The organism is Campylobacter sp. RKI_CA19_01128 (assembly GCF_025771175.1).
Classification (GTDB): Bacteria; Campylobacterota; Campylobacteria; order Campylobacterales; family Campylobacteraceae; genus Campylobacter_D.
Genome location: NZ_JAKMPU010000001.1, coordinates 56916 through 113007 on the forward strand (window position 1 = coordinate 56916; position 56092 = coordinate 113007).

64 protein-coding genes and 1 pseudogene (2 of these 65 only partly in view) are annotated in these 56092 nt (G+C 30.1%); 38 read left to right on the top strand and 27 right to left on the bottom strand.

Annotated elements, in window-relative coordinates:
• Both L8U98_RS00330 and recO read left to right on the top strand, forming a co-directional pair.
• Positions 1-461: the 3' portion of a cysteine hydrolase family protein gene (locus L8U98_RS00330; protein ID WP_263678400.1), read on the top strand. The gene continues 52 nt to the left of window position 1, outside the view; the window shows 461 of its 513 coding nt (coding positions 53-513); its start codon lies beyond the left edge, outside the window; its stop codon occupies positions 459-461.
• A 1-nt stretch (position 462) separates the two neighbouring features.
• Complete coding sequence (gene recO / locus L8U98_RS00335; RefSeq protein ID WP_263682563.1) at positions 463-1077, top strand: recombination protein RecO; 615 nt, start codon at positions 463-465, stop codon at positions 1075-1077.
• On the opposite strand, the gene L8U98_RS00340 is transcribed toward recO, so the two are convergent.
• From L8U98_RS00340 to bamA, 7 genes are all read right to left on the bottom strand, one after another.
• Complete coding sequence (locus L8U98_RS00340; RefSeq protein ID WP_070256278.1) at positions 1061-1381, bottom strand: hypothetical protein; 321 nt, start codon at positions 1379-1381, stop codon at positions 1061-1063. The two genes, recO and L8U98_RS00340, sit on opposite strands and share 17 nt — an antisense overlap.
• 61 nt (positions 1382-1442) lie before the next feature.
• Complete coding sequence (locus L8U98_RS00345; RefSeq protein WP_263682565.1) at positions 1443-2369, bottom strand: tRNA dihydrouridine synthase; 927 nt, start codon at positions 2367-2369, stop codon at positions 1443-1445.
• On the bottom strand, positions 2366-3349 hold the full coding sequence (locus tag L8U98_RS00350) for a hypothetical protein (RefSeq protein WP_263724710.1): 984 nt from the start codon (positions 3347-3349) through the stop codon (positions 2366-2368). Before L8U98_RS00350 ends, L8U98_RS00345 begins: the two co-directional genes overlap by 4 nt.
• On the bottom strand, positions 3346-3702 hold the full coding sequence (gene dksA, locus L8U98_RS00355; RefSeq protein WP_263663560.1) for an RNA polymerase-binding protein DksA: 357 nt from the start codon (positions 3700-3702) through the stop codon (positions 3346-3348). The genes L8U98_RS00350 and dksA overlap by 4 nt, the downstream gene beginning before the upstream one ends.
• Positions 3703-3710: 8 nt before the next feature.
• The gene (locus L8U98_RS00360; RefSeq protein WP_263663561.1) at positions 3711-4166 is read right to left on the bottom strand and encodes a 23S rRNA (pseudouridine(1915)-N(3))-methyltransferase RlmH; all 456 of its coding nucleotides are present in this window, start codon (positions 4164-4166) and stop codon (positions 3711-3713) included.
• 2 nt (positions 4167-4168) lie between these two features.
• The gene (gene accD, locus L8U98_RS00365; RefSeq protein WP_263682569.1) at positions 4169-5011 is read right to left on the bottom strand and encodes an acetyl-CoA carboxylase, carboxyltransferase subunit beta; all 843 of its coding nucleotides are present in this window, start codon (positions 5009-5011) and stop codon (positions 4169-4171) included.
• A 50-nt stretch (positions 5012-5061) separates the two neighbouring features.
• The gene (gene bamA / locus L8U98_RS00370) at positions 5062-7278 is read right to left on the bottom strand and encodes an outer membrane protein assembly factor BamA (RefSeq protein WP_263682570.1); all 2217 of its coding nucleotides are present in this window, start codon (positions 7276-7278) and stop codon (positions 5062-5064) included.
• A gap of 78 nt (positions 7279-7356) precedes the next feature.
• On the opposite strand from bamA, the gene L8U98_RS00375 reads away from it, so the two are divergent.
• The 9 genes from L8U98_RS00375 to rimP all read left to right on the top strand — a co-directional run bounded on the left by L8U98_RS00375 (position 7357) and on the right by rimP (position 15536).
• A complete protein-coding gene (locus L8U98_RS00375; RefSeq protein ID WP_263678412.1) occupies positions 7357-8184 on the top strand; it encodes a prephenate dehydrogenase in 828 nt (275 codons plus the stop codon).
• Between the two features lie 73 nt (positions 8185-8257).
• The gene (locus tag L8U98_RS00380; RefSeq protein ID WP_263724709.1) at positions 8258-9637 is read left to right on the top strand and encodes a M23 family metallopeptidase; all 1380 of its coding nucleotides are present in this window, start codon (positions 8258-8260) and stop codon (positions 9635-9637) included.
• Between the two features lie 2 nt (positions 9638-9639).
• Positions 9640-10524: a UDP-3-O-acyl-N-acetylglucosamine deacetylase gene (lpxC, locus tag L8U98_RS00385; RefSeq protein ID WP_263724708.1), complete on the top strand. Its 885-nt coding sequence runs from the start codon at positions 9640-9642 to the stop codon at positions 10522-10524.
• Positions 10525-10565: 41 nt separating this feature from the next.
• A complete protein-coding gene (locus L8U98_RS00390) occupies positions 10566-10973 on the top strand; it encodes a tRNA threonylcarbamoyladenosine biosynthesis protein TsaB (protein WP_263724707.1) in 408 nt (135 codons plus the stop codon).
• 8 nt (positions 10974-10981) lie between these two features.
• Positions 10982-11860: a homoserine kinase gene (thrB, locus tag L8U98_RS00395; RefSeq protein ID WP_263724706.1), complete on the top strand. Its 879-nt coding sequence runs from the start codon at positions 10982-10984 to the stop codon at positions 11858-11860.
• 24 nt (positions 11861-11884) lie between these two features.
• Positions 11885-12151 carry a DUF448 domain-containing protein gene (locus tag L8U98_RS00400; RefSeq protein WP_263678418.1) on the top strand — a complete coding sequence of 89 codons (267 nt, stop codon included), beginning with the start codon at positions 11885-11887 and terminating at the stop codon, positions 12149-12151.
• Entirely contained in the window at positions 12132-14765 is a 2634-nt protein-coding gene (infB, locus tag L8U98_RS00405; protein ID WP_263724705.1) for a translation initiation factor IF-2, read from the top strand. The genes L8U98_RS00400 and infB overlap by 20 nt, the downstream gene beginning before the upstream one ends.
• Positions 14762-15124, top strand: a complete 363-nt coding sequence (rbfA, locus tag L8U98_RS00410) for a 30S ribosome-binding factor RbfA (RefSeq protein WP_039617407.1) — start codon at positions 14762-14764, stop codon at positions 15122-15124. The genes infB and rbfA overlap by 4 nt, the downstream gene beginning before the upstream one ends.
• The gene (gene rimP, locus L8U98_RS00415) at positions 15114-15536 is read left to right on the top strand and encodes a ribosome maturation factor RimP (RefSeq protein ID WP_263724704.1); all 423 of its coding nucleotides are present in this window, start codon (positions 15114-15116) and stop codon (positions 15534-15536) included. Before rbfA ends, rimP begins: the two co-directional genes overlap by 11 nt.
• 471 nt (positions 15537-16007) lie before the next feature.
• Here rimP and L8U98_RS00420 read toward each other — a convergent pair whose 3' ends face one another.
• On the bottom strand, positions 16008-17930 hold the full coding sequence (locus L8U98_RS00420) for a motility associated factor glycosyltransferase family protein (protein ID WP_263724703.1): 1923 nt from the start codon (positions 17928-17930) through the stop codon (positions 16008-16010).
• Positions 17931-18039: 109 nt separating this feature from the next.
• On the opposite strand from L8U98_RS00420, the gene ribD reads away from it, so the two are divergent.
• A complete protein-coding gene (gene ribD, locus L8U98_RS00425) occupies positions 18040-19032 on the top strand; it encodes a bifunctional diaminohydroxyphosphoribosylaminopyrimidine deaminase/5-amino-6-(5-phosphoribosylamino)uracil reductase RibD (RefSeq protein WP_263724702.1) in 993 nt (330 codons plus the stop codon).
• On the opposite strand, the gene sppA is transcribed toward ribD, so the two are convergent.
• Positions 19029-19922, bottom strand: a complete 894-nt coding sequence (gene sppA, locus L8U98_RS00430) for a signal peptide peptidase SppA (protein ID WP_263724701.1) — start codon at positions 19920-19922, stop codon at positions 19029-19031. The two genes, ribD and sppA, sit on opposite strands and share 4 nt — an antisense overlap.
• Complete coding sequence (locus L8U98_RS00435) at positions 19910-21133, bottom strand: metal-dependent hydrolase (RefSeq protein ID WP_263724700.1); 1224 nt, start codon at positions 21131-21133, stop codon at positions 19910-19912. The genes sppA and L8U98_RS00435 overlap by 13 nt, the downstream gene beginning before the upstream one ends.
• An 88-nt stretch (positions 21134-21221) precedes the next feature.
• On the opposite strand from L8U98_RS00435, the gene aroQ reads away from it, so the two are divergent.
• The 11 genes and pseudogenes from aroQ (at position 21222) to mnmA (ending at position 30024) form a co-directional block, all read left to right on the top strand.
• Entirely contained in the window at positions 21222-21704 is a 483-nt protein-coding gene (gene aroQ / locus L8U98_RS00440) for a type II 3-dehydroquinate dehydratase (RefSeq protein ID WP_263693698.1), read from the top strand.
• Positions 21701-22726 (top strand): M24 family metallopeptidase, encoded by a 1026-nt coding sequence (locus L8U98_RS00445; protein WP_263724699.1) that lies wholly within the window; start codon positions 21701-21703, stop codon positions 22724-22726. Before aroQ ends, L8U98_RS00445 begins: the two co-directional genes overlap by 4 nt.
• Position 22727: 1 nt before the next feature.
• On the top strand, positions 22728-23201 hold the full coding sequence (gene folK / locus L8U98_RS00450; protein ID WP_039617423.1) for a 2-amino-4-hydroxy-6-hydroxymethyldihydropteridine diphosphokinase: 474 nt from the start codon (positions 22728-22730) through the stop codon (positions 23199-23201).
• An 8-nt stretch (positions 23202-23209) separates the two neighbouring features.
• Positions 23210-24592, top strand: coding sequence for a flagellar biosynthesis protein FlhF (gene flhF / locus L8U98_RS00455; protein WP_039667960.1), 1383 nt, complete (start codon positions 23210-23212; stop codon positions 24590-24592).
• Positions 24585-25448, top strand: a complete 864-nt coding sequence (gene flhG / locus L8U98_RS00460; protein ID WP_263724698.1) for a flagella biosynthesis ATPase FlhG — start codon at positions 24585-24587, stop codon at positions 25446-25448. The genes flhF and flhG overlap by 8 nt, the downstream gene beginning before the upstream one ends.
• A gap of 14 nt (positions 25449-25462) precedes the next feature.
• A complete protein-coding gene (locus L8U98_RS00465; RefSeq protein ID WP_039617428.1) occupies positions 25463-25819 on the top strand; it encodes a hypothetical protein in 357 nt (118 codons plus the stop codon).
• Positions 25806-26492: an RNA polymerase sigma factor FliA gene (locus L8U98_RS00470; RefSeq protein WP_039627867.1), complete on the top strand. Its 687-nt coding sequence runs from the start codon at positions 25806-25808 to the stop codon at positions 26490-26492. Before L8U98_RS00465 ends, L8U98_RS00470 begins: the two co-directional genes overlap by 14 nt.
• Positions 26492-27583 carry a flagellar motor switch protein FliM gene (fliM, locus tag L8U98_RS00475; protein ID WP_039667962.1) on the top strand — a complete coding sequence of 364 codons (1092 nt, stop codon included), beginning with the start codon at positions 26492-26494 and terminating at the stop codon, positions 27581-27583. The genes L8U98_RS00470 and fliM overlap by 1 nt, the downstream gene beginning before the upstream one ends.
• Positions 27573-28413, top strand: a pseudogene (gene fliY / locus L8U98_RS00480) (flagellar motor switch protein FliY). The gene fliM and the pseudogene fliY overlap by 11 nt, the downstream one beginning before the upstream one ends.
• Positions 28410-29045: a TIGR00730 family Rossman fold protein gene (locus L8U98_RS00485; protein ID WP_263673229.1), complete on the top strand. Its 636-nt coding sequence runs from the start codon at positions 28410-28412 to the stop codon at positions 29043-29045. The pseudogene fliY and the gene L8U98_RS00485 overlap by 4 nt, the downstream one beginning before the upstream one ends.
• Positions 29008-30024, top strand: a complete 1017-nt coding sequence (mnmA, locus tag L8U98_RS00490) for a tRNA 2-thiouridine(34) synthase MnmA (protein ID WP_214135637.1) — start codon at positions 29008-29010, stop codon at positions 30022-30024. The genes L8U98_RS00485 and mnmA overlap by 38 nt, the downstream gene beginning before the upstream one ends.
• A gap of 32 nt (positions 30025-30056) precedes the next feature.
• On the opposite strand, the gene L8U98_RS00495 is transcribed toward mnmA, so the two are convergent.
• The gene (locus L8U98_RS00495) at positions 30057-30308 is read right to left on the bottom strand and encodes a helix-turn-helix domain-containing protein (protein ID WP_039640720.1); all 252 of its coding nucleotides are present in this window, start codon (positions 30306-30308) and stop codon (positions 30057-30059) included.
• Positions 30309-30398: 90 nt separating this feature from the next.
• Here L8U98_RS00495 and bamE point away from each other — a divergent pair, with 90 nt between their 5' ends.
• The 5 genes from bamE (at position 30399) to L8U98_RS00520 (ending at position 32414) form a co-directional block, all read left to right on the top strand.
• Complete coding sequence (bamE, locus tag L8U98_RS00500) at positions 30399-30788, top strand: outer membrane protein assembly factor BamE (RefSeq protein ID WP_263724697.1); 390 nt, start codon at positions 30399-30401, stop codon at positions 30786-30788.
• Positions 30789-30902: 114 nt separating this feature from the next.
• Positions 30903-31331 (top strand): hypothetical protein, encoded by a 429-nt coding sequence (locus tag L8U98_RS00505; RefSeq protein WP_263724696.1) that lies wholly within the window; start codon positions 30903-30905, stop codon positions 31329-31331.
• Positions 31328-31750 carry a hypothetical protein gene (locus tag L8U98_RS00510; protein WP_039640727.1) on the top strand — a complete coding sequence of 141 codons (423 nt, stop codon included), beginning with the start codon at positions 31328-31330 and terminating at the stop codon, positions 31748-31750. The genes L8U98_RS00505 and L8U98_RS00510 overlap by 4 nt, the downstream gene beginning before the upstream one ends.
• A gap of 12 nt (positions 31751-31762) precedes the next feature.
• Positions 31763-32155 (top strand): hypothetical protein, encoded by a 393-nt coding sequence (locus tag L8U98_RS00515; RefSeq protein WP_263724695.1) that lies wholly within the window; start codon positions 31763-31765, stop codon positions 32153-32155.
• Between the two features lie 22 nt (positions 32156-32177).
• Positions 32178-32414, top strand: coding sequence for a hypothetical protein (locus L8U98_RS00520; protein WP_263724694.1), 237 nt, complete (start codon positions 32178-32180; stop codon positions 32412-32414).
• 23 nt (positions 32415-32437) lie between these two features.
• Here the strand turns inward: L8U98_RS00520 and L8U98_RS00525 are convergent, their stop codons facing one another.
• From L8U98_RS00525 to L8U98_RS00540, 4 genes are read right to left on the bottom strand one after another with little or no spacing between them, the layout of a single operon-like run.
• The gene (locus tag L8U98_RS00525; RefSeq protein ID WP_263724693.1) at positions 32438-32929 is read right to left on the bottom strand and encodes a phosphatidylglycerophosphatase A; all 492 of its coding nucleotides are present in this window, start codon (positions 32927-32929) and stop codon (positions 32438-32440) included.
• A gap of 2 nt (positions 32930-32931) precedes the next feature.
• Positions 32932-34092, bottom strand: a complete 1161-nt coding sequence (locus L8U98_RS00530; RefSeq protein ID WP_263724692.1) for a sulfate adenylyltransferase — start codon at positions 34090-34092, stop codon at positions 32932-32934.
• On the bottom strand, positions 34070-34945 hold the full coding sequence (locus tag L8U98_RS00535; RefSeq protein WP_263724691.1) for a hypothetical protein: 876 nt from the start codon (positions 34943-34945) through the stop codon (positions 34070-34072). The genes L8U98_RS00530 and L8U98_RS00535 overlap by 23 nt, the downstream gene beginning before the upstream one ends.
• Positions 34942-36057 (bottom strand): bifunctional 2-C-methyl-D-erythritol 4-phosphate cytidylyltransferase/2-C-methyl-D-erythritol 2,4-cyclodiphosphate synthase, encoded by a 1116-nt coding sequence (locus tag L8U98_RS00540; RefSeq protein ID WP_263724690.1) that lies wholly within the window; start codon positions 36055-36057, stop codon positions 34942-34944. Before L8U98_RS00540 ends, L8U98_RS00535 begins: the two co-directional genes overlap by 4 nt.
• Before the next feature lie 107 nt (positions 36058-36164).
• Here L8U98_RS00540 and L8U98_RS00545 point away from each other — a divergent pair, with 107 nt between their 5' ends.
• Positions 36165-37268, top strand: a complete 1104-nt coding sequence (locus L8U98_RS00545) for an Mrp/NBP35 family ATP-binding protein (protein WP_263724689.1) — start codon at positions 36165-36167, stop codon at positions 37266-37268.
• A gap of 9 nt (positions 37269-37277) precedes the next feature.
• Positions 37278-38441: a 2,3,4,5-tetrahydropyridine-2-carboxylate N-succinyltransferase gene (locus L8U98_RS00550; protein WP_039627879.1), complete on the top strand. Its 1164-nt coding sequence runs from the start codon at positions 37278-37280 to the stop codon at positions 38439-38441.
• A 10-nt stretch (positions 38442-38451) separates the two neighbouring features.
• Here the strand turns inward: L8U98_RS00550 and L8U98_RS00555 are convergent, their stop codons facing one another.
• From L8U98_RS00555 to galU, 4 genes are all read right to left on the bottom strand, one after another.
• Positions 38452-39333, bottom strand: a complete 882-nt coding sequence (locus L8U98_RS00555) for an alpha/beta fold hydrolase (RefSeq protein ID WP_263724688.1) — start codon at positions 39331-39333, stop codon at positions 38452-38454.
• 9 nt (positions 39334-39342) lie between these two features.
• Positions 39343-39792, bottom strand: coding sequence for a Dps family protein (locus L8U98_RS00560; protein WP_039667974.1), 450 nt, complete (start codon positions 39790-39792; stop codon positions 39343-39345).
• Positions 39793-39920: 128 nt separating this feature from the next.
• Positions 39921-41144 carry a glucose-6-phosphate isomerase gene (locus tag L8U98_RS00565; protein ID WP_257905858.1) on the bottom strand — a complete coding sequence of 408 codons (1224 nt, stop codon included), beginning with the start codon at positions 41142-41144 and terminating at the stop codon, positions 39921-39923.
• The gene (gene galU / locus L8U98_RS00570; RefSeq protein WP_263724687.1) at positions 41134-41964 is read right to left on the bottom strand and encodes a UTP--glucose-1-phosphate uridylyltransferase GalU; all 831 of its coding nucleotides are present in this window, start codon (positions 41962-41964) and stop codon (positions 41134-41136) included. Before galU ends, L8U98_RS00565 begins: the two co-directional genes overlap by 11 nt.
• A gap of 74 nt (positions 41965-42038) precedes the next feature.
• Here galU and L8U98_RS00575 point away from each other — a divergent pair, with 74 nt between their 5' ends.
• Positions 42039-42620 carry an IMPACT family protein gene (locus L8U98_RS00575; protein WP_257928522.1) on the top strand — a complete coding sequence of 194 codons (582 nt, stop codon included), beginning with the start codon at positions 42039-42041 and terminating at the stop codon, positions 42618-42620.
• 19 nt (positions 42621-42639) lie between these two features.
• Here the strand turns inward: L8U98_RS00575 and L8U98_RS00580 are convergent, their stop codons facing one another.
• From L8U98_RS00580 to L8U98_RS00590, 3 genes are read right to left on the bottom strand one after another with little or no spacing between them, the layout of a single operon-like run.
• Complete coding sequence (locus L8U98_RS00580; RefSeq protein WP_214099013.1) at positions 42640-42972, bottom strand: hypothetical protein; 333 nt, start codon at positions 42970-42972, stop codon at positions 42640-42642.
• Between the two features lie 50 nt (positions 42973-43022).
• The gene (locus L8U98_RS00585; RefSeq protein ID WP_039617462.1) at positions 43023-43355 is read right to left on the bottom strand and encodes a hypothetical protein; all 333 of its coding nucleotides are present in this window, start codon (positions 43353-43355) and stop codon (positions 43023-43025) included.
• The gene (locus L8U98_RS00590) at positions 43352-44926 is read right to left on the bottom strand and encodes an ABC-F family ATP-binding cassette domain-containing protein (protein WP_047207957.1); all 1575 of its coding nucleotides are present in this window, start codon (positions 44924-44926) and stop codon (positions 43352-43354) included. The genes L8U98_RS00585 and L8U98_RS00590 overlap by 4 nt, the downstream gene beginning before the upstream one ends.
• A 53-nt stretch (positions 44927-44979) precedes the next feature.
• Here L8U98_RS00590 and L8U98_RS00595 point away from each other — a divergent pair, with 53 nt between their 5' ends.
• Both L8U98_RS00595 and L8U98_RS00600 read left to right on the top strand, forming a co-directional pair.
• Positions 44980-45984, top strand: a complete 1005-nt coding sequence (locus L8U98_RS00595; RefSeq protein ID WP_263724686.1) for a GGDEF domain-containing protein — start codon at positions 44980-44982, stop codon at positions 45982-45984.
• 1 nt (position 45985) lies between these two features.
• Positions 45986-47353 (top strand): phosphomannomutase/phosphoglucomutase, encoded by a 1368-nt coding sequence (locus tag L8U98_RS00600; protein WP_263724685.1) that lies wholly within the window; start codon positions 45986-45988, stop codon positions 47351-47353.
• Here L8U98_RS00600 and tilS read toward each other — a convergent pair.
• On the bottom strand, positions 47334-48296 hold the full coding sequence (tilS, locus tag L8U98_RS00605) for a tRNA lysidine(34) synthetase TilS (RefSeq protein WP_263724684.1): 963 nt from the start codon (positions 48294-48296) through the stop codon (positions 47334-47336). The two genes, L8U98_RS00600 and tilS, sit on opposite strands and share 20 nt — an antisense overlap.
• Positions 48286-49602, bottom strand: coding sequence for a 30S ribosomal protein S12 methylthiotransferase RimO (rimO, locus tag L8U98_RS00610; RefSeq protein ID WP_263724683.1), 1317 nt, complete (start codon positions 49600-49602; stop codon positions 48286-48288). The genes tilS and rimO overlap by 11 nt, the downstream gene beginning before the upstream one ends.
• A 78-nt stretch (positions 49603-49680) precedes the next feature.
• On the opposite strand from rimO, the gene prfB reads away from it, so the two are divergent.
• Genes prfB through L8U98_RS00630 form a run of 4 tightly spaced genes read left to right on the top strand, consistent with a single transcriptional unit; the run spans position 49681 to position 52325 of the window.
• Positions 49681-50781 (top strand): peptide chain release factor 2, encoded by a 1101-nt coding sequence (gene prfB / locus L8U98_RS00615; RefSeq protein WP_039617474.1) that lies wholly within the window; start codon positions 49681-49683, stop codon positions 50779-50781.
• 19 nt (positions 50782-50800) lie between these two features.
• Positions 50801-51046 (top strand): universal stress protein, encoded by a 246-nt coding sequence (locus L8U98_RS00620; RefSeq protein ID WP_263737833.1) that lies wholly within the window; start codon positions 50801-50803, stop codon positions 51044-51046.
• Positions 51022-51636: a universal stress protein gene (locus L8U98_RS00625; protein ID WP_263737834.1), complete on the top strand. Its 615-nt coding sequence runs from the start codon at positions 51022-51024 to the stop codon at positions 51634-51636. The genes L8U98_RS00620 and L8U98_RS00625 overlap by 25 nt, the downstream gene beginning before the upstream one ends.
• A complete protein-coding gene (locus tag L8U98_RS00630; protein WP_263724681.1) occupies positions 51636-52325 on the top strand; it encodes an ion channel in 690 nt (229 codons plus the stop codon). Before L8U98_RS00625 ends, L8U98_RS00630 begins: the two co-directional genes overlap by 1 nt.
• Before the next feature lie 12 nt (positions 52326-52337).
• Here L8U98_RS00630 and L8U98_RS00635 read toward each other — a convergent pair whose 3' ends face one another.
• Both L8U98_RS00635 and L8U98_RS00640 read right to left on the bottom strand, forming a co-directional pair.
• On the bottom strand, positions 52338-52940 hold the full coding sequence (locus L8U98_RS00635; protein ID WP_263706511.1) for a BspA family leucine-rich repeat surface protein: 603 nt from the start codon (positions 52938-52940) through the stop codon (positions 52338-52340).
• A 126-nt stretch (positions 52941-53066) separates the two neighbouring features.
• Entirely contained in the window at positions 53067-54104 is a 1038-nt protein-coding gene (locus L8U98_RS00640) for a YeiH family protein (protein ID WP_263724680.1), read from the bottom strand.
• A gap of 106 nt (positions 54105-54210) precedes the next feature.
• Here L8U98_RS00640 and L8U98_RS00645 point away from each other — a divergent pair, with 106 nt between their 5' ends.
• Positions 54211-55074, top strand: coding sequence for a LysR family transcriptional regulator (locus L8U98_RS00645; RefSeq protein ID WP_263724679.1), 864 nt, complete (start codon positions 54211-54213; stop codon positions 55072-55074).
• Here the strand turns inward: L8U98_RS00645 and murD are convergent.
• Positions 55066-56092, bottom strand: partial view of a UDP-N-acetylmuramoyl-L-alanine--D-glutamate ligase gene (gene murD, locus L8U98_RS00650; RefSeq protein WP_263724678.1) — the 3' portion only. It continues 173 nt past the right edge of the window; only the last 1027 of its 1200 coding nucleotides appear in the window; the start codon falls outside the window, past its right edge; its stop codon occupies positions 55066-55068. The genes L8U98_RS00645 and murD overlap by 9 nt on opposite strands.

Here is a 56092-nt window from a genome sequence, read left to right on the forward strand (position 1 = left end):
GCTTGGGTTTTGAAGAAGCTACCAAGATAAAAGATAATATTCTTGCTCTTTTAAAAAATCATCAAGGTGATATTGTTTTTACTTTTGATACGCATGATGAAAATTATTTAAAAACTCAAGAAGGAAAAAATTTACCTACTTATCATTGCATTAGAGATACTTTAGGTTGGCAAATGCCAGGTGATTTTGATGTGTATTTAAAAAATGCAAAAAAAATATTTTATAAGAATGCTTTTGGTAGCTTAGAATTAGCCAATTTTTTAAAACAAAATTATTATGAAAGTATAGAATTTTGTGGTCTTGTTTCACATATTTGTGTATTTAGTAATATTATTTTAGCTCAAAGCGCTAGCATTAACTCAAAAATTATATTACATAAAAATGCAACAGCGAGTTTTAGTAAGTCTTTGGAAAATAGTGCATATGAAATTTTGCAAGCTTATGGCATAGAACTTTTATAAAATGCAAGGGTATATTTTACACACTCAGAGTGTAAAAGATGAGGATTTAATCGTTTATCTTTTAAGTACTAAAAAAGTTATTAAAAGTTATAGATTTTATGGCATGCGTCATTCTAATATACTAAGTGGGTATAAGATTGATTTTGAGCTTGAAGAAAGTTCGAGATTTTTACCACGTTTAAAAGATGTTTTACATATTGGTTTTTCTTGGATTTTAGATAGAGAGAGAATGTTTTTTTGGCAGGAATTTATTAGACTTTTTTATTTACATTTAAAAGATGTTGAAGAAATTGATAGTTTTTACTTTGAACTTTTAGAAGACTGTGCTAAGCGTTTTGAAAAGCAAGATTGCAAACGTGTTATAGTGGATGCTTATTTAAAAATTTTAGATTTTGAAGGGCGTTTGCATAAAAGTTTTGTATGTTTTTATTGTGATGAGTATATTCAAAAAAATGTTGTACTAGTAAGAGCTTTTTTGCCCGCTCATAAAAAATGTGCTTTTGGTTATGAGTTTAATGCTAAAGATCTTGTAAAATTATATAGGAGTTTTAATTCATCGCATTTTAGCGATGAATATATTGATAATTTATATAAAATTATCAAAGAGGGTTTTTAAGGGTAATATCATACATCATAATGACTTCTTGTCTTAATCTTGCAATGATATTTGCACTATCTTTGTGTATATTTTTTGTGATAGTATCTTGGCTATTTTTAATATTTTCAAGCAAATTTTCAAGTTCTTTTTGAGAATTTTGTAAACAAGTTTTTATACATTTTGGTTGGGTTTGTTGTAAAACTTGCTCGAAATTTAAACTTTGATTATTAAGCTTTGAAGCATGTGCTGCTAAATTATTCGCACTTGTTCTAATGCCACCTAATGCTTTGTAAATCCCTTTTGAATTGATATGAGCTGCCATGAACCTTCCTTGTTTTATGGTATCTCTTCATTCATATTGCTTGATAATTTACAAGCAAAAATCATTCCTTATCGAAAAATTCTTGAATATATTTTCGCATAATTTCTGCATCATTAATGCGATTAACACAATCTCTAAAATTAGAAGCATCATCATAGCCCTTAGAATACTCATGTAAGTGTTTTCTAAAGATGCTTATACCTTGTTCTTTATAATGCTTTAACATTTCTTCAAAATGTGTACAAATGATTTTATTTTTCATAGCCTTTTCGATTTTTTTACCAGTTTTTATTTCATAAAATATCCAAGGTTTTCCTACGCTTGCACGCCCTATCATCAAAGCATCACAATTTGTTATTTTAAATACTTCTTTGGCATTATCTTCACTAATATCACCATTTGCAACTAAAGGAATTTTGATATTTTCTTTGGCTAAAGCTATGGCTTCATAATCAGCATTTCCACTATACATTTGTTTTCTAGTGCGACCATGCATACTGATAAAATCTACTCCAGCATTTTCACACGCTTTAGCGATGGCGACGGGATCTTTTTTATCAAATCCTAATCTTACTTTGACACTAGTTAATTTTTTGTTACTTGTTTTTTTGATAAGTTCTAAAATTCTTTGTAATTTATCAAGATCTTGTAAAAGAGCACTACCTGCACATTGTTTTATAACCTTATTTACAGGACAACCACAATTAAAATCAATCCCATCTATAAAATCAAAACGATTTAAAATTTCTACTGCTTTGCAAATTACACTTTCATCTGAGCCTGCAATTTGAACTATGTAAGGATTTTCAAGTTCGGCTTTTTCTAGCATTTTAAGAGTTTTTGAGCTCTCATAAACTAAGGCATTAGAACTTATCATTTCACTAATGGTTACATCAGCCCCAAATTGTTTAACTAAATTTCTCAAAGGCAAGTCTGAAAAACCTGCCATAGGAGCTAAAAATAAAGGCTTTTTACTAAAATCTATCATTGTATTAATTTTTCAAGTTCTATTTTTTTATTATGTTCTCTTAAAAAGAGTAAGAGTCTAAAGTCTTTATGTTCATTTTGATCATTTCCTAATTCATTAAGCAATTCATCATACATACCAAATTCTGCCAAAGTATAAAGATAAGCTCTTAAAGCTTGAGAATAATTATCTTTTAACTTTTTAAATAAAGCAATTAATACTTGAGGTTCTATTTTTTTACAAAGTATTTTAGCACAGCGTAAATATGACTTATCATCTAAAGTATTCATACTAAGTAAAACTTCGATTTCAGCGTGATTTAATTCTAAGTTTTCTTTTTCAAATCTATCCAAAAGCAATAAAATATCATCTTGGTTTTTTTGAACTTTTAGTGTTTTAATCTGACTATAAGGCGCATTTTCTAATACCATTTTATAAGCAAAAATTTCTAGCTCACTAGCTAAGGTATCTTTGTTTTTGATAAAAGAAAAAGCATAATTGCTATCATTTTGAAAGCGATTTTTTTCATTTAAAATGAAAATTTCATTATTTGAATCTAATTTATATTTTTTTAATTCCACAAATTCTTTTTTATCTAAGTGTTCAAAAATATCAATAATTTCATCTATTTTGGGATTTTGAATTTTTTCTTTAAAACAAAGAGCTTGCGTATCTTTTGCTATATTTTGAAATTCTTGAGTTTTAAATTTAACCTTGCTTGCTTTTTTTAAAAAAATATCAATAATAAAATTTTCATAATTTTTACTATCTTTAATTAGATTTTTATATTGTAAATGTTTTAAAAAGCCATAAAAACTCATATGTGCTAAAGCTAGTATCATCAAAAGTAAAGCAGGCAAAACAACCCATAAGCTAATAGGCAAATTTAATTCAAAAGTGGAAATTGTAAAAGTATAATTTCCTAAATTTAGATTATAAACTAAGGCTGCGATGATTAGAAGATAAACTAAACTTGCAAAGAAAAATAACCTAATTTTCATAGCTCTTTCCTTTTTTCTAAATTTTCACGACAATTTATGCAATATTTTGCGTGAGGTTTAACCTTAAGTCTTTCAGGATGAATATCATCTTCACAATACTCACAAATACCATAAGTATTGTTATCTATTTTGCTTAATGAATGTTTAATTTCTTCTAGCTCAGCTTTTAAATTTTCATTGATTTTAAGGTCGATATGAGAGCTATTGTCAATTTGTTGTAAATCAACTTCATCTCTAGGTTCACTATCTTGTAGATTATGGATATTGTCTATATTGCCTTGAAGTTCTTGTAAAATTTCTTTTTGTCTTTGAAGTAATATATTTTTAAATTCTTCAAGATTTAATTCTTGCATAAACGCTCCTATTTGTGATATGGGTGATTTGTATTAATGCAAAATGCACGATAAATTTGCTCTAAAAGCATAGTTTTAGCAAATTTATGTACCAAGGTCATTTTGCTAAGAGCTATACTTGTATGCATTTGTGCAATAAATTCTTGCTCAAATCCATAAGCACCGCCTATAAAAAATGTAATTTCATTTTTATCTTGCAATAATTTTGCAAATTCTACACTTGTAAATTCTTTACCCTTTTCGTCTAATGCTATGCAAAAACCTTTTTTGTAAGGACTTAGTGCATTTGTATAAGATTTTTTTGCTTCTATGGCGTTAGTATTTTGTGCTTGATTAATTTTGTTATTAAAAACACATATATCATTAAAACTACAAAATTTCTTAATAAGCTTAGTATAATGCTCATCTATCTTGTTAAATTCATCATTATTATTTTTTTGAATGCTTAAAAGATTAATTTGCATTTTTAGTTTTTAGAAAAAAATCTTAAAAAGTCTGCTATAAATTTTTTATGTTCATTTCTTTCTACAATCGCATCAATCAACCCATGTTCAAGTAAAAATTCAGCCTTTTGAAAGCCTTCTGGTAAATCAGCTCCTATGGTTTGTTTAATAACCCTAGCTCCTGCAAAGCCTACTAAAGCACCGGGTTCAGCTATGATGATATCTCCAAGCCAAGCAAAAGATGCGCTTACACCGCCCATAGTTGGATCAGTTAAGACTGAAATATAAGGAAGTTTTTCTTCTGCTAATAGTTTTAACGCTGCACTTGTTTTGCTCATTTGCATTAAAGAATAAGTGCTTTCTTGCATTCTAGCTCCACCGCTTGCACTCACTATAACAACAGGAGTTTTTTTCTCAATAGCTCTTTCAATAGCTCTAAGAATTTTTTCACCTTCTACTGAGCCTAAACTTCCACCCATGAAAGAAAAATCAAAAACAACTAATTGAGTTTTTATCCCATCTATGGTGCATTCCCCGCTTATTATGGCGCTTTTTCTACCTGTTTTTTCTTCATTTTCTGCTAATCTTTTTTTATACGATTTGCTATCTACAAATTTAAGTGGATCGATTGCATGTAAGTCTTTATCCATTTCCACAAAAGAGCCTTCATCGCTAAGTAATTCAATGCGTTTTAGAGGGTTTAATCTCATATGAAAATTACATTTAGGACAAACATTATAACAAGTTTCTATTTCTTTATAATACATTAATGCATGACAAGAATTACATTTTACCCAGTGATTTGGAGCTTCACTTGGAGTGGCTTGCTTGCGTCTTATACTAGAAAAAATATCTAAAAAATTCATTATCTCTACCTAAAATAAAATTTCAAAATTATAGCAAGATTTTATTGCTTTTAAAATCTTGCACCCAACATAAACTCAAATTTGCTCAAATCGTCTTTTGAGCTAGTATTAAATGGTTTAGCAAAAACTAAATTTAAAGCACCTAGTGGGGTTAACCACTCAAAGCCAACACCTGTGCTCCATCTTTGAATTTGACTTAAAGAACTCTCTCCGATAGCGCCATAATCAAAAAATACACTACCTCTAAGTTTGATTCTATCAAAGATTGGAAAGCTAAGTTCTACAGAATTTGCAAAAGCCACTGTACCACCTGTTTCATCACCCCATTCATTTTTAGGACTCACACTTCTTCTATCAAAACCTCTAATAGTTCCTATACCACCAAGATATAATTTTTCATTGATAGGTAAATAGCCTTGATCCCATACTTTATAAAAACTCGCTTTATAACGATAAATCAAATCCCAACCTATAAACTCTTCCAAGCCTTGATAATAATTAAATTTAGTAGTAGAACTTATGAATTCTTGATCCCCGCCTAAGCCTGCATATTCAAGCGAAGTTGAGGCGATAAAACCTGATCTTGGTAAATAATAATCATCTGTATTGTTAAACACTATCGAAGGAGTGATAGAACTTTTATAAGTTTTACCAAGTTTATATCCTTGAGCAATTAAGCGATCACTTAAATGATAAATATCACTTTGTTCAAGATTATAAGTTAAATCTATGCTTGTATATCTTCCTAAAGTTTTACCAACGCTTATGTCAAAACCATAGTTTCTCTCATCATAGCTATCCCATTCTAAACGATCTGAATATAATGATCCTCCAAGAGAATAATCACTATCATTTACTCTAGGATTTCTTAAAGATACTCTACCAGAAAGTGTATCATCGCCTTTGTCTATACTCACACTTCCTTTCATACCAGAGCCTAAGATATTTGCATCAGATAATGAAGCGCTAAGTAAAATTCCATCACTAGTTCCATAGCCAATACCACCTGAAATGGCTCCAGTTGAAGCTTCCTTGACTTCTACTATCAAATCAATATGCGTATCATCTACTCTTTGTTCTTTAATATCTACATTTTCAAAATACGCAGTTCTTCTTAAGGCATTTCTTGAGTCTATTAAATCAGTTCTATTGTAAAGATTACCTTCTGTTAGGTAAAGCTCTCTACGAATAACTCTATCAACTGTTTTGGTATTGCCTGAAATTTCAACATTTCTAACATATACTTTTTCATTAGGTATGACTTTAAAAATAATCATAGCTTCATGATTTTCTTTATCTTTTTGTATATCAGGTATAACTTGTACAAAAGCATAACCTAAATCTGCTGTTTTAGTTTCTATAGTCTTTATATCTTCTCTTAGTTTTTCTATATTAACTATTTTTCCAACACTTAATTTTAAATCATTTGCTAAAGCTTCATTTTCTTCATCACTAAAAATTGGATTAAAAATTTTAATCCCTTTAACTTTATAAACCTCACCCTCGTTGATAAAATAAGTCAAATCAGCTTGATAAGTATCTGTGTAAGTATTTAAAAAAGCAGGAGATACGCTTACATCAAGATAACCTTCTTTTAAATATACATCTGAAATTCTTGAGCTATCATTCGCTAAATCAAAGATTTTAAGCTTACCATCATTAAAGCCCCACATCCAGCCTAGGGCTTCTCTTTGTTTATTTGCTACCGCAGGTTCAATATCTGAATAGCTTAAATTTTTTGCACCACTTAAATGTACTTTTTCTATGATGATATTTTCCCCACGATTTACAACAAAAGTAAGTTTTAATGAGCTTGAATTACTTAATTTTTCATCTTTGATTTCTACAACAGTATCATAAAAACCTTTGGCTTGATAAAAAAGTTTGATTTTTTCGGCTGCATCTTTGGCTGAATTTTCATCATATAAAATTCCAGGTTTTAAGCCAACAAGGCTTTCTATTTGTTTTCTATCATTACTTGCTATACCTTGAATATCTATTTTTCCAATGGAAGGTTTTTCTACTACTTTAAAAATCAGCACCCCATTTTTTTCTTCTACTACTATGTCTTTAAAATAATTTCTATCAAAAAGATTTTTAATCGCTGTATCTATACTAGCAGGATCAATTTTTTGTCCTATTTTTAATTTAGAAATCGCAATAGCGCTTTCTTTAGAAAGTTGCGATAAGCCTTCAAATTTTATATCTTTAATCGTAGCTGCACATAAAGAACTTGAGAGTGCAAAGAAAACAAACCATTTTTTCATCAAATCTACCTAAATTTTTATATACAAAATCGTTATAATACCAAAATATTTTTAACTAATGCTTTTTAAGGAAAATTTATGAAAGTAGGTATAATCGGACTTGGCTTAATAGGTGGATCTTTGGGTCTTAGTTTAAGAGAGAATAAGTTAATAGATTTAGTTTGCGGATATGATATAAACAAAGAATTTGAACAAATTGCACTAGAGCGAAAATTAATAGATAAAATTGTTTCTTTTGAAGAATTAAAAAAATGTGATGTGATTTTTTTAGCTATTCCTGTAAGAGCTATTGTAAAAATCTTAAAAGAATTTCAAGGCATTTCTAAAGATTGTACTATCATCGAGCTTGGAAGCACAAAAGAAGAAATTATTAAAAATTTACCTTCTTATTTGAAAAGTCAATTTATCGCAGCTCATCCTATGGCAGGAACTGAAAATAGTGGTCCAAATGCAGCTATAAAAGATTTATATAAAAGTGCAGTTTGTGTTTTGTGTGATGTGCAAAATGCTGATCATATCCATCAAAAAAGGGCTATAGAAATTTTTTCAGATTTAGGAATGAAGCTTGTATTTATGGATAGTATTGCGCATGATCATCATGCTTCTATCATTTCACACTTACCGCATGTGATTAGTTTTTCTTTGGCAAATTTTGTGATGAAAGAAGAAAATAAAAAAAATATAGCTCACCTAGGAGGCCCTTCTTTTAAAGATATGTGCAGGATTGCTAAGTCAAACCCTCAAATGTGGAGTGGTATTTTTGAACAAAACAAACAAAATTTATTAAATTCTATTGATTTATTTCAAAAAGAATTACAAGAATGTAAAAAAATGATAGAAAAATGTGATATAAATGAGCTTGAGACTTGGATTAAAAGTGCAAATAAATTAAGAGAAATTCTATAAAATTTTTTATAATTTACTCTTAATTTGCTAAAGAATAATATATTTTTAAAAAATATAGATTGAAAGTGAAAATATGGTTTTTGCGCGTAAAAGATCAAATAAAAAATGGATTTTTGTAGTTTTTTTAATACTTTTAGCCTTTGTGGTGTTTGTTTTAAATACAAAGTTGTTTGAAAAAAATCCTCCGTTGATTCAAACAAAATCAGATGTAATTTATAGTAATCTAACAGATCCTGTATCTATAGAAATAAGCGATGAAAGTGCTTTAAAAGATGTTAAAGTCACACTATTTAAGGCAAATGAGTTAAATGGTGAAATACTTGTTAATGAACATGTTAAAGGCAATAAAAAAAACATTCATTTTGATTTAAAATTACCAAAACCAGCTTATAAAGAAAAAGTCGATTCATATAAACTTGTAATAGAAGCAAGTGATAGTAGTTTTTGGAATTTCTTTTTAGGAAATCAAGCGTTTAAAGAAGTAAAAGTTATCATTGATACCAAAAAACCACTTGTAGAAATTTTAGACAATTCTTACCAAATCGAACAAGGTGGAGTAGGTAGTGTGGTATTTAAAGCAAGTGATGAGAATTTACAAGAAGTTTATATCATAACCGATAAAGATAAAATTTTTAAAGCAACTCCTTATGTGAAAGAAGGATATTATGCTGCTTTGATTCCTTGGGAGGCGACTGATGAGCACTTTAGAGCTTATGTGGTGGCAGTAGATAAAGCAGGTAATGTAAACAAACAAAGAATTAGATATTATTTTACCAATAAAAAATACCGTGTATCAAATATAAAAGTAAGTGATAGATTTTTAGATGGCAAGATTGAATTTTTAGCACAAAAATATGCTCCAAAAGATAGAGAATTAAGTAGGCTTGAAAAATTTAAATTTGTGAATGAAGATTTAAGAGCTTCTAATGAAGTTATCATTCATGATATTACAAGCAAAGTTCCTGATACTATGATTAATAATTTTAAAGTTAATCTTTTCAAGCCTTTAAAAAATGGCCAAAAAGTAGCTGATTATGCTGATCATAGATTTTATTCTTATAATAATCAAGCATTTAGTAGCTCTTATCATATGGGGCTTGATTTAGCAAGCATAAAAGAAGCACCTATTATTAGTAATAACGATGGTGAAGTGGTATTTGTACAAGAAAATGGAATTTATGGATTAAATATTATCATCTATCATGGCTTTGGTATTTATACTCTTTATGGACACTGTACTAATGTGGATGTAAATGTGGGCGATAGAGTTAGAGCAGGTGATGTTATAGGCACTACAGGCACTACAGGCTTAGCACTTGGAGATCATGTGCATTTTGGTGTTTTGGTGCAAGGTGTTGAAGTGCGTCCTGAGCAATGGCAAGATGCAAAATGGATAAAAGAAAATATCTATAATGTATTAGAGTCAAGCAAAAAAAGAATTTTGAGTGAATAAAAATGAATCAAACAACAATAGCAAAAGAAGTTAAAGGTGTTGGCATAGGTTTGCATAAGGGTGAGCCTATTAGTATAAAATTAGAGCCATTAGAAGCTGGCAGTGGTGTAGTGTTTTATAGAAGCGATCTGGGAATTTCTTATGAAGCAAAGCCTGAAAATGTCATCGATACGCAAATGGCTACTGTGATAGGCGATCATAGAGGTTATGTATCTACTATAGAACATTTAATGAGTGCGATTAATGCTTATGGTATTGATAATGTGCGTATAGTTTTAGACGCAAACGAAGCTCCTGTAATGGATGGTAGCAGTATAGGTTTTTGTATGATGCTTGAAGAAGCAGGTATAAAAGAGCTTGATGCGGCAAAAAAAATTTTAGTGATTAAAAAAAGTGTAGAAGTAAAAGAAGGCAATAAATTTGTGCGTTTAAGTCCTACGGATATGCCTATTATAAACTATACAATCGAATTTGATAATCCTATTATAGGTAAGCAAAATTATTGTTTTGAATTTAGCAAACAAAACTACATAGAGCAAATAGCAAGAGCAAGAACCTTTGGCTTTTTAAAGGATGTTCAAGCTTTAAGAGCTATGAATTTAGGTCTTGGTGGAAGCTTAGAAAATGCTGTTGTGATTGATGATAATCGTATTTTAAACCCTGAAGGTTTGCGTTTTAAAGACGAATTTGTGCGCCATAAAATTTTAGATGCCATAGGTGATTTAACCTTGCTTGGATGTAGAGTTTTTGGAGACTATACTTCTTATGCAGGTTCGCACAAACTTAATCATCTTTTAACCAAAGAACTTTTAAAAGATCCTAGTGCTTATGAAGTGGTAAGTTTAGAAAAAAGTGCATATAAAGTTTATGAAAAGGTTTTTGCATAAAAAAGGTTACTTTACTTTTAAATGCCATAGCAAAACCTTTAATGCTTGGTATTTATGAAAATGATGTATTGATAAAAACCATTGAGAATGATTTAAAAGTTAGTGAAGTTTTGCCAAAAATATTGCAAGATTTACTTTCACAATATGAGTTTAAAAAGCTTATTTATGTGCATGGACCAGGCTCTTACATGGGTATAAAAATTTCTTATGTTTCTTTTAAAACCCTAGCCATAGTTAAAAATATACCTTTAAAAGCTATTAGTGCTTTTGAGCTAAATAATAACGCTCCTATAGCCGCTAACAAGCATTTATGTTTTGTAAAAAAAGATGATGATGAGATTGTTTTAGAAAAGACACAAGCGGGAAGTTTTTTTATGCCCCAAAGTTTAAAAGGTTTAAATTTCAGTAAAGAAAATACACCTTTTTATGTTTTAGATGCGATTAATTAAGGTAAAAAATGAAGATTTTAGTTCCTGCTACAAGTGCAAATTTAGGTCCTGGTTTTGATTGTTTGGGTTTGAGTTTAAAATATTTTAATCAAACCATAGTTGAAAAATCTAAATTTTTTAGCATTAGCATACACGGAGAAGGTGAAAATAATATCTATCTTAAAAAAAACAATAGTTTTGTCAATATTTTTTATGAAATTTATCAAAGACTTAGTGGTAAAAAAGATAATTTCCGCTTTGTTTTCCAAAATAATATCCCTTTAGCTAGAGGCATGGGAAGTTCTTCTGCTGTGATAGTTGGAGCCATTGCTTGTGCTTATGAATTGAGTGGGTTTAAGGCGGATAAAAATACCATTTTAAATGAAGCTTTAAAATATGAAAACCATCCAGATAACATAGCTCCAGCAACACTTGGGGGTTTTGTGTGTGCATTAACTCATAATGAAAAAGTTTTAGCTATAAAAAAAGAAGTAGATAAAGATTTACAAGCTATTATAACCATACCAAATGTAGCGATGAATACTCAAAAATCAAGAGCAGTTTTAGCCAAAAAAATCAACCTAGAAGATGGTGTTTTTAATCTTTGCCATGCTTCATTTTTAACCGCTTGCTTTTTAGAGAAAAAATATGATTTATTAAAATATGCAAGTTTGGATAAACTTCATCAAAATCAAAGAATGAAGCTTTTGCCAGAACTTTTTGAGGTGCAAAAACTAGCTTTAGATAACAATGCTCTCATGAGTACGCTTTCAGGCTCAGGCTCGAGTTTTTTTACTCTAGCTTATAAAGATGATGCTAAACAAATCAAAGAAAAAATCAAAAATAAATTTGCTAAATTTAGAGTTGAGCTTTTAGAATTTGATGATGAGGGCTTTAAAATTTGCTAAAAATTCCAAAAAAAAGATATAATTTTGAAAAATCATATACCCATTAGAATGTGCATTGTTTGCAAAGGTCGTTATGAAAAGCAAAGTTTGCAACAATTTCAAATAAAAAATTCTCAAATTATCACTAAAGTGGAATTTGGTAGGAGTTTGTATATTTGTAATTCATGTTTTGATAAAGATGAAAAAACATTGCAAAGGGCTTTTATGAGAGCTTGCAAAGGCAATTTTCATGGTAATATAAATCAGCAGGATTTAAAGGAGATATTTTTTAATGGCAGATGTAAAGATTAGCGAGATCGCTCAAGAGTTAGGATATACAAGTAAAGAAATTATAGAAAAAGCTAATGAAATGGGCTTAGAAGATATCAAATCCCCTAACAAAAAAGTATCTTCTGAAATCGCAGAAGCGATTTATCAATACGTTCAATCTGGTGAAATACTAGATGTAGTAAAAAAAGTAGCCAAACCTAAAAAAGAAAGTACGGCAAAAAAAACTACTAAAAAAGAAGAAAGTAAAAAAGAAGAGAAAAAAACTACTACTAAAAAAGAAAGTAAAAGCCTTACTAAAGCAGTAAGTGAAAAAAAAGATGAAATAAAAAAAGAAGAAAAACAACCTGAAAATCCTATAAAAAATGAAGTATTAGAAGAAAAAAAAGAAGAAATTAAACTTGATGAAAAGCTAGGTTCTAATTTAAATTTAGCCAAAAGAAGAGGCTTGGTCATCGTTAAAAAGAAAAAAGAAGAAAGCAAAGAAACTCAAATAAACAAAGAAGAAAAAGTTAGTACACAAGCTACTCAAGGTTTAAGCCTTAGTATGATTTTTTCAAATTCAGATGAGAATTTAAAAAGAAAGAAAAAAGAAAAGAAAAATCATCCTGTAGCAAGCAAAAAAGAAAGTACTACTAAAATGGATCTTTTGGGAGATAAAGACTTTGCTGATATTTCTTTAGAAGATGATGATATGGTGGTTTTACCTGATTTTAGTGTAAAAGAAAACAAACCAGCACAACCAGCAAACAAAAAACAACCAAATATCTTAAAGCAATCTTTAAATAATTCTATCAATCCATTTGGCGAGGGTGGTATACAAAGAAGAAGTCGTAAAAAGCCACCTAAAAAGGTAGAGAAAAAAGAAAGCGAAGCGGTCACAAGCGTAAGTATACCTAAAGAAATTCGTGTGTATGAATTTGCTGAAAAACTTGGTAAAAACACCGGAGAAGTTATCTCTAAACTTTTCATGCTTGGCATGATGACGACTAAAAATGACTTTTTGGATGAGGATGCTATAGAAATTCTTGCAGCTGAATTTGGCGTGGAGATTAATATCATTGATGAGGCTGATGAGTTTGATTATGTAAAAGACTATGATGAAAATCAAACAGAAGAAAATTTAAGCCAAAGAGCTCCGGTTATCACTATCATGGGGCATGTGGATCATGGTAAGACTTCTTTGCTTGATTATATAAGAAAATCACGCATTGCAAGTGGTGAAGCAGGTGGGATCACTCAGCATGTTGGTGCTTACATGGTGGAAAAAAATGGTAGAAAAATCACTTTTATCGATACTCCAGGCCATGAGGCATTTACTGCTATGCGTGCAAGGGGAGCTAGTATAACGGATATTGTTATTATCGTAGTAGCTGCAGATGATGGGGTAAAACCACAAACTAAAGAAGCGATTAATCATGCAAAAGCAGCTAATGTACCTATCATCATTGCTATTAATAAAATGGATAAAGAAAACGCAAATCCTGACATGGTAAAAACCCAGCTAGCAGAAATGGACATCATGCCAGTAGAATGGGGTGGAAGTCATGAGTTTGTACCAGTTTCAGCTAAAAAGGGTGATGGTATAGAGGATTTACTTGAAATTGTATTATTACAAGCTGATATTTTAGAGCTTAAAGCAAACCCAAAAGCTCATGCTAAAGCAAGTATTATAGAATCTTCAGTGCAAAAAGGTAGAGGTCCTGTGGCTACTATCATCGTACAAAATGGTACTTTAAGAGTGGGAAATACAGTCGTAGCAGGGGAAGCTTATGGTAAAGTGCGTGCTATGAGTGATGATCAAGGCAAAGCTTTAAAAGAAATAGGCCCAGGTGAGTGCGGGGTAATCATAGGTCTTAGTGAAGTAGCTGATGCAGGAGAAACTCTAATAGCTGTAGATAGCGATAAACAAGCAAGAGAATATGCTAATAAACGCCATGAATACAACCGCCAAAAAGAACTAAGCAAATCCACTAAAGTAAGCATAGATGAGCTTGGTGCAAAAATTAAAGAAGGTAATTTAAAAGCCCTTCCTGTGATCTTAAAAGCAGATGTACAAGGTTCACTTGAAGCGATTAAGGCGAGTTTAGAAAAACTCAAAAACGATGAGATTAAGGTTAATATCATCCATAGTGGAGTAGGTGGGATTACTCAAAGCGATATAGAGCTTGCAAGTGCTAGTGAAAACTCTATCGTTTTAGGTTTTAATATACGTCCAACTGGTGAGATTAAAGAACGTGCTAAAGATAAAGGCGTAGAGATAAAAACTTATAATGTTATTTATAACTTGCTTGATGATGTAAAAGCCTTGCTAGGTGGTATGATGAGTCCTATCATCTCTGAAGAACAACTTGGTCAAGCTGAAATTCGCCAAGTGATCAATGTACCAAAACTAGGACAAATCGCAGGTTGTATGGTAACAGAAGGCACGATCAATCGTGGCGCGAAAATCAGGCTCATTAGAGATGGGGTTGTGGTATTTGAAGGTAATGTAAGCTCACTTAAACGCTTTAAAGATGATGTAAGAGAAGTTGCAAAAGGCTATGAATGCGGTGTAGGTATAGAAGGTTGTAATGATATGAGAGTGGGCGATTATATAGAAAGTTACAAAGAAGTTGAGGAACAAGTAAGCCTATGAACCCAGCTGAGATCAAAAAGCTACGCACAGAAAGCATTTTAAAAGAGCTTATACCAGAAGCTTTAGCAAATTTAGACAACGAAGCTTTAAAAAATTTGTGCGTAGTGGATGTAGAGTGTAAAAAAGGCAGATATGATGCTTTTGTGTATTTAGATAAAATGTTTTTTAACACCCAAGAGCAAGAAATCATACTCAATCAACTTAAAAAAGCTGCCCGTGCTTTGCAAAATTACTGCATGAGTGAGCAAGGGTGGTATAGATGTCCGAATTTTCACTTTAAATTTGATGATAGATTAGAGTATCAAAACCACATGGATGCTTTATTTGAAAAAATCAAAAAGGAACAAAATGAATCTTGAAGCACTTTGTAAAGAAGCAGGGCTTAGCTTTTATGATGATGAGCTAACAAGTGAAAATGGTAGAAAGATTTATAGAATTTATGTGCAAAAAGAAGGTGGGGTAAATCTTGATGATTGTGCTAGACTTAGTGAGATTTTATCGCCTATTTTTGATGTAGAACCACCTGTGGGTGGGGAGTATTTTTTAGAAGTATCAAGCTGTGGGCTTGAGAGAAAGCTTAGCAAAATCGAGCATTTTGCAAAAAGCATTAACGAACTTGTAAAAATCACAACTAGTGAAAAAGAAAAAATCGAAGCAAAAATCATCGCCGTAGATGATGAAAATATCACTTTAGAAAATTTAGAAACTCAAGAAAAAACTACTATAAATTTTAGCGACATAAGAAAAGCTAAAACCTTCATACAATGGTAAAAATTTAGAAATCTAAATTTTTACTCATCTTTTGTATAATTGAATTTAAACATAAAAACAAAAAGCTATAAAAATTTTATATTTGCAGATTAAAGGGAAATAGTATGAATATTGTTGAATTTCACTTTTTAAATGAAAATAAAATACAAGCACAAATAGAAAATTCAAATGAAAATTTTTAGGATATTTTGGAAAAAAGTAAAAAGTACAATTAATATATTAAAGCCTTACAAATATTTAGTAAATTTGATTTTTTAAATTATGAGATATATGTCTTAGTTTTAAAATTTTTAAGATGCTTTGATTATTGAATTTGTTTTCTTAGTGTGTGAATTTTATCCTTTCCTAAAGCAAAATAATGTCTTTGTTTTTTCTACAAAAAATTTAAGACTGGCAAGTATTTATTTCTTAGTGAGTAAGAACAAAAATTAGAGAAAATAAAAGTGCAGTTTTTGCATTTTTATTTTTGTATTAAAATTGATAGTGTAATCTAGTTTTTTCTATTTTTAAAATATACTTTTGAAGATGCATATTTTTTAATTCATTTTCTATATTTATAATATTTTTTTTCAAAGTATTTTTTAATACTTTTATATGGCTATTTATTGTGAGTATCCATTCTAAGTGTTCTTTAATCCAAAGATGGTTTTTATTGAAAGCCTCTTCTTTTGTTTTTGGATTAAATATATAAATTCTAGCAAGATTGAGTTCAAATTGAGCATTTAAAGAATCTGCAATAGAACGTAATATTAATACTTTGTGCATTTTTTCTTTGAAGATATCTAATTGGTTTATAATATTATTAAAATTTTTCTCATCATTGCTTAAAAAATACAAAGTATTAAAAGTGAGAGTGCATTCTTTTTCTAAAATATTGCATATTTTTATAGCTTTATGAACTTTGTAAAACGACTTTAACATAAGTTCTATTTGTTTATTAAGGTTAGATTTTTCAAGTTTGGTAAAATATTTTTTTGGTTCTTTTTCAAGAATTTTTTGACAAACTTCTTTAAAAGGTTTTTCTATAGTTTCCTCTATTCTAGCTCCACCTTCGGTGCAGTTATATGTCGTTATATTAAGAAAATTTTTTGCATATAATATTTTTTTCTCTAATTCGGTTTTAAACATAATCCATGTATTTGTTGTTGGAATAAGGTTTTTGCCACCATAAGCTAATATTTTTAAGTTGTAATGGATTTCTTGAGGATTATAGGTATCATATTTTCCGTAGTGATATTCTTCTGGATGTGAAGATCCATCACTGCCATAAGCTAGATCCTGTCCTACTAAAAAGATATTTTTATATTCTAGTTTTAGTGCTAAAAAATAAGCCATATTTGCAACACTTGGGCATCCCGTTGAGTATTCAAATTGCTTTAAGTGAAAATATTTATCCAAAGGTAGCATTCTTTGGATAAATATAAATTTACGATGATTTTGTTTTAAATATTTGACCGTGTTAAGATGTGTGACACTTGATAAAATAAAAATTATATCTTGATCAAATTCTCCAAAATCATTATTAAAAAATTCACTAGTTTCTTTAATTCTTTCTACAGATAAAACATAATCAGGTTTTATGTCATGTTTTGCTAGTATAGGATAAGCACTATCAGCACAAAAAATAGTTGCTTTGTCTGCATATTTTTTAAGTAAAGGAAGTTGTTTAATTAAAGAAGGGCCTGTTGAAACTACAATAGCGTGTTTGGAACCACCTTTTCTTTTAAGCATTAATTCTTTGAATGAAAAATTTGAAATAATATCCGGAAGGTTGTAAATAAAATTTTCTATACCCTTGAGAGCATCTTGAGAGTCGGTTCCTTTTGCTAATATAGCTTGTTTTATATGTATTTGCATATTTTGATTCGTTTTTATAATATCTTCTTGGTATCTTTCATAATAATCACAATGAATATCTAAAAAATAAACACGTAAAAAGTTGAAAAAAGGACTATTTGAACAGATGTTGTTATATGTGTTAATATCAATTGATTCTATATCTAAAATAACTAATCGGCGATCTTTTAATTCTTCACTAAAATCTATACATTGAAAACTTAAATAAATAAATTCTATTTCTTTTTCAAAAATAACTATTTTTTGTCTATATTTGTTTTGTAAAAGGGCTTTATATAAAATTCCATTTCCAAAACCATAAAAATAAAGCACAGGATATAAAAGATATTTATCATTATATAAGTTTAGTTTTTCATTTAATTCACTAAGAGTATTACTATATAGCGTATACTCTTTCCCATGGTGTATAAAATTAATATCTAGAGAATCTTTTCCTTGTAGAATTTGGAATTTTTGAGGTTTAAAATTTTCTAATTTTTCTTTTAATATTTTATTGTTTAAGGCTTCTAGATTTTTATTAAATAAAAATAAATTCATTTTTTATCCTTTAAAATGTTCATGATTTTATTATACTTAAATTTTAAATTATTGATAAGTAATTAATATATTTTGCTATATTTTTAAAAGTAAAACGATAGAAGGTAGTATGAATCACGAATTTTATATGAATTTAGCCATAGATGAAGCTTGGAAATATCAGCTTTTAACCTACCCCAATCCAGCCGTAGGTTGTGTGATCTTAGATAAAAATGGCAAAATTTTAAGCATAGAAGCGCATAAAGAAGCAGGTAAGGCTCATGCAGAACTTGAAGCAGTAAGCAAAGCCTTAAAAGTGCTTAATCCAAATTTAGATTTACCCCAAAATGCAAATGATTTGCATGAGTTTATTTGTCAAAATCATCAAGGGTTATTAAAAGGCGCTAGTGCTTATGTGAGTTTAGAACCTTGTAATCATCAGGGCAAAACTCCACCTTGTGCGAAACTTTTTAGCGCACTTGGTTTTAGTGAAGTTTTTATCGCTACTAAGGATGAGCATAAGCTTGCAAGTGGTGGAGCAGAGTTTTTAAAAGATCAAGGCATAAAAGTTTGCATGGGAATTTGCGAGCAAAGAGCCAAAGAGCTTTTAAAGCCTTTTTTAAAATGGCAAAAGTCAAGCTTTAAATTTTTTAAACTAGCCCTTTCTTTAAATGGCTCTGCTTATGGTAAAATCGTAAGTTCTAAAGCAAGTAGAACCTATGCTCATGCATTACGCTCAAAGCTTGATTTGCTTGTAGTGGGCGGAGAAACTATAAGGCATGATAGGCCTATTTTAGATGCAAGGTTAGTTCAAGCTAAAGCACCAAATTTATGCATACTAAGCCGTCAAAATTTAGAAAACTTTGATCCAAACATCCCTTTATTTAGCGTAGCTGAAAGAGAAATTTTTACAAGTATTCCTAGTGAAGCTAAGCTCATCATGTATGAGGGTGGGGAGAATTTTTTAAAAGCCTTTAAAGATGAGTTAGATGTGCTTTTGATTTTTTCAAACTCAAATTTAAATACTCTTGAAAATATTAAGTTAGATTTAAAGCTAAAGCCTTTATACAAAGGCTTTTTAGAAAATGATACTTATGGATTTTATGAGATTATTAAATTTTAGTAGATTTTTTGTGAGCTTACTTGTGTGAAAAATCGTGCTAAAGTGTTAGCAAAAAAGCTAGCACTTTGCTCTTCTAATCGTTTTAAAAACTTATCTATGGCATCTTCTTTTTGCCAGATAGGGTTTTGCACTTTGGCTAGTTTTTCTAGCTCTTTTTTGGCTTGCTCGTAATTGCCTATTTTATCAATGAGTTTTAATTTTAAAGCCTCATTAGCTAAAAATACTTTCGCATCAGCCCATGAGCTTGTTTGATTTAAGTCTAATTTACGATTTTTAGCAACAAACTGTGTAAAAAGCTCATAGCTTTGATTGGCTAAATTTTGTAAAAAGTCTTTTTCATCTTCGCTCCATTTACGCATGAAAGTTCCTGCTTCTTTATAGCTTCCTGCTTTGATGGTTTGTTCACTTATGCCAAGTTTTTGCGCAAGCTCGCTTAGTTCAAAACCTTGCATGATTACCCCAATAGACCCTACAAAGCTGGCAGGATTAGCGATGATCATATCAGCTCCCACTGCACTTAAATAACTCCCACTTGCTATAGTTCCACCTGCATACACTACCACAGGTTTTTTGGCTTTAAGATCTTGTATAGCTAAAGCTATTTCCATGCTTGGTGCAAAAGCTCCACCAGGGCTATCTATAAAAAGCAAAACCCCCTTGATAGCTTTATCTTCTTTAACTTTGTAAATTTGTTCTAAAAGATTACTCGCATCGCTAATTTCGCCTTTAAGATTAATTTGTGCTAAGTTTGCGTTAGAAAGTTTGGCATTATCCCCGTTTGGAGCAAGGATTAAAAACATGATAAATAAAAACACAAAGGTTTTAAAATAAGTATTGATGTAAGAAATGATTTTTCCAATTCCTTTAAAAAATGATTTTATAATTTGCATTCTTTTCCTTCTATAAAAAGTTTTAACACTTCTTTGCTTTGCAAGATAAACTGCAAAGGAAGTTGTTTTAAATTCACACTATTTGGCAAAGCAAAAAGACTAAAATCAGCTATCTTGCCTTTTTGAATTTGCCCTAGGTTTAAATTTAAGGCTTTTGCGGCTTTGTTAGTCGCCATTAAAAGCAATATTTTAGCAAAATTTTCTAACTCAAAATCATCATGTATAAGTAAATTAGCTCTCATTTCATCAAGCATGCTTAAAGAAGTATTTGAACTTAAACCATCAGTTCCTAGATGGATACTAACGCCATTTTTTAAAGCAGATTTTAATTTAAAAGTATTTTTACTCAAAAGTCTGTTTGAAAAAGCACAATGCGTGATAGAGTGTAAATTTTTATCTAATAAATCCCATTCTTTAAAATACACACAATGAGTAAATAAAGTCCTTTGATCTTTAAAAAGCTCTAAAAAGCTTTGCGGGGTGTAAAATGGCGTAGGATTTTTACTAAATTTAGCCAAGCTTTTTTTAAAACCGCCTTTTTTAAACCTTAGCCAGTTGTTTTCGTGATTGCTTTCAAGAAAATGCGTACTTAGCAAATGATCATTTTCTCTAGCAAGTTTTATGGCAAATTTGGCAAGCTCTGGGTGAGTTGAATAAGGTGCATGCACTGAAATAGCAGGGGTAAATTTAGAACTTTTAAAACTCATACTTTTTTCATAGCGAGTTAAAAATTCTTCTTTTTTAGCTTGGATAAAATTTGCATTTGAACCTAAAATTTCATTGAAAAATACCACTCTAGCTTGTGAATTGATACAAGGGTTTAAATCACTCCCAAAGCTTGAAATTTCTCCTATGGTAGCAGTGCCACTTTTTAGCATTTTATGGATATTTTGTGAGATTAATTTTTCTTTGGCTTTTTCGTTTAATTGCTCGCGGTTATTAAAAACACTATCAAGCCATTTTAAAAAATCTCCAAAGACTAAATTTCCATTATTTGCACTAAATTCCAAATGCGTGTGTGGATTGATAAAAGCAGGCAAAAGTAAGGTATCTTTTGGAGTTGGTATAAGCTTAGCTTGTGGGTAGGATTTTTGTAAATTTTCTAAGCTATCAATTTCTAAAATACTATCATCAAAAAGAACTGCTTTGTTTTCTAAAATATTAAAATCATCATCGCAAGTTAAGATGATTTTAGGTGCTATTATAAACATTTTACCTCCTTTAAAAAGGGAAATTGTAGCTAAAATTTAGCTTTAAAATGCTATAATATAGTAAATTTTACTAAATAAAGGTTAGATTATGAAAGTTATGGTGATACAAGGACCAAACGTCAATATGCTTGGTGTGAGAGAAACTCATATTTATGGCAATATGAAAATGGAAGATATCCATGAGCAAATGAAACAAGCTGCAAAACAAGCTAATGTAGAGATTGAATTTTTTCAAAGCAATTTTGAAGGTGAGCTAGTTGATAAAATTCAAGAATGCTTAGGCAGTGTAGATGGAGTGATTATTAATGCAGCTGCTTATGCACATACTTCTATAGCAATCCGCGATGCGATCGCAGCGATTAATATGCCTGTGATTGAAGTGCATATTAGTAATACTTATAGAAGAGAAGAATTCAGACAAAAAAGCATGATAGCACCAGTTTGTGCAGGTAGCGTGGTAGGTTTTGGTCCTTTTGGTTATCATATGGCTTTAATGGGACTTTTCCAAATTTTTGATCAAATTAATGCATATAAAGCAGCTCAAGCAAAAGCACAACAAGCAAATCAATGAATTTTATCTTAAAAAACGAAAATGCACTTTTTTATGAGTGTGGCTATTCTTGCGATAATGCTTTGTTTTTAAAACTTGAAGATGAAGCATTTTTCATCACTGATGCAAGATATAGCTTTGAAGCTAGTGAAATGATAAAAAATGCTAAGGTAGTTTTAGCACAAGATCTTTTTGCTAGTGCTAGAGAGCTTTTAGAAAAAGCAGAAATTGATAGGGTGAGTTTTGACCCAAAAGACTTTAGTTATTTTGAATTTAAAGAACTTAGTAAAAGTGCAAATATCGTTTTTGAAGAAAAATTAGACTTGAGTAAAAATAAACGCATTATAAAAAATGCTAAAGAATTACAGCTTTTGCAAAAGGCTGTAAATTTTGGCAAAGAATGCTTTGAAGAATTTGCTAAATTTATCAGCCAAGAAGGCTATGGAAAAAGCGAAAAAGAATTACATTTTAAAGCATGTGAAATTTTTCAAAAAAAAGGTGCTTTAGGACTTTCTTTTTCACCTATTGTGGCTATTAATGAAAATGCGGCTAAAGCACATGCTTTACCTAGTGATAAATGTTTAGAATATGGAGATTTGTTATTAGTTGATGCGGGTGTAGTTTATCAAAGGTATTGTTCTGATCGTACAAGAACGGCTTGTTTTGATGAAAATGGCATAGTTTTTGATAAAAATAAGCCAAATTTTAAAGATAAAGAAATTATGCAAATTTATGAAGTGGTCAAGCAAGCTCAGCTTCAAGCTATAGAAAAAGCACGCGTTGGTATGAGATCAAGTGAGCTTGATTTTATCGCAAGAGAAGTGATTAAAAACGCAGGTTTTGAAAAAGAATTTATTCACAGCTTGGGGCATGGAGTGGGGCTTGATATACATGAGTTGCCAAACATTAGTCCAAGAAGCGATTATGAACTAAAAGAAGGTATGGTATTTACCATTGAACCTGGAATTTATATCAAAGATAAACTTGGTATTAGGATAGAAGACATGGTCTATCTTGATAAAGAAAAGGCAGTGGTGTTATAATTTGCTGATTAAAGGAGCTAGAAGGTTAGAAAAAATTCGTTTTTTTCCTTTTTATTCAAAGGCAGATAAAAAAGGAAAATACATAGCCATTATAGGACTTGGAAGTAATATAGAAGATGAGAAAAAACGCTTTCGGAGTTTATTTAGGCTTTTAATGCAAGATAAACGCTTGCAAGTATTGCAAACATCGCCATTTTTGATTAATAAAGCTTTTGGCTTTGAAGAGCAAAAAGACTTTACTAATGCAGTGATGGTTGTAAGCACAAGTTTGCATGCAAGAGCACTTTTAAAAGTTTTGTTTTTTTATGAGTTTAAATTCAAAAGAAAAAGAACTTTTAAAAATGCTCCTAGAACGCTTGATTTGGATTTGTTGTATTTTTCAAAAAAAGCGCGTAAAGATGAGTATTGCACAGTGCCTCATGTGGGGGTAAATGATAGAATTAGTGTAACTTTGCCTTTGGGCTTGTTAAGATAAGGAAAAATATGGGACAATTGATTCATACTTTTACAGTTGAAAGCACAGATGAGATTATACCTAAGGTTAAGCAAGATTATGGCGATAAAGCTTTGATAGTAACTAATAAGCAAATTCGTCCAAAAACTATCAATCAAAAACCTTTATATGAGGTTATAGTAGCGATTGAAGAAGCTGATTATGAAGAGCATTTAAAACAAAATAATTTACCTATGCCACCAAAGAAAAAACCAAACACAGCAAGTTTTCCTGAGGCTAAAATTCAAGCACCAAAACTTGAAGATGAAAAAAAAGAAGAAGATGTAGTGCTTGATTTTTCTTCAAAAGCTAAGCAAAAACCTATTAATCCTTATTTAAATACAAGCAAAAAAGATGATAATTTTTTAAATTTAAAAAACAAACTTTCTCAAGTTAGTTCAGAAATTAGCAAGGTTTCAAACTATCAAGATTTTTCTATGCCAAATCCAAATTATGATAAAAAAATAGAAGCTTTTGAAAAACAAATGAACAAGCTTAATGATAAAATGAATTTACTTGTGGATATGATGTGGGATGATAAGGCAGATTTACGTAAAGAACTAGCTATACCACCTGAGTTTGCAAGTATTTATAAGCAAGCTAAGGCAAGTGGCATGCAAGAAGCGCATTTAGAAGCGATTATGAAAGCAACTATTGAAAATATGCCAAGCACTATGAAAGCAAATCAAGAAGCAGTGCAAAGGTATTTTTACTCACTTTTGCGCAATATGCTTCCATGTCGTTTAGAAAGTGAAATTAAAAAGCAAAAAATCATGATGTTAGTAGGCCCAACAGGAGTGGGTAAAACTACTACTTTAGCTAAACTTGCTTTTCGCTATGCTTATGGAGATAGACGCTATAAAACTGGTATTATCACGCTTGATACTTATAGAATAGGTGCAGTAGAGCAACTTTTCCAATATGCTAAGATGATGAAACTTCCTATTATTGATAGTATAGAGCCAAATGATTTAGATGATGCGATTAGAAGTTTAAATACTTGTGAGGTTATTTTAGTAGATACAACCGGAAATTCACAGTATGATAAAGCAAAACTTGAAAAAACAAAAGAATTTTTATCGCATTCTAATGCGCAAATTGATGTGAATTTAGTGCTTTCAGCAAATACAAAATATGAAGATTTATTAGAAACTTACAATAATTTTTCATTTTTAAATATAGACACCTTAATCATTACAAAATTTGATGAAACAAAAGTATTTGGAAATGTATTTTCTTTACTTTATGAAACTAGCACTCCGATGAGCTTTTTTTCCATAGGTCAAGAAGTGCCTGATGATATAGAAGTGGCTAATAGTGACTTTTTAGTGCGTTGTGTGTTAGAAGGTTTTAGAAGGGATGAAAATGAGTAATCAAGCAGAAAAATTAAAAGACCTAGTAAAAAATGAAAACTCAAATGTAAAACATACTCATTTTATCGCAGTTACTAGCGGTAAAGGTGGGGTTGGAAAAAGTACTTTTAGCGCAAATTTGGGCAACATCCTAGCTAAAAATGGTTATAAAGTAGGGCTTTTTGATGCAGATATTGGGCTTGCAAATTTAGATGTGATTTTAAATGTGCGTGTAGAAAAAAACCTTTTACATGTTTTAAAGGGTGAATGCTCGCTAGAAGATATTTTAATAGAAGTAAAGCCAAATTTATGGCTTATCCCAGGTGAAAGTGGCGATGAAATTTTAAAATATAATGATAAAAACATTTATGAGAGATTTTTAAATCAAACAAGTATTTTAGATGATTTAGACTTTTTAATCATTGATACAGGAGCAGGTATAGGTGGTAATATAGGAAATTTCTTAGAGATGTCTGATGAGGTTATTGTCATCACTGTGCCTGATCCTGCTGCGATTACCGATGCTTATGCTACTGTAAAAACCACTTCAAAGACTAAAGAGAATTTATTAATGGTGTTTAATGTTGTAAAAAATGAAAATGAAGCTTTGAGAATTTTTGATAATATTAAAAAAGTAGCAGATATTAACATTAAGCATAATTTAAATTTAGAATTTTTAGGATTTTTAGGTCAAAGTAAAGATATTAGTTCTAGTATTAAAAAAAGAACTTTATTTAGTGATGATGATACTAATGCAAGTGATGAGCTCAAAGCCATAGCTTCTAAGCTTTTGTATAGGTTGGAACAAAAAGTGCTTAATAATGTGGGAGATAAAAGCATTATGAGTTTTTTCAAAAAGCTTTTGGATCGTTTTTAGATTGAGGGAAAAAGATGAGACCAGAGAATTTTGTTGCTTTTTTTACTGTTTGTGGTTTTTTTATAGGATTAATGTTTACCATAGTTAATATAGAAGATGCAGTAGAGATAGTTGTATATACTTGTTTGATTACTTTTGTGTTTTATGTTTTAATCCATATAGTAATTATGATTTTTGTAGATGTTAATAAAATTAGCGGTAGAAGCTTTAATAAAGAAAAATACGAAAATGAAAACAATAGTTTTATAGCAGAATTAGCCGCAAGAGAAAAGAAAATGGATTACTTGCTTGAAAAACTTCAAGAAGAGCGCGAAGACCTTAAAAAGCTTGAAAGCTCTTCAAAAAGAAAAGTAAAACATGCAGCCGCATAATGCCTATGCTTCTACGCTAAAAAAAGAACAAGATGATTTAGTCATCTCTTATATGCCAGCATTAAGAGCTATGGCTTTTAGGCTTAAAGAGCGTTTGCCTGCAAGTATTGATGTAAATGATTTAATTAGTATCGGTGTAGAGGAAATGATCAAACTCTCACGCCGTTATGATAAAGAACAAAATGATAATTTCTGGGGCTTTGCAAGAAAAAGAGTAAATGGAGCTATGCTTGATTATCTAAGAAGCCTTGATGTAATGAGTAGAAGCAATAGAAAAATCATCAAAGATATTGATGCTATCATAGATGAGTTTTATCAAGAAAATGAAAAAGAGCCTGATGATGAGTATTTAGCACAAAGACTAAATTTAGAAGTAGAAAAGGTAAAAGAAGCAAGAGCGGCTCATGCTATATCGCTTGTTATGCCTTTGGATGAACAGCTAAATTGCTTTAATGATAGTAATATTATAGAACAAATAGAAAAAGAAGAATTAATAGAAAAAATCAATGCAGTTTTGGAAGAATTCAAAGAAAGAGAGAAGCTTGTAATACAGCTTTATTATTATGAAGAATTAAATTTAAAAGAAATCGCAGAGATTTTAGAGATTAGCGAGTCAAGAATTTCACAAATTCATAAGCGTTTGCTTAAGAAGATTCGAGAAAGGCTAGTTTAATGGCTGAGATACTTTCCCAAGAAGAAATTGATGCTCTATTAGAAGTTGTTGATGATGATAGTGATGAAAGTGCAGCTTCTTCGAAATTAGAAGAGCTAGAAGATAAAAGAGATATAGTAGTATATGATTTTAAGCGTCCAAACAGGGTTTCTAAAGAACAACTTCGTTCTATTAAAGGGATTCATGATAAATTAGCAAGAAATCTTGCTTCGCAAATTTCATCTATGATGAGAAGTATAGTTGAGATTAAACTTCACTCGGTGGATCAAATGACTTATGGTGAGTTTTTGATGTCTTTGCCTTCGCCAACAAGCTTTAACGTTTTTTCGATTAAGCCTTTAGATGGAAACTGCGTTTTAGAGATTAATCCAAGCATTGCTTTTCCTATGATAGATAGACTTTTAGGTGGTCAAGGAGAGAGTTTTGACACCTTAAGAGAGCTTACAGAAATCGAGCTTAATTTGCTTGATTCTATTTTGCGTATTATTATGCAAAGACTTAAAGAAAGCTGGATGAATGTCACTGAAATTTATCCAAGCGTAGAAGCAAAAGAATCAAGTCCAAATGTTGTGCAAATAGTTTCTCAAAATGAAATTGTTATCATGGTGGTAATGGAGATTATCATCGGAAATTCAAGTGGTATGGTAAATATTTGCTATCCTGTTGTGCATTTGGAAAGTATTTTGAGTCGTTTGGCAAATCGTGATATTATGATGGGTGAAACTTCGGCTAAAAAATCAAGAAATAAAGAACTTAAAACCTTGATCGGCCGTGCTGAGGTAATTTATGAAGCTATGCTTGGTAAAACTTTTATCAATGTGAATGAATTTTTAGATTTAAAACAAGGAGATATTTTAAAGCTTGATAGAAGTGCAGATGATAAAGCTATAGTAGCTATTGATAAAAAAGAAGTATTTTTAGCTCAAGTGGGACTTCATAGATTTAGAAAGTCAATTAAAATCTTAGAACTTATCAAAACTGATAAAGATGAGATTAAAGAAATGCTTGAAAAATATGAAGATGAAAGAAGAGCAAAAGCAAATTCGTATGATGATAATGAAGAACTAGAAGAGGAAGACGATGATCAATGATTTTTTAGGCATATTCGTCAATGAATGTGTAAGTACAATAGAAGGTTTAACAGGAAAAAGTGCTGAATTTAGCGAATATTATGAGTATGATGTAAATTCTCAAGATTCTATGATTCCACCATTAGTTAGCGCTACTTTTAGCGTTAATAATGAAATGAAAATCAAAATCCTAGCCAGTGCAGTTTTAATGAGTGCAATTGGTGAGTGGATGATGGGAGAAGAAGAAATCTCCAAAAACAGTGAGCTTAATGAAGATGAAATGGACGCTGCTAAAGAAGCTATACAAAATATCATCTCAGCATTTTCTACAACCTTAGGCGCGCAAAAAGAAATTCCAAAAATGGAGTTTAGTCTAGAAAATTGTGAATTTGTTGCAGATAGCTTAGAACTTGGTGGTTTTCATAAATTATATTTATATAATGTAAAAATAGCTGATTTAGAAGAAAAAATTTCTTTGGTTTTTGATGAAAAAAATTTATAAGATTTTAACTAAAACTGACTTAGAAGAAATTGTAGCAACAAATGAAGATCATACACAAGATCATAAAGCCTTGGCTAATGTAGAAGAGCTAAGAAATATCGGTTTGATCATGGATGTACGCTTACCTATAAGAGTGCGTATAGGTAGTAAAAAAATGCTTTTAAAAGATGTTTTAACCATGGATATAGGTTCGGTTATCGAGCTTGATCAATTAGCAAACGACCCTTTAGAAATTTTAATAGGTGATAAAAAAATCGCTTATGGGGAAGTAGTTATCGTAGATGGAAACTTTGGAGTGCAAATTACTGAGATAGGCTCTAAAAAAGAAAGATTAGAACAGCTAAGATGAAAGAATGTATTATTGAGGACGTTGCTCATCTTAAAGAATTAGAAAAAATTCAAAAAGGCATAACTTTTTTTGGTTCTGCACGCTTAAAAGAAGATAATGAGTATTGTATTTTGGCTTCAAAATTAGCCCAAAAGTTAGCAGATCTTGGTTATAGTATCATCAGTGGTGGTGGCGGTGGTATTATGCAAGCTGCAAATTATGGGGCTATGCAAAGTCAAACTTCACACTTAAAATCTTTTGGATTTAATATACATTTACCATTTGAGCAAAAAGCAAATGACTTTTTAGAGTATAATATCACTTTTAAGAGCTTAGCCATTCGCAAAATGGCTCTTATTCAAAAGAGTCTAGCTTTTGTGATTTTCCCAGGCGGCTTTGGGACATTAGATGAATTTTTTGAAATTCTTACTCTTAAACAACTTAGTTTTAAAAAAGATGTTCCTATTATTTTAGTTGGGCAAAAATTTTGGCAACCTCTTGATGAATTTATCAAAACTTCTTTACTAGGACTTGGAACTATATCTAAAAATGATGAGTTAAAGTATAGTATAAGTGATGATTTAGATGAAATTATAAGAATGATAAAGGAAAAAGATGAAAATTCTTGTTGCAATGAGTGGGGGTGTAGATAGTACTGTAACTGCTTATAAGTTAAAACAAGCAGGACATGAGATCATAGGTTGTTATATGAAGCTTCATGGAAAAGCTAATTATCATGAAGAAAATATACAAAAAGTTGAAAAAGTTGCTAAATTTTTAGACATCAAATATCATATTTTAGACTTACAAGAAGATTTTAAAAATCAAGTTTATATGCCTTTTGTTAATACCTACAAAGAAGGAAAGACACCAAATCCTTGCGCTTTGTGTAATCGCTTTATCAAGCTTGGTAAGCTTTTGGAATTTGCTAAGAGTTTAGGTTGTGAAAAATTAGCCACAGGTCATTATGCAAGGATAGAAAATGGTTTGATTAAAACTGCAGTTGATGAGAGTAAGGATCAAAGCTATTTTCTAGCAAATGCAGATAAAGAGGCTTTAGAGTATTTGATTTTTCCTCTTGGAGAGATGAAAAAAGAAGATGTAAAAAAATTTGCTTCAACCATTGATGTTTTAAAATCTTTTGCAACACAAAAGGAAAGTTCTGAAATTTGTTTTGTGGAAGATACTTATGTGCAAGTTTTAGATCAGTTTATGGATACTAAAATTCCAGGTATTGTAAGAGATAGTAGTGGTAAAGAAGTAGGAAAACATGAAGGTTATATGCACTATACTATAGGTAAAAGAAGGGGTTTTGAAGTGCGTGGGGCTCATGAGCCACATTTTGTATTAAAAATTGATCCTAAAAAAAATGAAATCATAGTAGGTAAAAAAGAAGAACTTAAGATAAGTGAATTTAACCTTGATAATATTAATTTATTTATCGATGCTAAAGAATTAGATTGTGAAGTAAAAATACGCTATAGATCAAGATCAACCCCATGTAAAGTTTTGATTAATGAAGATAAGAGTGCAAAAATTATCTTACAAGAGCCTGTTTATGGGCTTGCTAGCGGACAAATGGCGGTATTTTACGATAAAGATTTAGTGCTTGCAAGTGGATTTATAAAATAATGCTAAAGGTTTTTCCTTTGGCATTGTAGTATTTATTCTAATAAATCTTTTAATGGAATTTCTAAACTTTTAGAAATTTTATATAAGTGCTCTAAGTTAAAATGTTTACCATATCGATTACACTCACAATTTGAATAAAATGCAACGGATTTTATACCTATATCTAAGGCTAACTCAAGCTGAGAAATTCCTTTTTTTTCTCTAAAATTTCTTATATTTGATGATACTTTTTTATAAAAATTTAAAATTTCTTCTTCGCTAGAATTGCTAAAGTCCTCTTCCATTTTTTATCCTATAGGATTAATATGAAATTAAACTTTACAAAGATATAATTTTTTTAAATATATCCTATAGGATAAATTAAAGGAGATTTAATGCATAAAGTTTCATTTCTTTTTGTTATTGCTTTATCATTCACTGCATGTAATAAAACTTTATATAATCCGCAAGTAGATGAAAAAATAACAGTAGCAAAAGCTCAAAAAGATATAAAAATTGGTATGAGCTCATCTGAAATCATAGAAATAATGGGATCTCCAAATATTATATCAACTGATGAGCAAAGAAGAGAAGTCTGGGTATATGATAAGATTAGTACCCAAAGAGCTTATCAAAATTCATCTGGCGGTATAAGTATTATTTTGGCTGGAGTTGCTGGAAATAGTGGTAGTAACGTTAGTACGCAACGAACTTTAACTGTTATTATAAAATTTGATAATAACCAAAAAGTTAGAGATGTGGCATACCACACTTCAAGTTTTTAAGGTATAAATATGAAGTTTATAATACCTATTTTTTTACTTATTTTTAGCGGTTGTGCAACAACCAGTGTTAAAGAGATGATGAAGATTGAAACATCTACAGCACAAGAAAGGCAATTGCAGACTAAAAGTTTTAATACTGTTGATACAAGTAAAATTTTATCATCTAGTATTGCAACATTGCAAGATCTTGGATTTAATATAGATGAAATTAATAGAGATTTTGGAATAGTAAGTGCATCTAAAACAAGAGATGCTAGAGAAGTTTCTACTCAAGCTGGGATTGTTGTCTTGGCGCTTTTATCTCCGGGTGCAGCTATGGCTGCTTCAAAACAGTCAGATCATACGCAAGAAATTAAGGCAAGCGTAGTTATCTCTACAAATAATAAAATCAAAAAGACTTTTGTAAGGTTTACAATGCAAAGAATTGTAAGAAATCAAGAGGGCTCTGTTAATGAAGTTGGAAGTATAAGAGAACCAGAAATTTACCAACAATTTTATGAAAAATTATCGAAATCAGTGTTTTTGGAGGCAAATGAACTATGAAAAAAATATTATTATTTATAATGGCTTTGTATTTTGTTGGGTGTGGTACGAATTCTAGACAAATGGTTATTGAAAATACTCAGCAGCTTCAAGTTAGAACATATCAAACAAAAGAATATGATTATCCTAAAAAAATTGTTGCAAAAGCTGGTGTTTCTGCATTACAAGATCTTGGTTTTGTAATTGATAAAGCGGATTTACAAACAGGAGCAGTTACTGCAACGAAATTATCAAAAGGTGCAACAATGCGTATAACATTGGTTGTAAGAGAAAAAGGAGATAAAAAATCAACTATTAGAGCTAATGCTCAATATGGATCTAATATGCAAGTTCCAACTCTGGTAGAAGATCCAGAAATTTATCATTCGTTTTTTCAAGTGCTAGATAAGGCAATATTCTTTGAAAAAGAGAATATATAACAAGGAAATATAATGAGAATAGTAATTTTTATGTTATTTTTATCTGTAATGTATGCAGATAATTGCAATAATGAGCAAAATAATTATGTAGTAGCTATATTAGAATATAAAATTACTATGCAAAATTTAGATCAACAAGAGCAAATTGACTTAGACAGAGTGCATAATAATATTCTTAGAAATAATATAAAGTCTCCAATGGATTTAATGCAAGAAAGACTATCTGATAGTTATAATGCTTTCGAATATAGAAATAAAATATTAGAGGAAGATAATCGTGTTATAAGAGATATAATAAATATGCAAGATGAGGTTAGAAATTTTTACAATAGACAAAGGTTAATAGCTCTTGAAAAATTAAATTTATCAAAGTTTAAACTACAAAGATGTAAAAATAAAAAATAAATTATAACAGTTTGGAATTATTATGGAGATCTTCTTTGTTTTTACTTATCATATGGATTTTATTTACGAGATTGACTTATTTTCTTTTATTTATAATGATTTTATTCAAAGTGCTAATTATAAATCAGGTGGAAACATATCAAAACTTGATTCTTTGTTTGGTGTAATTGCTTCTGCACTTATAAAATTAATCTTTTGCATAGTTGTAGTTGTAATTATTTTGAGCTATATTTTAGAAAAACTACATAGCAAATCTTAAAAACATAGAACAATAAATATAAATTAAAATATCTCCATAATACTTATATCAAACCATAAAAGATCAAATTTAAGTAAAATTCCATAAATCACAGCACTAAATAATCCTGCGAAAATTCCTGCTAAAACATCATCTAGCATTACACCTAAACCGCCTTTGATTTTTTTGTCAATTTTACCTATGATAGAAGGTTTTGTGATATCAAAAAATCTAAATAAAACAAAAGAAAGTAAAAAAGTAAAAACACTTTGCCCGCAAATTGCCAAAGCTAAAAACACTCCTACAACTTCATCTATTACAATATGCTTATCATCGTGTATACCTGTTTGTTTTTCGTATTGATCGATGATTTTTATAGAGATTAAAAAAAGCAAAATTGCAAGTAAGATCAAAGTTCCTATACCCAAATACCTTAAAATAAAAAAAGCAGGGATTAGCGCTGCTATTGTGCCAAAAGTTCCTGGAGCTTTATTAACACTACCTGAATAAAAAAAAGTTAAAAATAATTTTTGCATGATTACACCATATATGACATTTGATGGAGTTTTATAAGTTGCTCATAAAATTCTTTATCGCCTCTATATTCTAAAATACCATGCGTAGGGAAAAGATTGCTATAGATATTTTGTTTATTATGGAAACGATTTGGAAAAAGCTCTGATAAAATCAAAGCAGAAATTTCTCTTCTTATAAAAACTGCTGGTGGAATGATACCAAGTCTGAGTAAATTTTTTAAAGAATCGCCATGATATTTCATATGATGATGAGCTCCATGTGGGCATGATTTGGTGCTTACTATCATTTTACACTCATCACAAAATACAAATTTAGGAAGTATAGTTACTTCTATATTGTAATCTTTTGCAAAATCATCAAGTACAGTAAAGGCTCTGTTTTGATTAAAATACATTCCAAGCCCTGCGTGATTTTGTCCTACAAACAGTTTATTACAATCAAAACTTTTAGCCAAAGCACATTCAAGCACCGGATTTAAATGCGAGGCAAAAATTTTGATATTATGTAAAGGTATGAGTAAAACTCTAGAAGATGGTAAATAATTTTGCGCAAAAACATCAAAGCAACGCTTTTTAAGTTTTAGGTTTAAACCATTACTTTCATAAGATTCTATAAGGAAAATAATTACTAGATCAGATTGCTCTATAGCCCATCTTAAAATTCTTTCATGCGCTCTATGAAAAGGATCAAAACTTGAAACAATAGCAGTGATATTAGAAGGGTTTAATCTTTTTTTGATTTTTTCAAAATCTTCTTTTATAGCCTTGATACGATTGTGATAAATTTCAAATTCACCACTAATGCAAATTTCTCCAAAATCATCAATCAAGCATGTATTAGGTGTAAAAATATCATTAATGTTTTTATCGTTTTTAAATTTACTTTCTAAGATGATGTGGCCTACTATTTGATCATTGCATACAAAATCTATTTTGTCTTTAACTTTGGCATTTTCTATGATTTTTTTGTTTTCATTGTGTGGAGCAAAAGTTAAGGCATAGGGAAATTTATATCCGTTTATTGCTTCATTTTTTAAAAATTCATCTCTTTCTTGTTCGTTCATCAATTTTGTAAAAGAACCAAAAATTCCTTCTTTAATGAAACATAAAACTTCGTATTCTTCTTCTGAGATTATAATGCTATTTTTTCTTTGTAATGCCATATTTTTTCCTTTTTTCCCATAAAGATTTTCTTGAAATTCCTAATTTTTTGGATAAATCCGTATCAGGAAAGATATTTTGATAACTAATGATAATATGCTTAACATAATCATCAATGGTTAAAATTCCATTACTTTCAAAATTTTTTTCATCTTCACCTAGCTCTAAAATTTGAAAATTGCTATGCTCAATATTCGTACTTGTATGTATAATAACAGCCTTTTTTAAAGCAAGGTTTAGCACCTTTTCTTTTTCTAAAGGCTTTAGGGTTTGAAAATTAACCAAATAATACAAAGAATTGTCTTTGAAAATTTTATCTAAATTTTGCTGGTGTGAAAGATCTATATAAACATTTGCGATGTTGTGTTCGTTAGTATAATTAAATACAAAATGATCAGCAAAAATTTGATTATTAGTTTTTAAAATCAAAGGTAATTTGAATTTTTTATAATCAAAAGTTGGTAGTTTTGCTGTTTCAAATTTATGTTTTAAATATGCTTGATAGGTGCTATTTAGCATGGTGATTTTTTTAAATTCTTGAAAATGCTTAATCTTGCGCATTAATTCTTCTATCATGAAAGGTTTTTGTATGTAATCACTAGCACCAGATTTTAAAGGAGCTAAAACAGTATCTGAACTTATGTAAGATATGAGTAAAATAATGATTTTATGCTTAAAAATTTCTATAATATGTTCAAAATTAGCCATACTAGTAGAAAGCAAAATGATTTCATAATCATGATGAGTCAGCTCATTAACATTTGCGATAATATCACAATCATAACCTATAGAATTAAGCTTTGATCCTATGCTTTGGGCTAAATAAAATTCATTTTCTACTATTAAAACTTTCATAATTTCATCCAATCAAAATATTTTAAATTTACACTTGCTAAAACAGCAATCCCTTCTTTCCTTCCTACAAAACCTAGATGTTCTGTAGTGGTAGCTTTGATATTGATTTTATTTGGTGTGGTTTTTAATGTTTTAGCGATATTAAAAGCAATAGCTTCTTTAAAATCTTTCATTTTAGGTGTTTGGGCTATGATGGTAATATCAGCATTTACAAGATCAAAACCATAATTTTGCACCAAAGTATAAGCATTTTGCAATAAAAGCATAGAATCAGCGTTTTTATACTGCATATCATTATCTGGGAAAAGTTCGCCAATATCTCCAAGCCCTGCTGCGCCCAAAAGCGCATCAATTAGTGCATGAGCTAGCACGTCTCCATCAGAATGAGCTTTTAAACCCATGTTTTCATGCACTTTTACTCCACCCAAAAGCAAGGCTCTTTGCTCTCCAAATTCATGCACATCAAAGCCATTTCCATTAAAAATATCCCAAGATGGTTTTGGTAAATTTAATCTTTTTAAATCTTCTTTAAAGGTAATTTTTTTAGCCAACTCATCACCTTGTACATACCAAATTTTACCACCAATAGCTTGTATAGCTGTGCTATCATCAGTGAAATTTGAGCTTTGCTCTAAAGCTTTTTTTAGCATACTCGTGCGTGAAAGTTGAGGGGTTTGTATGAGTTTGATTTTATCTCTATCGATAGCTTCTTGAGCATAAATTGTAGTATCACTTACTTTTAAAACAGGTGTAATACAATCAGCTTTGTCGTGATTTTCTATGATATTGTTAAAAAGATTTTTAGAAATTAAAACCCTTGCAACATCACTAACTAAAACATATTCACTCTCAACCATACTTAAAGCATTGAGTAAAGATTGTGCTCTAGTTGTGCCACCTTGGACAAATTTATATTCAGGGGCAAATTTTTTCATATAAGAAATATTACCAGAAGTAACAACTATTTGTTTAAAAGGATAAAAAGAACTTAAATTTTTAGTAGCATAAAGCCATAAAGGTTGTTCACCTAGTCGTAAAAACTGCTTTTTTACCGGAGCATTAAATCTTGATGATTCTCCAGCAGATAGCATAATCAAGGAAATATCTAACATTTGTTACACCTTAATTTCTTATTAATGTTACGATATTATACACCATAAAAGCCAAAATTTATATTTATGTTAGTAGAATTAATCATTTTAAATAACAAGGAGAAAAATTGAAGGAAAAAATTGAAGAAAGACTAAAACAAGTTATATATCCAGGCTTTAAAAAAGATATAGTTAGTTTTGGTTTTGTAAAAAAAATTGAAGCAAATGAAAATCAAGCTCATATAGTAGTTGAAATTGTTTCAGCTAATGCTCAAATCGCACAAGAGCTTAGATTAAACATCGCAAATGCTTTAAAAGATTTAAATTTAGGGCTTAATTTAGAAATCATTCAACCAAAAATTCCTGAAGAAAAAAGCAATTCAAGAAGTGGTAAAAATATCGCTCCACAAATTAAAAATTTCCTTATGATTTCAAGCGGTAAAGGTGGGGTAGGTAAAAGTACTACAACTTTAAATTTAGCGATTTCTTTAGCTAAAATGGGCAAAAGAGTAGGGCTTTTAGATGCGGATATTTATGGGCCAAATATACCAAGAATGCTAGGTGAGAGTAAAAGCAAACCTGAAATTGTAGGTCAAAAAATTCGTCCTATTTTATCTCATGGGGTTTATATGATGAGTATGGGTGTGCTAATAGAAGAAGGTAAAGGTTTGATGTGGCGTGGTTCTATGATTATGAAAGCAATTGAGCAACTTTTAGCTGATGTGCTTTGGCCTGAACTTGATGTATTATTACTTGATATGCCTCCAGGAACTGGTGATGCGCAAATTACCCTAGCTCAAAGTGTGCCAGTGAGTGCAGGTGTGTGTGTAAGTACTCCTCAAGTAGTGTCTTTAGATGATAGCAAAAGAGCGCTAGATATGTTTGAAAAATTACACATTCCTGTTGCGGGTATTATAGAAAATATGAGTGGCTTTTTATGTCCTGATAATGGCAAAGAATATGATATCTTTGGTAAAGGCACCACAGAAGAAATGGCAAAAGCTTATAAATGTGAAGTTTTAGCTCAAATTCCTATCGAAATGAGTGTAAGAGAAGGTGGAGATAGTGGTAAGCCTGTAAGTTTTTATATGCCTGAGAGTGTAAGTTCAAAAAGATATTTGCAAGCTGCTGAAAAAATCTGGGAATTTATAGAAAAGGTTAATCAAGAAGGTAAAGTAGATAATTCAGCTATTCAACCTGTAATGAATGGCAAAAGTGCGTGCTCGCAATAAGGAGAAAATATGCCAATAGAAAGTAAAGAAGAATTTTTAAATTTAATCAAGCAAATCGAACAAAGGATTAATTATAAAAAGCCTAAAGCTTTTGCTATAGCAAGGCTTGATCTAAGTCAAGTTGATCCTAGTAAAAAACTTCAAGCCAATTTTGGTGTGATTAATTTTGAGCAAAATTATGCTGCTGCAGCTGTTATGTTCGAAGCTTTTTTTAGAAGAGGGGTTGATGTTGATTTTAATGAAAGTGAGTTTGTGGCTACTTTGATTAAAGAAGATTTGGATTTTGCGCTTGAATGTTTTGCGCCATTTTTGCAAGAGCAAGGCCATAAAAATATAGAAGCAATCAAAGCAGCAAAGGAAAATTTTAGAGAAAATGCTTTTTCTTTTGTTTGTATTTTTGAAGATGAGGCACCAAAAAGTTTAGAAAGTGTGTATTTAAAACTTTACTTGCTTTCTAATAAAAAAGTACCTTTAAGAAGTTTAAATTTAACAGGCGCTTTTGGGATTTTACCAAATGTTGCATGGAGCGATAATAAGCCTATTGATTTGGACTTTTTAAGAGAAAATGAGATTGATTTAAAAATGAGTGGAAGGTATCCAAGGATTGATTATGTAGATAAATTTCCAAGATTTTTAGCTCATGTTATTCCTGAGGATAATACTAGAATTTTAGAAAGCTCTAAAGTGAGAATGGGGGCGGTTTTAGCTGCAGGCACTACTATAATGCCAGGGGCTGCTTATGTGAATTTTAATGCAGGTACAACTGGAGCTTGTATGGTAGAAGGACGTATTAGTTCTTCAGCTGTTGTGGGTGAAGGTAGCGATGTAGGAGGCGGTGCTTCTATACTTGGTGTTTTAAGTGGTACAAGTGGTAATGCTATTAGCATCGGTAAAGCTTGTCTTTTGGGTGCAAATTCAGTTACGGGAATTCCTTTAGGGGATAATTGTATCGTTGATGCGGGTATTGCTGTTTTAGAAGGGACTAAATTTGCTTTAAAAAATAAAGAAGAACTTCAAAAAATCAATCCTGATTTTAAATTTGATAAAGATATATACAAAGGTTTAGAATTAGCAGGATTAAATGGCTTACATTTTAGACAAGATTCTCAAAGTGGAGTGATGATAGCAGCTTTTAATAAAAAGGCTGTAAAACTTAATGAAGACTTACATTAATTCTTAGCCCTTATGGGTTAAGAATTTTAAATAATTCATGCAGTTTATAAATACACACGCTAGGGTGATGTTTAATGCTTCCTGTGTGTAGTAAAATCTCCTTGCTATCTTTTTTATAAAGCTTTTGCACAAAATTAAAATTCCACCATTTGTAAGTTTTGAAATTTAAATTATGGGTGGTATTTATATGAAAATTTATATAAGAAAGATTTTGAAAGTTTTGGTTTAAACCAGGTGCTTGAAAGGCATAGACTTCTTTTACCACGCTAGGAAAGGTTCTTGCAAAAGCTTGAGCTAGATACCCTCCTAAAGAATGCCCTATAATGATGAGCTTTTTATCAATGGTGTATTTTTGTTTAAGTTGATTGTAAAAATACTGCATGGATTGAATTTGACCTTTTGGAGTTTTGTTAAGTAAAATCAAAAAATCACTATAAAGATCTTTAAAATCAAAACACAAAGGATTTAAATCACTCCCTGCAAAGGCTAAAATATAGTTTTTTCTTTTTTTATCATAAATAAAACTAGCCCTAAAACCCATTTTAGATTGAGGGTGTGTTTCGTTGATGTGTTCAAGTATTTCATAATTTTTTACAAATTTTAAAGCTAAAAATGCATTGTTTAAACCACCTACGGGGATTTTTTCTTTTTTATAAAAAGGATTAGTTAAAGCTTTTATAATGGCTTTGTGTTTTTGCAAGCCTTCTTTTTTTAAGCTTTGATTTAAATATGCATTAGCACAATAAGCTACCAAACTATAATCATATAATTTTTGCAATAAATCGATATTTTTTTCAAAATGAGTACGAAGTTTTAATAAGAGTAGTTTTTCTTGGGAAGTTAAATTTGTTTTTTGACTTAAAGCAATAAAGCTTTGCAAGTCAAAAAACATTATAAATTCTTACATAGAGCAAGTATTTTGGATAGTTGAGTTAAGCATCCAAAGAACTTTTTCATATTTTGCAATATTTTCTTGAGCAAATGCTGCTGTTGTAGTGTCACTTGCTTTTTCAGCTTCTTCATTTAGCTTTTTAAATTCAGCCAAAAGATACTTATAATCTTCTCTAATAAGTTCTAAAACTTCTACTGGAGTAAAGCAATCTTTTTGAGCCTTAGGTGCTTTTGCATTTTCTAGTAATGTTTTTGAGCAAACGATAGCTTTTTCTCCTAGTTGCAAAGCTCTCTCAGCGCAATCATCAAAAAGTTCTGCCATTTCTTCATAAGCTTTTTCTGTATATTCATGAATTGAGAAAAACTGTAAACCTTTTACATTCCAGTGATAATTATGAAATTTAATCCATAAACTATGAGCATCCGCTTGTAATTGTAATAATTGTTTTGTTACTGACATGTTATCTCCTTTTTTATTTTTAAAATTATAACATAAAATTCTTAAATAATAATAATTATTATCTAATAAATTTTAATGTTAGTAATTATTATATTTTCATTATACTCTTTTTTTACAATAAAGCAAATTTATTTACTTAACATATTTTTGAGTATTAACTTTCCTACCTCTACACCAGGTTGATCATAAGTATTAATTCCAAGCATAATGCCACATGCAGAAGTAAATAACTCATAATAATACATCAAATACCCACAATGATAAGCATCTAATTTTTCAAGTTCTATTACATCAACACTTAAATTTTCAGCAATTAACGCATGCATGGTTGCATCACATTGGGCATTTAAAAGATCATGTAAATTAACTTCATTAGTAAAATCACAATTTTGTAAATGATTAAAGCTTATATTTGGGATACTAGGAGATTTTTGACTATCTTTGATTTTTAAAAAAGTAACAGTTTTATCTTTGGGTCCATCCATGATAAGTTGTAAAAAGCTATGCTGATCTCTAGCACCAATTAAAGCAATAGGAGTTAAACCTATGCGTTTAAAGCCTTGTTTTTTACCTAGACTTTCAGCAATTAGTTGAATATACCATTCATTAAAACCTTTAAAAGCATCTCCATAAGAAAAAAGCACATTAATATGCGCACTTTTATGCGTGCAATAATGATAAGCCTTTTGCAAAATTTGATCACATTTTTTCTCAAAAAAATCCACATAACAAGCTTTTGCACCTTCTAATAAGGCTTTAGTATCATATCCGCAAAAGCTCAAAGGAACAATACCAATAGCAGATAAAACACTAAATCTTCCTCCGACATTTTTAGGTATAAAAAAGCATTTTATGTTTAATTCTTCTCCTAGTTTGTGAAGTTTTGATTCAAAATCGGTAATAAACACAAAGTTTTCGTGTAAATTTTCATTTTTAAAATCAAAATGAGCAATGATGAGTTTAAATAAAGAAATCACCTCTATAGTTGTACCTGATTTGCTTGCTATGATGAAAAGTGTTTTTTGGGGATTTATTTTTTGCATAGTTTGGGTAAAAGTATGTGATGAGGTATTGTCAATAATAAAAAGTTTTTTTTCTTCTATTTGATCAAATAAAAGCTCTTTTAAAGCTTTAACCCCACAACTTGATCCACCCATGCCCACTAAAACGATATTTTCTATATGAGTTTTAGTAGCGATAAATTCTTTACTTTCTTTGATTAAATCAAAGCTCGTATCTACTAAGTGATAATACCCTATATCGCCACTTTCTAACTCATCATTCATTCTATTTGCATAAGCGGTGATTTTTTTAAAATCTTGGGTTTTAAAAAATAAAGTATTATTTAGCATTTTTACTTTTCTCATAAAAATAATTTGTCGCTTCCACAAAGCCTTCTACGCTTCCACAATCAAACCTTTTTCCTTTAAATTTATAAGCTAAAACCATATTATTAGTTGCTTGTGAAAGTAAGGCATCAGTTAGTTGAATTTCTCCATTTTTACCTGCTTTGGTATTTTCTAAAATGCCAAAAATATCAGGTGTTAGAATGTATCTTCCTATGATAGCTAAGTTACTTGGAGCATCTTTTGGATCAGGTTTTTCTACCATAGAATTTACCATGATTAAATCCTCTTCCACAGCATTTCCAGCTATAATCCCATAGTTTGAGACTTGATCAGCTTCAACTTCCATTACAGCTATAACAGAGCAGCGGTATTTTTCATAAATTTTTACCATTTGAGCTAGGACATTTACCCCATCTTCATTTACGCATAAATCATCTGCTAAAATTACTCCAAAAGCTTCATCTTGCACTAAAGGCTTTGCTTTTAAAACCGCATCTCCCAAGCCTTTCATTTCATTTTGTCTTGTAAAAGTAAAGGTACAACGATCTATGAGTGTTCTTATTTCACTTAAAAGATATTCTTTTTTAGTGCCTGCGATTTGGTGTTCAAGTTCATAAGAAATATCAAAATAATCCTCCAAAGCTCTTTTTCCACGCCCTGTAACAAAGCCCATAGTTTCCATACCAGCTTCTAAAGCCTCATCTACACCATAGTGAATTAAAGGTTTAGTTAGTATAGGTAACATTTCTTTAGGTAGGGTTTTTGTAGCAGGTAAAAATCTAGTACCATAACCTGCTGCAGGAAAAATACAAGTTTGAAGCATAGTTTATCCTTAAATTTTTATAAGTTGTTTTGATTATAATTTTATTTAAATATTATAGCTAAATTAAGGAAAATATGAAAACCATTGATCAAATTTATCAAGCAAAAATAGAAATCAAAAAATCAACTTTTTTGTCTTTTTTATGTCCTTTTGAAGATTTTCAAACTTTAATGCAAAAGCTAAGAAACGAGCATTTAAAAGCCGTGCATTTTGTATATGCTTATAGGTATTTAAATGAATTTGATCAAATTATAGAAGATAAAAGCGATGATGGTGAGCCAAAAGGAACTTCTGCCATGCCTTGTTTGAATGTCTTAAGAGGGGCTTTGCTTGTTAATTGCGCGGTGATTGTGGTGCGTTATTTTGGAGGGATTAAACTTGGTACAGGTGGTCTTGTAAGAGCTTATAGTGAAGCTACAAATGAAGCTATTTTAAACGCAACGCTTTTAGAATTTGAAGCTAAAAATATTTTAATTTTAAACATTCCTTTTCATCTTTATGCAAGATTTGAGCATTTTTTAAATAAAAATAACATTTCATACGAAAAAAAATTTCAAGAAAATGTTGAATTGATTTTAAGTGTTAATGCTAAAGAAGAAGAGGAATTTAAAAAATTTGCAAAAGAGTTTGAATTTAGCGGACTTGTTTGGAAGTAAGCGTTTGCTTACTTCATTTTTATAAAGAACTTAAAAGATCTTTTACCATATCTTTTTGTGGTTCTTGTTTGTCTTCTATATTAGCTTGCATAGGAGTTTCGTTTTGTCCTCTAAAACGATAATTATAAATATTTGACATATTTGAGCTAAAAATTCCTGTGCTAAATTGATCTTGACTCATAGCTTTTGAAAAAAGCTCATCAAGTTTTATACTTTGCTCGTTTAAATTTTCGCTATTGTTTTGACTAAGTAAAGACATAAAGTCTTCATTAGCTCCTTGAGTGCTTTTATAGGCACTACTTTGACCATATCCATACTCTTTAACCGATAAATTATCATGGTTAACTTGCATGTTTTCTCCTTTCAAAATATTACAAGGAAAAAACAAGCAAAAATCATTCCTTAATCACCATGAGTTGGGTAGTATTCAGCTTCTATTTCATTGTTTTTAATAAACTCTTCTCTAGCTTTATTACAGCGTTCATCCCTTAGTTTTCTATAAGCATTTCTACTTTCTAATTCTTGAGAAGTTAAAGGGCGATCTTCTAAAAATGAAATGTGAAAATAAGTATCATCTTCTTTGCTGAATTTTTCATAAAATTCAACATAGTCAAAATAATCTTTTTCGCTTTGAAAATCAATACTTTCTTCTACATAAATAGTTGGGCCAAAGCCTCTGTGATTTTGAGTAAAATGTCCAAAACCAGCTGCATATTTTATCTTAAACGAATTCATTCTAAACCTCCTAAAAATTCGTCATAACTTCCTTTAAAGTCTGTTAATTTTCCATCTTCTAAAAACCATATACGATTAGCAAAAGCGCTAATTAGCTCTCTATCGTGGCTTATGCATATCACACAACCTTTGAAATTATACAAGGCTTCACCTAATGCAATGATACTTTCAAGATCTAAATGATTATCCGGTTCATCTAAAAGCAAGAAATTTCCACGCTCTAACATTAATTTTGAAAGCATTAAGCGGTGTTTTTCGCCCCCACTTAAACTAGAAGCCATTTTTTCTTGATCGCTTCCGCTAAAGAGCATTCTACCAAGACATTTGCGAATTTCATCCAAATCTTTGAATTTTTCACTCATTAGCCATTCATAAAGTTTCAAATCTTCATTAATTAAATTCGTTGTATCTTGTGAAAAATATCCCATTTCTATGGTAGCACCAAGGTGAATATGACCACTATCAGGTTCTAATTTTGATGCGATGATTTTAGCTAAAGTGCTTTTTCCGACACCATTTGCGCCAATTAAGGCTATTTTATCACCTTTTTCTAATTTTAATTCTAAATTTTCAAATAAAGTTTTATCATAAGCTTTGCTAATGCCTTTTAATTCTAAAACTTCATTTCCTATTTCTCTATTTGTTCTAAAAACTATGCTAGGATCACGCCTGCTTGAAGTTTTAATCTCTTCAAGTTCAAGTTTTTCTAAAGCTTTAGCTCTACTTGTAGCTTGTTTGGCTTTTGAAGCATTAGCGCTAAAACGGCGTATGAAATTTTCTAATTCTTCTCTTTCTTTTAAAGTTTTATCGCGTTTGAGTTCAGCTTGTTTAGCAAGTAAGGTTGAAGCCATATACCAATCATCATAATTTCCAGCAAAATCGCGTATTTGTTTAAAATCCACATCTAAAATTCTTGTACAAACTTTATTTAGAAAATGTCTATCATGGCTAATTACTACTAAAGTTCCCTCATGTCTTAAAAGCTCATTTTCAAGCCAAGAAATAGCTTCTAAATCAAGGTTGTTTGTAGGCTCATCTAAAAATAATACATCAGCACCTAAAAATAATACTTGAGCTAACAAAACTTTAAATTTATCCGCACTTTGTAAAGTACTCATGAGAGCATTAAAATCTTTTATATTTAAAGAACTAAGAATTTTTTCACATCTAAGCTCGCAATCATAGTTTGGATCTTCTTCTGCTGTTATGATTTCAAGCTCGCTTAATCTATCATTGATTTCATCGGTAAATTCTTCACTCATATAAAGTTTTTCTTTTTCTTTTAGTGCATCGTATAATCTTTTATTTGCACACATTACCGCATCTTTAATAGTGTAGTTTTCAAAAGCAAATTGATCTTGTCCTAACACTGCGATTTTTAAATTTGGATCTATGCAAATTTCTCCACTGCTTGATTCTATTTCACCTGAGAGAATTTTTAAAAAGGTTGATTTTCCTGCACCATTTGCGCCTATAAGTCCATATCTTTCACCACGGTTTAATTTTAAATTTACATCTTCAAATAAAAGCTGGTTCGCAAAACGCATAGTGAGATTTTTTACTTCTACCATTAATATCCTTAAAATATTTTTGCTATAATTTTAACAAAAAAAGGTTTATTATTTTGGATTTTTCGTATTTATTGTTAAAAACATTGCCTAGTATGACTTTGGTTTTTAATATCTTAGCTTTATTTTTAGCTTATTTTTTTAAGCAAAATAAGATTTTTTTCTTACTTTTGTTGATTTTATGTGCTAGAGCTTTATCTTTAGTAGCAAGTGAGTATCAAGCGCATTTGTTTATCTCGGTGTTTTTACCTTTTTCTTTTGTGCTTTTTGTATTTTTACAAGATAGTAAGCTTGTGTTTGAAAGAATTAATCTTATTAAATTTGCGTATTTAGCTTTTATGGGTTTTGTAGCGTTAATACTTAGCACAAGTACTAATTTTAATGCAAGCATTACAAGTGAGATTTTTGGTCTCTCAACGCAATTTTTTAAACCTATTAGTGAGTTAAGTTTTTGTGTGTTTTGGGCGGGAATGATATTTTTATTATTTTCGTATTTTAAAAACAATGATTTTCATTTTTTACTAGCTTATATGGGCTTGAATGTGCAGTTTTTATTTTACAATAGTGTTGATTTGGGTTATTATGAATTTGCTTCTTTAGTGTTGATAGGATTTTTAGCGTATAAAGCTTATAAAATAGCCTTTTTTGATACTTTAACCAATTTGCCAAATTTAAAAGCTTTAAGAAGATATGCTCAAGGGCTTGAAAATTTTCATTTAGCTTTGATTGAAGTAAAAAATATCAATGAAATTTATCATCAAAAAGGCTCAAAAATGGGCGAGTTTATAATGCATGAGTTTGCTAGGATTTTAAAAAAAGCTTTACACGCTAGGGTTTTTAAAGATGATAAGGATTATTTTATCATTGTATTTGAAAATGAAAATATAGCCTTTGTGCAAAGCAAGCTTCAAATGCTTGAAAATTTTATGCAAAAATATAGTTTTGAATTGAAAGAGCAAAATGCAAAATTAGAAATTAGACTTTGTTTATCAAACAAAAATGAAAACATAGAAGAAAGTTTAAAACAAGCAAAATTAGAACTTAGAAAACAAAAGGATTAAAATGTTAGATTTGATTTTTAGAGAGTATGACATAAGAGGGCTTTACCCAAGTGAGTTAAATGAAAAAAGTGTAAAAGCCATAGGCTATGCCTTGGGTTTAGAAATGAAATCAAGAGGTTGTGAGAAAGTAAGCGTAGGCTATGATGCAAGATATAGTGCAAATGAACTTTTTAACTATTTAATCAGCGGTTTAAATAAAGCTAATATGCAAGTTTTCAATATAGGTTTAGCACCAACTCCTATGGGTTATTTTAGTTTATTTTTTGATGATATTTTTGATGCAAATATCATGATAACAGGCTCGCATAATCCAAAAGAATACAATGGCTTTAAAATCACGATTAACAAAGAAAGTTTTTTTGGTGCTGATTTGAAAAAACTTTCTTTAAAAGTGCAAGAGTATTTAGAACTTGAAATCAATGATGATTTAAGATATGAAAATTATGATGTTAAAAGCTTATATATAGACTTTTTAGCTAAGCATTTTTCACATCTTAAGGGCTATAAAGAAAAAATCATTATTGATTGTACAAATGGAGCCACTGGAGTGATTATAAAGCCTTTGGTGGAAAAATTAAATCTTAATGCACAAATTTTATTTGAAAATCCTGATGGAAATTTCCCAAATCATGCACCTGATCCAACAGAGCTTGAAAATTTACACGCATTGCAAGTTGCGCTAAAAGAAAATGAAAATGCAAAAATGGGCTTTGCTTTTGATGGAGATGGAGATCGCTTGGTGGTTGCAAGTAAAGACTATGTGTTTAAGGGTGATGAGCTTTGCTATTTATTTGCTAAAAATATAAAAAATCCTAGGGTTTTAGGTGAAGTAAAATGTTCTAAAAATCTTTTCGATGAGGTAGCTAAATTTGGTTTTATCATGATGGGTAAGACCGGGCATTCTAATATTAAAAAAATGATGAAAGAGCAAAATATCGACATAGCAGCAGAACTTAGTGGGCATATTTTCTTTAAAGATAGATATTTTGGTTATGATGATGGAATTTATGCATTTTTAAGAACCCTAGAGCTTTTAGTAAATGGTTTTGATATAGAAAAATTAGTTAAAGAATTACCAAAACTTTATGCAAGTGAAGAGATTAAGCTTAAAGTTAGTGAGGAAAATAAATTTCAAATCATAGAAAAATTTAAAGAAAAAGTAAAAGCAAACGCTTTTGAAAATGTGCTTGATTGTAATGAAATTGACGGAGTTAGAATCACCTTTAAAGAAGGCTGGGCGCTTTTGCGTGCTTCTAATACAAGTCCATATCTTATCATGCGCACCGAAGCTACAAGCGCTGAATTTAAAGACTTTTTAGAAGCAAGAGTAAAAGAACTTTTTGAAGAAATCATAAAAGAGCTTGCATAAGCTCTTTTACATCAATATTTTTTGTGTATAAATATGCTCTTAAGAGTTTAGGGATTTTTGCTTTTCTATAAATTTCTTTAAATTCTTTTGGTATTTTCTCACAACTTACAAAAGGAAAAATTAAAACTTTTTCTTGTATATAAACAATGCCTATTTTATGTGAAATCACCCCATCGCCTTTTAATGCTTCTTGTCTTTGTTTAGCACTTAAAAGTACTCCAAGTTTTTTAAAACATTTTGCGATTAAACTTTCATCTTTATGGGTAATGTAAATATTTTTAAATTCATAAATATTTTCTTCTTTTAAGTCTTTTTCTAGGTATTTAAGGCTTTTTTTTACTCCATTTGGATAAAGCTTTAAAAATTCATTAGCAAAATTTTTGCGTATAAAATTTCTAAAATATTTTTCATCATCATTACTCTCATCATGAAAATAAGTGATATTGTTTTCTTTTAAGTAATTTGAAATTTTTTCTTTTGGAATTTCAAGCAAGGGTCTTATGATGGTAAAATATTTTCTTTTTTCAATATCTTTAAAACCAAGTAATTCTCTAAGTCCTGCACCTTTAGAAAATTGCATTAAAAACCATTCTAGTTTATCATTTAAATGATGAGCTAGTAAAAGATTATCATAAGAGTGATTTTTGCAAAGCTCTTCAAAAAACTCATAACGCAAAGCTCTTGCGCAAGCTTCGAAATTTTTTGTTATTTTGGGTGCGGTTTTGATATAAATTTTTTTATGAAAACGCTTGGCTAATTCTTTAGCACTTTGTTCTTCTTTATCGCTATTTTTGCGAGTTTTGTAGTTTATAAAAGCAAGGTCAAAATCTATGTTTTTTTCGAAAAGCATGAAAAATAAAGCACTAGAATCACTCCCGTGAGAAAACGCTAAAAGATTTCTCCCTTGCTTTAAATGATTTAAATATTTGCTATCAATCATCAAGCTTTCTTAAAGCTTTTGCAATGAGTTTTTTATCTAAGCTCTGTGTGATTTCACACTCATAAAGCTCACCCATTTCTAAATCGCCACAATCACTTTCATTGATGAGAATTTCTCCATCTATATCTCTATCCCAACGCAAATCTTTTGCACCGATGAAAAATTCTCCTTCAGAGCTTTGACCTTCACAAAATGCTAAAGTTTTTTTACTAACTTGTTGATTAAAACTTTTTTCTATACATTCATCAACAATTTTTTCTATCACTTTTAATCTTGCATTGATGATTTTACTAGGAATTTGTTCCATGTCAAAAGCTGCAGTATCTTCTTCTTTAGAATAAGCAAAAACACTAATTCTATCAAAACCAAATTCTTTTATAAAAGCGCATAATTCTTCAAAATCCTCATCGCTCTCTCCAGGGTGTCCTACTATAAAACCTGTGCGTAAAAATGAATTTGGAGCTTGTTTCATTAAATTTAAAAGCTCGATTAATTTAGCTTTATTAGCTCCGCGTTTCATGATTTTAAGCATATTATCGCTGATGTGTTGTAAAGGCATGTCAAAATAATTTACAAAAACTTTTGATTGAATGATTTTTTCTATCACTTCTTTACTAATGCTTGTTGGATATAGATATAAAATTCTAGCAGCCTTTACACCTTGGATATTTTCTATAGCCTCAATAAGCTTTAAAAGTCCATCTTTTTGACCTTGATCAAATAAATACGAACTTGTATCTTGAGCGATAAAAGAAAAGTCTTTATAGCCTTTTTTAACAAGTTCTTTTACTTCATTTACAATACTTTCTAAGCTTCTTGATTTAAGCTTGCCTTTAAAGCTTGGTATGGCGCAAAATGAACATTTTTGATTACATCCTTCAGCTATTTTGATAAAAGCATGATAGTTTGATCCTGTGATCACACGATTTGTATTTTTATCTTGCAAGTAAGTAGAATTTGAAAAAAGGTTAGTTTTTTTAAGTATCATTTCATCAATTTTTTCATAATCTCCCACACCGGTAAAAAGATCAACTTCGGGTAGTTCTTTCATTAATTCCTCGCGGTAGCGTTGCATTAAACATCCTGTTACAACTAACAATGAATCTTTTTTTCTTTGCTCGTGTAAGTCTAAAATCGCATTTATGCTTTCTTTTTTAGCACTATCTATAAAGCCACAGGTATTTACAATCAAAACATCAGCTATGCTTGGCTCATCGCAAATTTCATAATCACTTAATCTTCCAAGCATGATTTCACTATCAACTAAATTTTTATTACAACCTAAAGACATTAAAAAAAGTTTTGGCATATTTCTCACTTTAAATGTTTTATTTTTTTGCTAAAATTATAAGATTAAATTATATCAAAAATTAGAAAGAAAATTTTTATGGATAATTACGAATACAGCGAACTTTTAAAAAAATTAAAAAACAAAGTTGGAAATATCGCTTCTATCATCAAGCCTGAAGAGATAAAAGCAAGATTAAAAGAAATAGAAAATTTAGAAAATTCTCCTTCTTTTTGGAGTGATGTAAAACAAGCAGGAGTGATAGGTAAAGAAAAAACTAAAATTTCAAATTTACTTAAAAATTATGAAAATGCAAACAATGCTTTAAATGATGCAAGTGAGCTTTTTGATCTTGCTAATAGTGAAAATGACTTAGACACTATAGAAGCTTTATTTGAAGATGCAAATAAGCTAGAAGATCTTATCGTAAATCTTGAAATTTCTATGCTTTTAAGCGGGGAAAATGATGGTAAAAACGCCATAGTTTCCATTCATCCAGGAGCAGGTGGAACGGAGAGTAATGACTGGGCTAGCATGCTTTATAGGATGTATTTGAGATTTTGCGAAAGAGAAGGTTTTAAAGTAGAAACACTTGACTTTCAAGAAGGCGAAGAAGCAGGGCTTAAAGATGTTAGCTTTTTAGTAAAAGGTGAAAATGCTTATGGGTATTTAAAAGCTGAAAATGGCATTCATCGTTTAGTAAGAACTTCTCCATTTGATAGTGCAGGGCGTCGCCATACGAGTTTTTCTAGTGTGATGGTTTCTCCTGAACTTGATGATGATATAGAAATAGAAATTGAAGAAAAAGATATAAGGATTGATTATTATAGAGCAAGCGGAGCAGGTGGACAACATGTTAATAAAACTGAATCAGCAGTGCGCATAACTCATATGCCAAGTGGTATAGTAGTGCAATGTCAAAACGATAGAAGCCAACACAAAAACAAAGCCACAGCCTTTAAAATGCTAAAATCACGCCTTTATGAGCTTGAGCTTATGAAACAACAAGATGAAGCAAATTCAAGCGAAAAAAGTGAGATAGGTTGGGGGCATCAAATCCGCTCTTATGTGCTTTTTCCTTATCAACAAGTCAAAGACACACGCTCAAATGAAGCTTTTTCGCAGGTTGATAATATCTTAGATGGGGATATTAAAAAAATCATAGAAGGTGTTTTAATAGCGCAAAAAGCACAAGATTAATACTACAAAAGGATATTAAATGGAAAAAATTCTAGTTTGTGTGGATGTTTTAGAGCCTTGTAGGGAAAGTTTGCATTATGGGGTGTATTTAGCTAAAAAGCTAGATTTACCTTTAATGTTTTTATATACCATAGAACCAAATTTTACTAATGCTGAATTAGCTTGTAGTTTTGGCATAGGCGCTAGTGGATGTGTGATTGAAGATTTGGTAGAAGAGCAAAGTCAAAAAAATGAAAATCTTTGCAAAAAGGGCAAAGAATTTTAGAAGAATTTTGTGCTTACGCAAAAGAACAAGGCGTAAAAGAATGCTTTAGTGTGCAAAGAGATGGAGATTTGGAAGAGGTTTTAAAAGAATACAATGATCAAATAAGATTAGCCATAGCAGGTTTAAAAGGCGGAGGTAAGAAAAATAAAATAGGTATTCATACAGAAGAATTAGTAAGAGCTTTAAATGTGCCTATTTTGCTTGTAAATTCTGCTTTTAAAGAGATTAAAAGTGTGATGATGGCTTATGATGGGAGTAATTTAGCTAAAAAGGCCATAGAACAAGCCATTAAAAGACCTATTTTTAAAGAAGCAAAACGTTATATAGTAAATGTATCTAAAGATGAAAAAGCTTCTTGTGAATTATTAGCTCAAGTAAGTCAAATTTTTAAAGAAGCAAATTTAAATGTACAAACTCAGCATTTAAGTGGAGAGATTACTCAAGCTTTATTTGATTTTGGTGAGCAAAATGATATAGATTTATTGATTATGGGGGCTTATTCACATCACTGGTTAAAAAGTATTTTATTTGGTAGTTTGACAAATGATATTCTAACTAAGGCTAAAAAACCTTTATTGCTGATTCGCTAATGTTGCACCATAGACTTTTAAATCATTATATTAGCATTTATCACAAAAGTACCAAACGATTTCTTTTTGTTTGGACTTTGCTTGCTATGGTGCCTTTGTTTTGTAGTTTTTTATTTGATGAGCTTGCTATTTATGCAACAGGTAAAATTACTTCTGAAATTTTATTTTTAATTTTAAATATTATTCCTATTATGGTGGCTGTAGCATTGATGGTTTTTTTGCTTATTAGTATTTGGGCTGCTTTTAGTGGAAAGATTAATATTAAAGAAAAATTTTTTATTATTTTATATGCTTATGTTTTGATATGGTTTGCGTATGGGAATTTGTATTATTTTTCTTGTGATGTAGATAATTACAATAGAATGTTAATTGCTACTCAAAAAAATGAAAGTCTAGACATTATAAATTTACAAGAAAAAGTTATAGAAGTGCAATTTCAAACACCTATAAGAGGAATTCATAATTTTTGGTCTTTAAATGATGAGTTAAAACCTCAAATTCAAAATAGAATAAAAGGTTTGGTTGATTGTTATTATTTTAGTGGAGTTACTATGCTAACGATAGGCTTTGGTGATGTAACGCCAGTTAGTTCTTTGTTAAGATTATTTAGCGTATTTCAAGGATTTTTAGGGCAAGTTATTGTTGTGATTGCTATGGGGCTTTGGATTAATCAAGTAGGTAAGCAATAGCTTACCTTGTGATTAATGTTTTATAGCATATTTATTTTGTATTTCTTCATGTCCTAGTATTTTTTGGATATTGCAATTTTTATCAATATCTAATTTTTTAACATCATAGTGAAAATTAGTACAATTGTGCAATAAAAACGCCATTGTTTTAGCATTATGTACATCCCATCTTGATAAATCTTGATCAAATTGTTTGCAATTTTCAAACATATGTGCCATTGTAATGGCATTATGCACATCCCAATTTTCTACTTTATGATTAAATTTAAGACAATTACAAAACATATATTTAGTATCTTTAACATTTGACATATTCCAAGAAGATAAGTCTTGATCAAAAGATTCACAATCAAAAAACATTCCTTCCATGTTTTCAACATTTCTAACATTCCATTTAGAAATATCATGATTAAAGCTTTTGCAGCAATAAAACATATAAGACATATCTTTAACATTTGATACATCCCATTTTTCTATACCATCAAAGTTAGTCCTAGTGGAATAGTAGAATAAATAAGACATATCCGTAATTAAGCTTACATCGATTTCATCTAAGGCAATAAGCTCTTCTCTAACAAGAGCAACTAATTCACATTTAGTTTTAGGCGTAAACATGTTAGCTCCTTTTTGGATGTTTATTACAATATAATTGTAATATTATTTAAATATAAAGTAGTAAAAATAAATATTAAATTAATAAAAAAGTATAAAATACTATAATATGTTTCATTATGAAACATATTATAAATTTAATAGGAAAATTAAGCTAATTGATATAAAGATTAACCATATAAAAAGCAACAATGCCATTAAAAATGGTTTAAAACCTGCATTTTTTAAAACATTTTTATGGATATTCACTCCCAAAGCTACCATAGCCATAGAAAGCAAAAGTGTGTCTATGGTTTGTATGCTTGGTTTTATATAATTAAGCGCAAAATCTGTATTTAATATTTCAAGTGAGCTAATACCACAAGCAAGTAAAAACCACAAAGCAAAATAAGGAATATTTGCTTTAATGGAAATTTTTTCATTATTTTTGTTTAGAAATTTCAATGAAAAAAGACCTAAGAAAATCAAAAAAGGCACTAGCATTAAAACACGCATCATTTTTTCTATGACAGCACCATCTCCTGCTTGCACAGCTTCACCTGCTGCAACAGCATGTGCAACTTCATGCAAGCTTGCTCCCATGAAATACCCCATTTGCTTTAAACTAAAAAAATCAAACCAGCCTAAATTCCAAGCCAAAGGATATAAAAACATCCCCAAAGTTCCAAACACAACCACAGTGCAAACTGCCACGCCAACTTTAGCAGAGCCACCTTTAACAATGCTTTCACTAGCCATCACAGCAGCTGCTCCACAAATGCTTGAGCCACTACTTATAAGTATGCTTTCTTTAAGATCAAGTTTAAATAATTTTCCCAGTAAAAGTCCCATAAAAAAGGTAGAAAATACCACTAAAAATGCTAGCAAAATCCCATTTAATCCAACTTTTTCTAAATCATTAAAAGTAATTCTAAAACCATAAAGTATAATCCCAAGTCTTAAAATTTCTTTTGTTGCTATGCCTAAAACTCCTGATTTTTTGAGTAAATTTGCATTTTGATGAGCTAAATTTCCTATTAAAGCTCCTAAAATCACGGCTATGATTAAAGCTGAAATTCCAAGATTTTTAAAAAAATTAAGCTCAGAAATAGCAAAAGCACAAAAAGCAAGAGTAAAAAGCAGTAAAAAAGCTTCAAATTTTCTATGTTTATATATATTTTTATGCATGAAATTTTCCTTTTTTTGTTTTTTGTAATATTAATGATTTTTTTATGATAAGTAAAATTAATTTTATTTGATATAATGATTAAAAATATTTATCAAAAGAGTGCTTATGACTTTTAAACAAATAAAATATTTTCAAGCCTTGTGTAGAAATTTAAATTTAAGAGCTTGTGCTAAAGAATTAAATATAACCCAATCTGCTTTGTCTTTAGCTATATTTGAACTTGAAAAAAGTTTAAACACCAAGCTTTTTGATAGAAATGCTAAATTTTTAAGCTTAAATGAAAAAGGAAAGGTTTTTTTAAAACAAATCACTCCTTTAATTTTAGAATTTGAGCGCATAGAAAAAGCAATGCAAGATGATCAAAGCTATGAAATAAGTATGAAAGTGAGTCAAAATGTAGGCACTTATTTACTAGGATCTTTTTTAGATCAAAAGGCAGAAAATATCAAGTTAAATTTGTCCTTGGATAATAGCCAAAATATCATCAAAGATATTTTAGATAAAGAAATCGATATAGGTTTGATTGAAGGGATTTGCAAAGATAAGGATATAAAAAAGATTAAAATTTGTGATGATGAGCTTATTGTGGTGAGTAAAAATGACTTTAAAAAAGAATTTTTCATAGATGAGTTAAAGGATTTTAAATGGCTAAGTCGTGAGCAAGGTTCAGGTGCAAAAGAAGTATTTTTAAGTGCTTTACCTAAAGATGTAAAGCTTAATTTAGTTTATGAGCTAAACTCAACTGCTATGATAAAAGAGTTAGTTAAAAAAGGTGATTTTTTAGCAGTTTTACCTAAATTTAGCGTCAAAGAAGAGCTTGAAGCTAAAAGCTTATTTGAAGTGAGATTAAAAAATTTTAAAATTTCAAGAGAGCTTTGCTTGATTTATCATAAAAATAAAGAGCCAAGCAAGAAATTTATAAATTTATGTGAGTTTTTAAAACTTTGCATTCAAAAAGATTTAGTTTAGTTCTTGAATGCATTTTTTAAAAAGCTCCCCTCTTTCTTCATAGGATTTAAACTGATCTAAGCTCGCACAAGCAGGGCTTAGTAGGGCTACTTCATCATTAGTTAAGTTTTGATTGATTTTTTCTACTGCTTTAGGTAAAAACTCGCAAAAATGTGCTTTTAAATTAGCATTTTTAGCATATTCAAGCATTTTATTAGTGCTTTTTCCTATGGCATAAAGCTCTATATTAAGCTCTTTCATAAAAGTAAATAAAGCACTTAAATCCACTCCCTTATCATCCCCACCTATGATAAGATGAATTTTTTTATCCTTATAGCGTTTAAGAGCAGCTAAACTAGCATCCAGATTAGTCGCTTTAGTATCATTTACCCAAAGTCTATTTTTATGATCAAATATTTCTTCAAGTTTATTTTTTTCTATTTTAAACTCGTTTAAAAGCTCATAAGAACAACGATCTAGTATGATTTTTTCTATACTTAAGGCAATAAGTGCATCAAGTAAAAATGGAGTTTTAAAATGAATTTTTTCTAAGTCAATTTGCATTTTTTTAGCTAAATCGTGCTCATCTTCATAGCTTATAATATAAGCATGGGTTGGATAAGCTTCATATTTTTTAGGTAAAATTACCACATCATTTTCATTCATTCTTTCAAGCACACTAAGCTTTGCTCGCTCATAATTTTCAAAGCTTTTGTGCCAAGAAAGATGATCAGGTGTGATAGGTAAAAGTGCATAAATTTCAGGTTTAGCTATTTTGGTGTAAAAAAGTGAAAAAGATGAGCTTTCTAAAATCCATAATTTAGCATTAGCATCCATTTGTGCTAAAGGAGTTCCTATGTTTGCTCCCATTTGTGCATTGATGTGTTTTAAAAGATGGTGTGTCATTTGAGTGGCGGTGGTTTTGCCATTTGTTCCACTTATCCAAACGCTTTTTGGCATGCCATCATAAAAAAAATCATACTCGCTGCTTAAATTTCTTGCTTGCTGTATGAGAGAATGATCACTTGGAAAACCAGGG

Bases quoted from the DNA above. Each gene is read 5' to 3' on its own strand.
- galU (WP_263724687.1), bottom strand. From the start codon at position 41,964: ATGCTTCAAACTTGTATTTTTCCTGCAGCAGGTTATGGTACTAGATTT.
- thrB (WP_263724706.1), top strand. From the start codon at position 10,982: ATGAAGATTTTAGTTCCTGCTACAAGTGCAAATTTAGGTCCTGGTTTT.
- L8U98_RS00540 (WP_263724690.1), bottom strand. From the start codon at position 36,057: ATGTTAGATATTTCCTTGATTATGCTATCTGCTGGAGAATCATCAAGA.
- L8U98_RS00585 (WP_039617462.1), bottom strand. From the start codon at position 43,355: ATGAATTCGTTTAAGATAAAATATGCAGCTGGTTTTGGACATTTTACT.
- L8U98_RS00345 (WP_263682565.1), bottom strand. From the start codon at position 2,369: ATGATAGATTTTAGTAAAAAGCCTTTATTTTTAGCTCCTATGGCAGGT.
- rbfA (WP_039617407.1), top strand. From the start codon at position 14,762: ATGAACCCAGCTGAGATCAAAAAGCTACGCACAGAAAGCATTTTAAAA.
- L8U98_RS00560 (WP_039667974.1), bottom strand. From the start codon at position 39,792: ATGTCAGTAACAAAACAATTATTACAATTACAAGCGGATGCTCATAGT.
- fliM (WP_039667962.1), top strand. From the start codon at position 26,492: ATGGCTGAGATACTTTCCCAAGAAGAAATTGATGCTCTATTAGAAGTT.
- L8U98_RS00435 (WP_263724700.1), bottom strand. From the start codon at position 21,133: ATGTTTATAATAGCACCTAAAATCATCTTAACTTGCGATGATGATTTT.
- L8U98_RS00470 (WP_039627867.1), top strand. From the start codon at position 25,806: ATGCAGCCGCATAATGCCTATGCTTCTACGCTAAAAAAAGAACAAGAT.
- L8U98_RS00530 (WP_263724692.1), bottom strand. From the start codon at position 34,092: ATGGCATTACAAAGAAAAAATAGCATTATAATCTCAGAAGAAGAATAC.
- accD (WP_263682569.1), bottom strand. From the start codon at position 5,011: ATGAATTTTTTAGATATTTTTTCTAGTATAAGACGCAAGCAAGCCACT.
- L8U98_RS00525 (WP_263724693.1), bottom strand. From the start codon at position 32,929: ATGCAAAAATTATTTTTAACTTTTTTTTATTCAGGTAGTGTTAATAAA.
- L8U98_RS00635 (WP_263706511.1), bottom strand. From the start codon at position 52,940: ATGTTTACGCCTAAAACTAAATGTGAATTAGTTGCTCTTGTTAGAGAA.
- flhF (WP_039667960.1), top strand. From the start codon at position 23,210: ATGGGACAATTGATTCATACTTTTACAGTTGAAAGCACAGATGAGATT.
- L8U98_RS00465 (WP_039617428.1), top strand. From the start codon at position 25,463: ATGAGACCAGAGAATTTTGTTGCTTTTTTTACTGTTTGTGGTTTTTTT.
- bamA (WP_263682570.1), bottom strand. From the start codon at position 7,278: ATGAAAAAATGGTTTGTTTTCTTTGCACTCTCAAGTTCTTTATGTGCA.
- L8U98_RS00495 (WP_039640720.1), bottom strand. From the start codon at position 30,308: ATGGAAGAGGACTTTAGCAATTCTAGCGAAGAAGAAATTTTAAATTTT.
- L8U98_RS00510 (WP_039640727.1), top strand. From the start codon at position 31,328: ATGAAAAAAATATTATTATTTATAATGGCTTTGTATTTTGTTGGGTGT.
- mnmA (WP_214135637.1), top strand. From the start codon at position 29,008: ATGAAAATTCTTGTTGCAATGAGTGGGGGTGTAGATAGTACTGTAACT.
- lpxC (WP_263724708.1), top strand. From the start codon at position 9,640: ATGAATCAAACAACAATAGCAAAAGAAGTTAAAGGTGTTGGCATAGGT.
- L8U98_RS00550 (WP_039627879.1), top strand. From the start codon at position 37,278: ATGCCAATAGAAAGTAAAGAAGAATTTTTAAATTTAATCAAGCAAATC.
- infB (WP_263724705.1), top strand. From the start codon at position 12,132: ATGGCAGATGTAAAGATTAGCGAGATCGCTCAAGAGTTAGGATATACA.
- L8U98_RS00420 (WP_263724703.1), bottom strand. From the start codon at position 17,930: ATGAATTTATTTTTATTTAATAAAAATCTAGAAGCCTTAAACAATAAA.
- L8U98_RS00630 (WP_263724681.1), top strand. From the start codon at position 51,636: ATGTTGCACCATAGACTTTTAAATCATTATATTAGCATTTATCACAAA.
- L8U98_RS00340 (WP_070256278.1), bottom strand. From the start codon at position 1,381: ATGGCAGCTCATATCAATTCAAAAGGGATTTACAAAGCATTAGGTGGC.
- L8U98_RS00555 (WP_263724688.1), bottom strand. From the start codon at position 39,333: ATGTTTTTTGACTTGCAAAGCTTTATTGCTTTAAGTCAAAAAACAAAT.
- L8U98_RS00520 (WP_263724694.1), top strand. From the start codon at position 32,178: ATGGAGATCTTCTTTGTTTTTACTTATCATATGGATTTTATTTACGAG.
- aroQ (WP_263693698.1), top strand. From the start codon at position 21,222: ATGAAAGTTATGGTGATACAAGGACCAAACGTCAATATGCTTGGTGTG.
- rimP (WP_263724704.1), top strand. From the start codon at position 15,114: ATGAATCTTGAAGCACTTTGTAAAGAAGCAGGGCTTAGCTTTTATGAT.
- L8U98_RS00600 (WP_263724685.1), top strand. From the start codon at position 45,986: ATGTTAGATTTGATTTTTAGAGAGTATGACATAAGAGGGCTTTACCCA.
- L8U98_RS00565 (WP_257905858.1), bottom strand. From the start codon at position 41,144: ATGCTAAATAATACTTTATTTTTTAAAACCCAAGATTTTAAAAAAATC.
- L8U98_RS00515 (WP_263724695.1), top strand. From the start codon at position 31,763: ATGAGAATAGTAATTTTTATGTTATTTTTATCTGTAATGTATGCAGAT.
- L8U98_RS00535 (WP_263724691.1), bottom strand. From the start codon at position 34,945: ATGAAAGTTTTAATAGTAGAAAATGAATTTTATTTAGCCCAAAGCATA.
- prfB (WP_039617474.1), top strand. From the start codon at position 49,681: ATGGATAATTACGAATACAGCGAACTTTTAAAAAAATTAAAAAACAAA.
- L8U98_RS00620 (WP_263737833.1), top strand. From the start codon at position 50,801: ATGGAAAAAATTCTAGTTTGTGTGGATGTTTTAGAGCCTTGTAGGGAA.
- L8U98_RS00580 (WP_214099013.1), bottom strand. From the start codon at position 42,972: ATGCAAGTTAACCATGATAATTTATCGGTTAAAGAGTATGGATATGGT.
- L8U98_RS00350 (WP_263724710.1), bottom strand. From the start codon at position 3,349: ATGAAAATTAGGTTATTTTTCTTTGCAAGTTTAGTTTATCTTCTAATC.
- ribD (WP_263724702.1), top strand. From the start codon at position 18,040: ATGAATCACGAATTTTATATGAATTTAGCCATAGATGAAGCTTGGAAA.
- sppA (WP_263724701.1), bottom strand. From the start codon at position 19,922: ATGCAAATTATAAAATCATTTTTTAAAGGAATTGGAAAAATCATTTCT.
- L8U98_RS00360 (WP_263663561.1), bottom strand. From the start codon at position 4,166: ATGCAAATTAATCTTTTAAGCATTCAAAAAAATAATAATGATGAATTT.
- L8U98_RS00445 (WP_263724699.1), top strand. From the start codon at position 21,701: ATGAATTTTATCTTAAAAAACGAAAATGCACTTTTTTATGAGTGTGGC.
- dksA (WP_263663560.1), bottom strand. From the start codon at position 3,702: ATGCAAGAATTAAATCTTGAAGAATTTAAAAATATATTACTTCAAAGA.
- L8U98_RS00645 (WP_263724679.1), top strand. From the start codon at position 54,211: ATGACTTTTAAACAAATAAAATATTTTCAAGCCTTGTGTAGAAATTTA.
- rimO (WP_263724683.1), bottom strand. From the start codon at position 49,602: ATGCCAAAACTTTTTTTAATGTCTTTAGGTTGTAATAAAAATTTAGTT.
- L8U98_RS00640 (WP_263724680.1), bottom strand. From the start codon at position 54,104: ATGCATAAAAATATATATAAACATAGAAAATTTGAAGCTTTTTTACTG.
- L8U98_RS00485 (WP_263673229.1), top strand. From the start codon at position 28,410: ATGAAAGAATGTATTATTGAGGACGTTGCTCATCTTAAAGAATTAGAA.
- L8U98_RS00575 (WP_257928522.1), top strand. From the start codon at position 42,039: ATGAAAACCATTGATCAAATTTATCAAGCAAAAATAGAAATCAAAAAA.
- bamE (WP_263724697.1), top strand. From the start codon at position 30,399: ATGCATAAAGTTTCATTTCTTTTTGTTATTGCTTTATCATTCACTGCA.
- L8U98_RS00375 (WP_263678412.1), top strand. From the start codon at position 7,357: ATGAAAGTAGGTATAATCGGACTTGGCTTAATAGGTGGATCTTTGGGT.
- L8U98_RS00590 (WP_047207957.1), bottom strand. From the start codon at position 44,926: ATGGTAGAAGTAAAAAATCTCACTATGCGTTTTGCGAACCAGCTTTTA.
- flhG (WP_263724698.1), top strand. From the start codon at position 24,585: ATGAGTAATCAAGCAGAAAAATTAAAAGACCTAGTAAAAAATGAAAAC.
- L8U98_RS00390 (WP_263724707.1), top strand. From the start codon at position 10,566: ATGCTTGGTATTTATGAAAATGATGTATTGATAAAAACCATTGAGAAT.
- L8U98_RS00380 (WP_263724709.1), top strand. From the start codon at position 8,258: ATGGTTTTTGCGCGTAAAAGATCAAATAAAAAATGGATTTTTGTAGTT.
- recO (WP_263682563.1), top strand. From the start codon at position 463: ATGCAAGGGTATATTTTACACACTCAGAGTGTAAAAGATGAGGATTTA.